The sequence below is a fragment of the Pantoea sp. XY16 genome (assembly GCF_025153065.1).
Lineage (GTDB): Bacteria > Pseudomonadota > Gammaproteobacteria > Enterobacterales > Enterobacteriaceae > Pantoea > Pantoea alfalfae.
Genome location: NZ_JANZNP010000003.1, coordinates 283764 through 341434 on the forward strand (window position 1 = coordinate 283764; position 57671 = coordinate 341434).

At 56.4% G+C, this 57671-nt stretch carries 54 protein-coding genes and 1 other annotated feature (2 of these 55 cut by a window edge); of the genes, 35 read left to right on the forward strand and 19 right to left on the reverse strand.

Annotated features, from left to right (window positions below; genetic code table 11):
• The 3 genes in view from nirB to cobA are tightly spaced (each overlapping or abutting the next) and all read left to right on the forward strand, a layout consistent with a single transcriptional unit that may run on beyond the window.
• Positions 1-1875, forward strand: partial view of a nitrite reductase large subunit NirB gene (nirB, locus tag N1689_RS04250; protein WP_260058045.1) — the end only. The gene continues 2190 nt to the left of window position 1, outside the view; only the last 1875 of its 4065 coding nucleotides appear in the window; the start codon falls outside the window, past its left edge; the stop codon is at positions 1873-1875.
• Positions 1872-4490, forward strand: coding sequence for a nitrate reductase (locus tag N1689_RS04255; RefSeq protein ID WP_222924128.1), 2619 nt, complete (start codon positions 1872-1874; stop codon positions 4488-4490). The genes nirB and N1689_RS04255 overlap by 4 nt, the downstream gene beginning before the upstream one ends.
• Entirely contained in the window at positions 4490-5350 is an 861-nt protein-coding gene (gene cobA / locus N1689_RS04260; RefSeq protein WP_253422143.1) for a uroporphyrinogen-III C-methyltransferase, read from the forward strand. Before N1689_RS04255 ends, cobA begins: the two co-directional genes overlap by 1 nt.
• Before the next feature lie 537 nt (positions 5351-5887).
• Here the strand turns inward: cobA and N1689_RS04265 are convergent.
• Entirely contained in the window at positions 5888-6700 is an 813-nt protein-coding gene (locus N1689_RS04265; RefSeq protein ID WP_095707297.1) for a DeoR/GlpR family DNA-binding transcription regulator, read from the reverse strand.
• Between the two features lie 350 nt (positions 6701-7050).
• Between N1689_RS04265 and N1689_RS04270 the strand changes: the two genes are divergently transcribed.
• From N1689_RS04270 to N1689_RS04305, 8 genes are all read left to right on the forward strand, one after another.
• On the forward strand, positions 7051-7848 hold the full coding sequence (locus tag N1689_RS04270) for a GolD/DthD family dehydrogenase (protein ID WP_161735616.1): 798 nt from the start codon (positions 7051-7053) through the stop codon (positions 7846-7848).
• A 55-nt stretch (positions 7849-7903) separates the two neighbouring features.
• Complete coding sequence (locus tag N1689_RS04275; RefSeq protein WP_222924126.1) at positions 7904-8839, forward strand: D-ribose ABC transporter substrate-binding protein; 936 nt, start codon at positions 7904-7906, stop codon at positions 8837-8839.
• Between the two features lie 45 nt (positions 8840-8884).
• Entirely contained in the window at positions 8885-9496 is a 612-nt protein-coding gene (locus N1689_RS04280) for a DUF2291 family protein (RefSeq protein ID WP_161735620.1), read from the forward strand.
• A 10-nt stretch (positions 9497-9506) separates the two neighbouring features.
• A complete protein-coding gene (locus tag N1689_RS04285; protein WP_222924124.1) occupies positions 9507-11039 on the forward strand; it encodes a sugar ABC transporter ATP-binding protein in 1533 nt (510 codons plus the stop codon).
• A 38-nt stretch (positions 11040-11077) separates the two neighbouring features.
• Entirely contained in the window at positions 11078-12145 is a 1068-nt protein-coding gene (locus tag N1689_RS04290; RefSeq protein ID WP_260058047.1) for an ABC transporter permease, read from the forward strand.
• 11 nt (positions 12146-12156) lie between these two features.
• Complete coding sequence (locus N1689_RS04295) at positions 12157-12954, forward strand: SDR family oxidoreductase (RefSeq protein WP_260058050.1); 798 nt, start codon at positions 12157-12159, stop codon at positions 12952-12954.
• Between the two features lie 175 nt (positions 12955-13129).
• Positions 13130-14563, forward strand: a complete 1434-nt coding sequence (locus tag N1689_RS04300) for a YchO/YchP family invasin (protein WP_260058052.1) — start codon at positions 13130-13132, stop codon at positions 14561-14563.
• A gap of 229 nt (positions 14564-14792) precedes the next feature.
• Complete coding sequence (locus tag N1689_RS04305; protein WP_202605114.1) at positions 14793-16115, forward strand: PAS domain-containing methyl-accepting chemotaxis protein; 1323 nt, start codon at positions 14793-14795, stop codon at positions 16113-16115.
• 153 nt (positions 16116-16268) lie between these two features.
• Here the strand turns inward: N1689_RS04305 and N1689_RS04310 are convergent, their stop codons facing one another.
• The 4 genes from N1689_RS04310 to N1689_RS04325 all read right to left on the reverse strand — a co-directional run bounded on the left by N1689_RS04310 (position 16269) and on the right by N1689_RS04325 (position 19245).
• Positions 16269-16469 (reverse strand): hypothetical protein, encoded by a 201-nt coding sequence (locus N1689_RS04310; protein ID WP_237566777.1) that lies wholly within the window; start codon positions 16467-16469, stop codon positions 16269-16271.
• A 93-nt stretch (positions 16470-16562) separates the two neighbouring features.
• The gene (locus N1689_RS04315) at positions 16563-17057 is read right to left on the reverse strand and encodes a MarR family winged helix-turn-helix transcriptional regulator (RefSeq protein WP_161736841.1); all 495 of its coding nucleotides are present in this window, start codon (positions 17055-17057) and stop codon (positions 16563-16565) included.
• 335 nt (positions 17058-17392) lie between these two features.
• The gene (locus N1689_RS04320; RefSeq protein WP_161736840.1) at positions 17393-17704 is read right to left on the reverse strand and encodes a hypothetical protein; all 312 of its coding nucleotides are present in this window, start codon (positions 17702-17704) and stop codon (positions 17393-17395) included.
• Positions 17701-19245, reverse strand: a complete 1545-nt coding sequence (locus N1689_RS04325) for a methyl-accepting chemotaxis protein (protein ID WP_161736839.1) — start codon at positions 19243-19245, stop codon at positions 17701-17703. Before N1689_RS04325 ends, N1689_RS04320 begins: the two co-directional genes overlap by 4 nt.
• A gap of 606 nt (positions 19246-19851) precedes the next feature.
• Here N1689_RS04325 and N1689_RS04330 point away from each other — a divergent pair.
• Complete coding sequence (locus tag N1689_RS04330; RefSeq protein ID WP_260058060.1) at positions 19852-21408, forward strand: bifunctional diguanylate cyclase/phosphodiesterase; 1557 nt, start codon at positions 19852-19854, stop codon at positions 21406-21408.
• A 77-nt stretch (positions 21409-21485) separates the two neighbouring features.
• Here the strand turns inward: N1689_RS04330 and N1689_RS04335 are convergent, their stop codons facing one another.
• Positions 21486-22559 (reverse strand): porin, encoded by a 1074-nt coding sequence (locus N1689_RS04335; RefSeq protein ID WP_161736837.1) that lies wholly within the window; start codon positions 22557-22559, stop codon positions 21486-21488.
• 926 nt (positions 22560-23485) lie between these two features.
• On the opposite strand from N1689_RS04335, the gene N1689_RS04340 reads away from it, so the two are divergent.
• The 6 genes from N1689_RS04340 (at position 23486) to spy (ending at position 30372) form a co-directional block, all read left to right on the forward strand.
• Positions 23486-24706, forward strand: a complete 1221-nt coding sequence (locus N1689_RS04340) for an aspartate aminotransferase family protein (RefSeq protein WP_161735864.1) — start codon at positions 23486-23488, stop codon at positions 24704-24706.
• Entirely contained in the window at positions 24703-25734 is a 1032-nt protein-coding gene (gene astA, locus N1689_RS04345; RefSeq protein WP_161735862.1) for an arginine N-succinyltransferase, read from the forward strand. Before N1689_RS04340 ends, astA begins: the two co-directional genes overlap by 4 nt.
• Positions 25731-27200, forward strand: a complete 1470-nt coding sequence (gene astD / locus N1689_RS04350) for a succinylglutamate-semialdehyde dehydrogenase (RefSeq protein WP_260058062.1) — start codon at positions 25731-25733, stop codon at positions 27198-27200. Before astA ends, astD begins: the two co-directional genes overlap by 4 nt.
• Positions 27197-28525, forward strand: coding sequence for an N-succinylarginine dihydrolase (gene astB / locus N1689_RS04355; RefSeq protein WP_260058063.1), 1329 nt, complete (start codon positions 27197-27199; stop codon positions 28523-28525). The genes astD and astB overlap by 4 nt, the downstream gene beginning before the upstream one ends.
• Before the next feature lie 49 nt (positions 28526-28574).
• Entirely contained in the window at positions 28575-29570 is a 996-nt protein-coding gene (gene astE, locus N1689_RS04360; RefSeq protein WP_161735866.1) for a succinylglutamate desuccinylase, read from the forward strand.
• Between the two features lie 307 nt (positions 29571-29877).
• Positions 29878-30372, forward strand: coding sequence for an ATP-independent periplasmic protein-refolding chaperone Spy (spy, locus tag N1689_RS04365; RefSeq protein ID WP_161735856.1), 495 nt, complete (start codon positions 29878-29880; stop codon positions 30370-30372).
• A 72-nt stretch (positions 30373-30444) separates the two neighbouring features.
• Here the strand turns inward: spy and cho are convergent, their stop codons facing one another.
• The 4 genes from cho to N1689_RS04385 form a co-directional block, all read right to left on the reverse strand.
• The gene (gene cho / locus N1689_RS04370; RefSeq protein WP_161735854.1) at positions 30445-31305 is read right to left on the reverse strand and encodes an excinuclease Cho; all 861 of its coding nucleotides are present in this window, start codon (positions 31303-31305) and stop codon (positions 30445-30447) included.
• 67 nt (positions 31306-31372) lie between these two features.
• Complete coding sequence (gene yddG / locus N1689_RS04375; RefSeq protein WP_260058066.1) at positions 31373-32263, reverse strand: aromatic amino acid DMT transporter YddG; 891 nt, start codon at positions 32261-32263, stop codon at positions 31373-31375.
• 60 nt (positions 32264-32323) lie between these two features.
• Positions 32324-33148 carry an ammonia-dependent NAD(+) synthetase gene (gene nadE / locus N1689_RS04380; protein ID WP_222924118.1) on the reverse strand — a complete coding sequence of 275 codons (825 nt, stop codon included), beginning with the start codon at positions 33146-33148 and terminating at the stop codon, positions 32324-32326.
• 118 nt (positions 33149-33266) lie between these two features.
• A complete protein-coding gene (locus N1689_RS04385) occupies positions 33267-34469 on the reverse strand; it encodes a multidrug effflux MFS transporter (RefSeq protein ID WP_260058067.1) in 1203 nt (400 codons plus the stop codon).
• Positions 34470-34772: 303 nt separating this feature from the next.
• On the opposite strand from N1689_RS04385, the gene osmE reads away from it, so the two are divergent.
• Positions 34773-35108 carry an osmotically-inducible lipoprotein OsmE gene (gene osmE / locus N1689_RS04390; RefSeq protein ID WP_010245718.1) on the forward strand — a complete coding sequence of 112 codons (336 nt, stop codon included), beginning with the start codon at positions 34773-34775 and terminating at the stop codon, positions 35106-35108.
• Between the two features lie 66 nt (positions 35109-35174).
• On the opposite strand, the gene N1689_RS04395 is transcribed toward osmE, so the two are convergent.
• From N1689_RS04395 to hxpB, 6 genes are all read right to left on the reverse strand, one after another.
• On the reverse strand, positions 35175-35564 hold the full coding sequence (locus N1689_RS04395; RefSeq protein WP_222924116.1) for a DUF6515 family protein: 390 nt from the start codon (positions 35562-35564) through the stop codon (positions 35175-35177).
• Positions 35565-35752: 188 nt separating this feature from the next.
• Positions 35753-37144 (reverse strand): L-cystine transporter, encoded by a 1392-nt coding sequence (locus N1689_RS04400; RefSeq protein ID WP_161735845.1) that lies wholly within the window; start codon positions 37142-37144, stop codon positions 35753-35755.
• Positions 37145-37295: 151 nt separating this feature from the next.
• The gene (locus N1689_RS04405) at positions 37296-37886 is read right to left on the reverse strand and encodes a metal-dependent hydrolase (RefSeq protein WP_161735843.1); all 591 of its coding nucleotides are present in this window, start codon (positions 37884-37886) and stop codon (positions 37296-37298) included.
• 149 nt (positions 37887-38035) lie between these two features.
• Positions 38036-38797: a 2-dehydro-3-deoxy-D-gluconate 5-dehydrogenase KduD gene (kduD, locus tag N1689_RS04410; protein WP_187484101.1), complete on the reverse strand. Its 762-nt coding sequence runs from the start codon at positions 38795-38797 to the stop codon at positions 38036-38038.
• 16 nt (positions 38798-38813) lie between these two features.
• Complete coding sequence (gene kduI, locus N1689_RS04415) at positions 38814-39650, reverse strand: 5-dehydro-4-deoxy-D-glucuronate isomerase (protein WP_161735841.1); 837 nt, start codon at positions 39648-39650, stop codon at positions 38814-38816.
• Between the two features lie 174 nt (positions 39651-39824).
• A complete protein-coding gene (hxpB, locus tag N1689_RS04420) occupies positions 39825-40493 on the reverse strand; it encodes a hexitol phosphatase HxpB (protein WP_161735839.1) in 669 nt (222 codons plus the stop codon).
• Positions 40494-40642: 149 nt separating this feature from the next.
• On the opposite strand from hxpB, the gene N1689_RS04425 reads away from it, so the two are divergent.
• A complete protein-coding gene (locus tag N1689_RS04425) occupies positions 40643-41179 on the forward strand; it encodes a YniB family protein (RefSeq protein ID WP_013357676.1) in 537 nt (178 codons plus the stop codon).
• A 12-nt stretch (positions 41180-41191) separates the two neighbouring features.
• On the opposite strand, the gene N1689_RS04430 is transcribed toward N1689_RS04425, so the two are convergent.
• Together N1689_RS04430 and ghoS are read right to left on the reverse strand one after the other, a co-directional pair.
• Positions 41192-42085, reverse strand: coding sequence for a fructosamine kinase family protein (locus tag N1689_RS04430; protein WP_260058070.1), 894 nt, complete (start codon positions 42083-42085; stop codon positions 41192-41194).
• Between the two features lie 78 nt (positions 42086-42163).
• Positions 42164-42484 carry a type V toxin-antitoxin system endoribonuclease antitoxin GhoS gene (gene ghoS / locus N1689_RS04435; protein ID WP_222924113.1) on the reverse strand — a complete coding sequence of 107 codons (321 nt, stop codon included), beginning with the start codon at positions 42482-42484 and terminating at the stop codon, positions 42164-42166.
• A gap of 351 nt (positions 42485-42835) precedes the next feature.
• Between ghoS and N1689_RS04440 the strand changes: the two genes are divergently transcribed.
• From N1689_RS04440 to N1689_RS04510, 15 genes are all read left to right on the forward strand, one after another.
• A complete protein-coding gene (locus N1689_RS04440; protein ID WP_161735834.1) occupies positions 42836-43597 on the forward strand; it encodes a YdiY family protein in 762 nt (253 codons plus the stop codon).
• 248 nt (positions 43598-43845) lie between these two features.
• Positions 43846-45774, forward strand: a complete 1929-nt coding sequence (gene thrS, locus N1689_RS04445) for a threonine--tRNA ligase (RefSeq protein ID WP_161735832.1) — start codon at positions 43846-43848, stop codon at positions 45772-45774.
• A 3-nt stretch (positions 45775-45777) separates the two neighbouring features.
• The gene (gene infC, locus N1689_RS04450; protein ID WP_033732471.1) at positions 45778-46329 is read left to right on the forward strand and encodes a translation initiation factor IF-3; all 552 of its coding nucleotides are present in this window, start codon (positions 45778-45780) and stop codon (positions 46327-46329) included.
• 99 nt (positions 46330-46428) lie between these two features.
• Positions 46429-46626, forward strand: coding sequence for a 50S ribosomal protein L35 (gene rpmI, locus N1689_RS04455; protein WP_004157374.1), 198 nt, complete (start codon positions 46429-46431; stop codon positions 46624-46626).
• Positions 46627-46670: 44 nt separating this feature from the next.
• Complete coding sequence (gene rplT / locus N1689_RS04460) at positions 46671-47027, forward strand: 50S ribosomal protein L20 (protein WP_003853267.1); 357 nt, start codon at positions 46671-46673, stop codon at positions 47025-47027.
• A 117-nt stretch (positions 47028-47144) separates the two neighbouring features.
• Positions 47145-47270: a sequence feature (Phe leader region), on the forward strand.
• On the forward strand, positions 47150-47194 hold the full coding sequence (gene pheM / locus N1689_RS04465) for a pheST operon leader peptide PheM (RefSeq protein ID WP_106120997.1): 45 nt from the start codon (positions 47150-47152) through the stop codon (positions 47192-47194). Its footprint overlaps the feature before it by 45 nt.
• Positions 47271-47341: 71 nt before the next feature.
• Positions 47342-48325: a phenylalanine--tRNA ligase subunit alpha gene (gene pheS / locus N1689_RS04470; protein WP_161735830.1), complete on the forward strand. Its 984-nt coding sequence runs from the start codon at positions 47342-47344 to the stop codon at positions 48323-48325.
• A 14-nt stretch (positions 48326-48339) separates the two neighbouring features.
• The gene (pheT, locus tag N1689_RS04475) at positions 48340-50727 is read left to right on the forward strand and encodes a phenylalanine--tRNA ligase subunit beta (protein WP_161735828.1); all 2388 of its coding nucleotides are present in this window, start codon (positions 48340-48342) and stop codon (positions 50725-50727) included.
• Positions 50728-50731: 4 nt separating this feature from the next.
• Entirely contained in the window at positions 50732-51034 is a 303-nt protein-coding gene (gene ihfA, locus N1689_RS04480) for an integration host factor subunit alpha (protein ID WP_003853259.1), read from the forward strand.
• A 200-nt stretch (positions 51035-51234) separates the two neighbouring features.
• Positions 51235-52218 carry a vitamin B12 ABC transporter permease BtuC gene (gene btuC / locus N1689_RS04485; RefSeq protein ID WP_260058072.1) on the forward strand — a complete coding sequence of 328 codons (984 nt, stop codon included), beginning with the start codon at positions 51235-51237 and terminating at the stop codon, positions 52216-52218.
• A gap of 50 nt (positions 52219-52268) precedes the next feature.
• Positions 52269-52814 carry a glutathione peroxidase gene (locus N1689_RS04490; RefSeq protein ID WP_222924111.1) on the forward strand — a complete coding sequence of 182 codons (546 nt, stop codon included), beginning with the start codon at positions 52269-52271 and terminating at the stop codon, positions 52812-52814.
• Positions 52815-53564 carry a vitamin B12 ABC transporter ATP-binding protein BtuD gene (gene btuD, locus N1689_RS04495; protein WP_253421741.1) on the forward strand — a complete coding sequence of 250 codons (750 nt, stop codon included), beginning with the start codon at positions 52815-52817 and terminating at the stop codon, positions 53562-53564.
• Positions 53565-53632: 68 nt separating this feature from the next.
• A complete protein-coding gene (locus tag N1689_RS04500) occupies positions 53633-54091 on the forward strand; it encodes a C40 family peptidase (RefSeq protein WP_013357687.1) in 459 nt (152 codons plus the stop codon).
• A 293-nt stretch (positions 54092-54384) separates the two neighbouring features.
• The gene (locus tag N1689_RS04505) at positions 54385-55131 is read left to right on the forward strand and encodes an EAL domain-containing protein (RefSeq protein ID WP_260058076.1); all 747 of its coding nucleotides are present in this window, start codon (positions 54385-54387) and stop codon (positions 55129-55131) included.
• Positions 55132-55210: 79 nt separating this feature from the next.
• Positions 55211-56662, forward strand: coding sequence for a protein adenylyltransferase SelO (locus N1689_RS04510; RefSeq protein WP_253421746.1), 1452 nt, complete (start codon positions 55211-55213; stop codon positions 56660-56662).
• Positions 56663-56669: 7 nt separating this feature from the next.
• Here the strand turns inward: N1689_RS04510 and N1689_RS04515 are convergent, their stop codons facing one another.
• Positions 56670-57671, reverse strand: partial view of a 3-deoxy-7-phosphoheptulonate synthase gene (locus tag N1689_RS04515; RefSeq protein WP_161735818.1) — the 3' portion only. Its footprint extends 45 nt past the window's final position; 1002 of the gene's 1047 nt are visible here — the last part of the coding sequence; its start codon lies beyond the right edge, outside the window — the gene reads right to left on this strand; its stop codon occupies positions 56670-56672.

The window sequence follows — 57671 nt, forward strand, 5'->3', positions numbered from 1 at the left end:
GATGCCCATGGCCGCACCCAGGGCAGTCAGCACTATCACTGGACCGACGGGCCAAAAGGCGTTTACAAAAAAATCGTGGTCAGTGCTGATTGCACACGACTGCTGGGCGGCGTACTGGTCGGCGACAGCAGCGATTACGCCACGCTGCTGCAGATGATGCTCAACGACCTGCCGCTGCCTGCCGCGCCGGAGAGCCTGATCCTGCCTGCGCTGGCCGGTGCGCCAAAAGCGCCGGGCGTCGCGGCATTGCCCGACAGCGCACAGGTCTGCTCCTGTCACAACGTCAGCAAAGGCGACATCTGCGCAGCGGTGAAAGGCGGATGCGGTGAGATGAGTAGCATCAAGAGCTGCACCAAAGCAGCCACTGGTTGCGGCGGTTGTGTGGCACTGGTGAAACAGGTGATGGAGTTTCAGCTGGAAACGCTCGGCGTCGAGGTGAAAAAAGATGTCTGCGACCACTTCAGTTATTCACGGCAGGAGCTTTATCACCTGGTGCGGGCGGGTGAGTTCAGAACATTTGATGCGCTGCTAGCCTCACACGGTAAGGGTCAGGGCTGTGAAGTGTGCAAGCCGCTGGTGGGGTCGATTCTTGCCTCCTGCTGGAATGACTATCTGCTGAAACCGGCGCACCTGCCGTTACAGGATACGAATGACCGCTACTTCGCCAACATCCAGAAAGATGGCACCTATTCGGTAGTGCCGCGTGTCCCGGCGGGTGAAATTACGCCACAGGGGCTGATCGCCATTGGTGAAGTGGCAGCGCGTTATGACCTTTACACCAAAATCACCGGCGGGCAGCGTATCGACCTGTTTGGCGCGCGGCTCGATCAGCTGCCCGCTATCTGGCAGACGCTGCTTGAGGCCGGTTTTGAAACCGGTCACGCCTACGGCAAGTCGCTGCGCACCGTGAAATCCTGTGTCGGATCCACCTGGTGCCGCTACGGCGTGCAGGACTCGACCGCCTTCGCCATCACGCTGGAGAACCGCTACAAGGGACTTCGCGCCCCACATAAAATCAAGATGGCGGTCTCGGGCTGTACTCGCGAGTGTGCGGAAGCGCAGAGTAAAGATATCGGCGTGATCGCCACTGAAAAGGGCTGGAACCTCTATGTCTGCGGCAACGGCGGCATGAAGCCGCGGCACGCCGATCTGTTTGCCAGCGACCTCGACGATGCCACGCTGCTGCGCTATGTCGATCGTCTGCTGATGTTCTATATCCGTACTGCGGATCGTCTGCAACGCACCAGCGTCTGGCTGGACAATCTGGAAGGCGGTCTCGATTACCTGCGTCAGGTGGTGATTGAGGACAGCCTTGGGCTGGGTGCAACGCTGGAGCAGGAGATGCAGCGGGTGGTTGACGCCTGGCAGTGCGAGTGGCAGACCACGCTGGCGGACCCATCGCGACGTGCGTTGTTTACGCCGACGATCAACAGCGAGCAGCCCGATGAAACCCTGCACTACAGCCGGGTACGCGGTCAGCGTCAGCCTGAATCCGTGGCTGCGCGTCCGCTGCTACAGCTGCCCGCCGAGCCGTGGAGCGCAGTCTGCGCACTGGAGGCGATTCCGCCCGAAGCCGGGATCGGGGCGCGACTCGGCAGCGAGCGTGTTGCCCTGTTCCGCTTTGGCGATGCGCTCTATGCGCTGGAAGATCGTGAACCCGGCAGCGACGCCAGCGTGCTGTCGCGCGGGATTCTGGGCGATGTCGGCGGCGAGCCGGTGGTGATCTCTCCGCTCTACAAGCAGCGGGTACGGCTGCGTGACGGGCAGAGTCTGGATAATCCGCAGCATCAGCTGCGCTGCTGGCCGGTGAAGCTGGAAGCGGGGCAGATCTGGCTGGCAAACCGTCCGCAAAATCGGCTGGCGCAGGCATCATGAACAGCACCTGTCCCTATTGCGGCGTCGGCTGTGGCGTCTGCGTCACGCCGCAGGGTAATCATCAGGCAACGGTGATCGGCGATGCGCATCATCCCGCTAACGCAGGCCGGTTGTGCGTTAAGGGCGCGGCGCTGGGCGAGACGCTGACGCCACAGGGGCGTCTTCTTACCGCTCAGGTTAACGGCCAGCCGGTCAGCCTTGATGCGGCGCTGGATGCGGCGGCGGCAGGATTGCGCGCGGTAATCGATCAATATGGTCCGCAGGCAGTGGCGTTTTATGGCTCCGGGCAGCTGCTCACCGAGGATTACTACGTCGCCAACAAGCTGATGAAGGGCTATATCGGTGCCGCCAACATCGATACGAATTCCCGGCTCTGCATGGCGTCGGCGGTGGTCGGCTATAAGCGGGCGCTGGGGGCGGATGCGGTGCCCTGCTGTTACGACGATCTGGAACAGGCGGATCTGGTACTGCTGGTAGGGTCCAATGCCGCCTGGGCGCATCCGGTGGTCTGGCAGCGGCTGATGCAGGCGAAGCAGCAGCGACCGGCGATGCGCATTGTGGTGATTGATCCGCGCCGCACGGCCAGTTGTGACCAGGCCGATCTGCATCTGCCGCTGCGCCCTGGCAGTGATGCGGCGCTGCTTTCCGGTCTGCTGCACTGGCTGGCGCAGCACGATGGCCTGGATGCCAGCATGTTGCCGCATCTGAATGGCGTGGGTGAAACCCTGGTGGCCGCCGCGCAGTGGGATGTCGCGCGGGTTGCAGAGACCTGTGATTTAACGGAACAGCAGGTGACGCACTTTTTCCGGCTGGTCAGCCAGCACGATCGGATGCTGACGCTGTGGTGCATGGGGATTAATCAGTCCGCCACCGGCAGCGACAATAACCAGGCGATTCTTAACCTGCATCTGCTGACGGGCAAAATAGGCCGTGCGGGCTGCGGGCCTTTTTCGCTGACCGGACAGCCAAATGCGATGGGCGGACGCGAAGTGGGTGGCCTGGCGAATCAGCTGGCGGCGCACATGAGTTTTACGGAAGCGGACTGCGATCGGGTGCAGCGTTTCTGGCGCAGCCCGTCGATGGCCCGCCAGCCGGGACTGACCGCGCTGGATCTCTTCAGGGCAATTGCGGAAGGTGAGGTGAAAGCAGTGTGGATTATGGGCACCAATCCGGCGGTGTCAATGCCGGAAGGCAACCGCGTGGCGCAGGCGCTGGCGGCGTGTCCGCTGGTCATTGTCTCGGATGTGATGGCGCAGACCGACACCAGCGCCTTTGCCGATATTCTGCTGCCCGCCCAGGGCTGGGGCGAGAAGAACGGCACCGTGACGAACTCAGAGCGGCGTATTTCGCGTCAGCGCGCCTTTGCCGCCGCGCCGGGGGATGCCCGGCCTGACTGGTGGCTGCTGGCGCAGGTGGCGCAGCGACTAGGGTTCCGAGAGGGCTTTAACTGGCAGCATCCGTCGGAGATTTTCTGCGAACATGCGGCGCTGTCGGGGTTTGAGAACGACGGTCAGCGGGCGTTTGATATCAGCGGGCTGGCGCCGTTGAGCCAGGCTGCATGGGATGCGCTGCGTCCGGTTCAGTGGCCGGTTAATGCTGCTCATCCGCAGGGCTGTGCGCGGTTGTTTGGCGATCGCCGCTTTTTCCACGAGGACGGGAAAGCCCGGCTGCGTGTCCCGGCTACGCCTGCCTTAACCCCGCGTGATGCGGCTTATCCGCTATTGATGAACAGCGGTCGGGTGCGCGATCAATGGCATACCATGACGCGCACCGGGCTGGTGCCGCGTCTGATGCAGCATTGTGATGAGCCGTTTGTGGCGCTGCATCCCGCTGATGCCGTGCAGTATGGCGTGACGGCGGGTGGGCTGGCGCGGGTGCAGTCAGTACAGGGCTGGATCACTGTACGGGTACGGGGTGATAGCGGGATGCGGCGCGGCGAGCTGTTTGTGCCGATGCACTGGAACCGGCAGTTCAGCCAGCAGAGTCACGTCGATATGCTGGTCGCCGCCCGCGCCTGTCCGTTTTCAGGGCAACCCGCGCTGAAGCAGACGCCGGTGCGGATTCTGCCGCTGACGGTGAGCTGGCAGGGCTGGCTGTGGCAGCGTGGAATGACGCAGCCCGCAGGCTTGCGCTACTGGTCGCGTACGCCCTATCCGGCGGCGCAGCGCTATGCGGTCGCGGGCGAGGGAGTGCCGCAGGCGTGGCTGGCCGGACAGGTTGATTTGTCAGGTTATGACCTGCAGGTCGCCTCCGGCAGCGGTTGTGATTACCGGTTGCTGGCATGGCGCGACGGTGAGTTGCAGCTGGCGTTTTATGCCGGTAGCGCGTTGCCATCGCTGGATAGCGCATTTGTCGCGGCGGCCTTTGCGGATGCGCCGCAGGATGCTGCCGGGCGGCACAGCGTGCTGGCGGGTCAGGCGATGCAGGGCAGCGCGGCAGGCCGGATTATCTGTAGCTGTATGGGGGTAGGCGAACAGACGATTTTGCAGGCGGTGGCGGAGGGATGTCGTACCACTCAGGCGCTTGGCCGGAAGCTGAAGTGCGGCACGCAGTGTGGCTCCTGTATTCCGGAGCTGAAGCAGCTTTTGCTGTCCGATGTGGTTGTGGAGGAATGATGACGCGAGCAATTAATTCTCTGGATAAGTTACTGGCCCCGGTCGGTGTGGCAAAGCCGCAGGGTGCGGTGTGGCTGGTGGGCGCAGGCCCTGGCGATGTGGAGTTGCTGACAGTAAAGGCGTTGCGGTTGCTGCAGCGGGCTGAAGTAGTGGTGTATGACCGGCTGGTGAGTGAAGCGGTGATGGCGGAGGTGCCGGAGAGCGCGTTAAGCATTGACGTGGGTAAGCAGCCGGGTCAGCACGGGCTGAAGCAGGCGCAGATTAATCAGTTGCTGGGGGATCTGGCGCGCAGCGGGCGCAATGTGATCCGGCTGAAAGGGGGCGATCCCTTTATTTTTGGGCGCGGTGGCGAGGAGATGGTGAGTCTGCAACAGGCCGGGATCCGCTGTGAGGTAGTGCCGGGAATTACGGCGGCGGTGGGCTGTGCGGCCGCCAGCGGGATTCCGTTGACGCATCGGGATTGTGCGCAGTCGCTGCGGTTGATTACCGGGCATGGCCGGCGTGGCGAGCCGCAGCTGGATGCAGCCGCACTGGCGGCGGTGAATCAGACGCTGGTGTTCTATATGGGGCTAAGCTGGAGTGCGTCGATCAGTGCGCAGCTGCAGGCACAGGGACGGGATACGGCGACGCCGGTGGCGATTATAGAGAACGGCACCCGGCCGGATCAGCGGGTGTTGATTACCACGCTGGGAGGGCTGGCGGAGACGGTGGCGCAGGAAAAGCCGGTTTCGCCATCGCTGCTGGTGGTGGGTGAGGTCGTGCGGTTCTATCGGGCGGATTTGCAGGTGCGGGATGATGTGACGGTGAGCCGGAGCGATGTGCAGGAAGTAGGGTGCGTCGTGCAGGGAAAACCTGCCTGATCGCAAAGGAATCCCGCATCCCTGCGGACTGGGCTCGCCATCCCTGGCTCGCACACTTTGCTTTTCAGGCAGGCCATTCCTGCACGGCTGGCATGGGTGAGGGATTTTGTAGATTTGTTGCAATGGAGTGCAAATACGGTGCGTCGTGCAGGAAAAACCTGCCTGATCGCAAAGGAATCCCGCATCCCTGCGGACTGGGCTCGCCATCCCTGGCTCGCATACTTTGCTTTTCAGGCAGGCCATTCCTGCACGGCTGGCATGGGTGAGGGGTTTTGCAGATTTGTTGCAATGGAGTGGAAGTACGGTGCGTCGTGCAGGAAAAACCGGCCTGATCGCAAAGGAATTTCGCCTCCCTGCGGACTGGGCTCGCCATCCCTGGCTCGCACACTTTGCTTTTTCAGGCAGGCCATTCCTGCACGGTTGGCATGAGTGTGGAGGTTTTGATGGTTTGCAGGCATGCCCGCGCTTTCCTGCGCCTGAAATTCTCGTTTCTCCGTGCTCTGGAATCACTCACGGCACTTCGGTACGGAAGTTCAATTACATCGCCCGCTTCAGCGGCAGCGGAGCCACCAGCACTTTCACGCCCAGGGCCTCAAACGCTTTGACCTGCGCGGCGCTGATGCCGCTGTCGGTAATCAGGTAGTGGATGTTGCTCCAGTCACAGGGCAGCGCGAACATGGACACCTTGTCGATTTTGCTGGAGTCTGCCACCACGTAAACCGTGCTGGCAGATTTGATCATCGCCAGTTTTACCTTGATGTCCGTTTCGCTGGGGAAGCTCAGGCCCAGACGCGGTGAGATGCAGGCGGTGGCCAGAAAGAGTTTTTCGGCCAGCACATTTTCGAAAAAGCTGGCCGCTTTCTCGCCCGAGGTGGAGAGCGTCGGAAACTTAAAGGTGCCGCCGGTCAGCAGGATATTGATCCCCGGCTCGCCGCCCAGTTTCAGGGCGATATTGACTGCCGTGGTCACCACGGACAAACGGCGGATGTGGCTGATGGCGTCGGTAATCGCCGTGGTGGTGGTGCCGGAATCGAAAATCACCGTGTCGCCATTTTCGATATGCTGCGCCGCCAGTCGGCCAATCGCCTCTTTCTCTTCCAGATGGGTCTGCCGCTCCAGCAGCATCGCGCCGGTATTCTGCTTGCCCGTCATCAGCGTTGCGCCACCGTGGTAGCGCTGCACAAACCCCTGTTTTTGCAGCATGCGCAGGTCGCTGCGTAATGTGGCTTCAGTCAGTCCAAAGGTCTCGGTCAGCGCTTTGACCGTGACCGTACCATCCTCACGGATCATCTCCAGAATTTTCTCGCGGCGTTGCTGCATGTCAGCGAACTGCTCACTTTTGCTTTTCAATCGAAATGCTCCCTTTTTCAGTAACCTGATGGCTTGGGCGGACAAGGTCTCTGTGGCTGAGTTTAACGCGCCATTTTTATGAATGCGAGATGACCTGACAGGTCTGTGATTTTCGAACGAAAATAAATAATCAGCAGGTTATTGAATCTCCCAGGCTTTCCCGATTGCCGCAGAGCAGCTTTATTTCGGGACTGGAACCCAGATCACGTCTTTTCAATCAGATAAGCCGCTTTGTACAGCAGATGGTCGAAATTTGATCTGCTCCACATATCATTTCTTTTCGATAGCTTATATTTTTGTTCGAAAATGATTGAGTCAACGGCATCAGCAAAAATCAGGGGAAGAGTGGGATGAGTGGTGAATATGACGTAAACCTGCGCTACGGCGTGGATACTGCAATGAATCTGGCCGGTAAGGTGGCGGTGGTGACCGGCGGGCTGGGCGGCATCGCCATGGCAACCAATGGCATGCTGCTGGAGAAGGGCGCGCATCTGGCACTGCTCTATCCGCCGTTTGAAGCGGAGAAAGTTGCCAGTCTGCAGGCGGACTTCGCGGCCGATCGGGTACAGTTTGTCTGCTGTGACGTCACCGATCCCGCGTCGGTGGAAAAGGCGTTTGACGCGGTGGTTTCCCACTATGGCCGCATCGATATTCTGGTCAACTGCGCAGGCTACGTGATGCTGCAGCCGGTGATTGAGACTGATTTTGCTGAGTGGCAGAAGCAGATCGCGGTGAATCTTACCGGCCCTTTCCTCTGCTCGCAGGCGGCCGCACGGCTGATGATTCGTGCCGGTGCGGGCGGCAAGATTATTAACATCGCCTCCCAGGCGGCGTCCATCGCGATCGACAATCATGTCGCCTACACCTCCGCCAAAGCGGGTCTGCTGGGCATGACTAAAGTGATGGCCAAAGAGTTTGCTCCGCATCGCATCAACGTGAATACCCTGTCGCCCACCGTGGTGCTCACGCCGATGGGCGAGAAAGCCTGGCGCGGCGAGAAAGGCGAGCAGATGAAAAAGCTGATTCCGCTGGGTCGCTTTGCCTATACCGATGAGATCGCCGCCGCCGTGCTGTTCTTCGCCAGCAACGGCAGCGACATGATTACCGGCGCAGATTTGATGATCGATGGTGGCTTCACCATCTGGTAAGGCCAACCCAACACCCGGGACTTCATACCCTGCCATAACGATAAGAGAGAACATCATGAAAAACCGTACCCTGCTGTGTACTGCCGTGGCTGCCTGTCTGGTTTCTCAGGCGGCGTTTGCCGCCGAAAAAGGCACCATTATGATTCTGGTTAACTCACTCGATAATCCTTACTACGCCTCCGAAGCCAAAGGGGCCAACCTCAAAGCGCAGTCGCTGGGCTACAAAACCACGGTGCTGTCGCACGGCGAAGATGTGAAGAAGCAGAGCGAACTGATCGATGCCGCTATCGGTAAGAAAGTGCAGGGTATCGTGCTGGATAACGCCGACTCCACCGCCAGCGTAGCGGCGATCAAAAAAGCCAAAGATGCCGGCATTCCGGTGGTGCTGATCAACCGTGAAATCCCGGTAGATGACGTGGCGCTGGCGCAGATTACCCACAACAACTTCCAGGCGGGTTCAGATGTGGCCAACGTCTTTGTCGAAAAGATGGGGGAAAAGGGCAAATACGCCGAGCTGGCCTGTAACCTGGCCGACAACAACTGCGTGACCCGTTCTAAATCGTTCCATCAGGTGCTGGATCAGTATCCCGATATGCAGAGCGTGGCGCGTCAGGATGCCAAAGGCACCCTGATCGATGGCAAGCGCATTATGGACAGCATCCTGCAGGCGCACCCGGATGTGAAAGGCGTGATCTGTGGTAACGGTCCGGTCGCGCTGGGTGCCATTGCGGCGCTCAAGGCAGCCGGTCGCAACGATGTCATCGTGGTGGGGATTGATGGCAGCAACGACGAACGCGATGCGGTCAAAGCGGGTACGCTGAAAGCCACGGTGATGCTGCAGGCGCAGGCGATTGCCGCTGAAGGCGTGACCGATCTCGATAACTTCATTCAGAAAGGCGTGAAGCCGGAGAAACAGCGTGTCATGTTCCGCGGCATTCTGATTACTCCGGAAAACGCCAAAGGCGTCCAGGACTTTAACTACAAGTCGTAATTAACCGCTGCCGCGCCTGCGCGAGCGGGCGCCAGGGAGAAGAAGATGTCCCGAAGAGTCTGGCTGACGCTGGTGGTCATGCTGCTAAGCGGCTGCAAAATTGTGTCGCAGCAGGAGCTGGCTGACCTGAAGAATCCCCCCAATCCGAAGATGGCCAACATCGACCAGCTCTGGCAACAGAAGCTGGTGCCGCAGGTCCAGGCGGAGGCGAAACCGCTGGCAGCGCTGATGACGTCGCTCCAGTCTGCCAAAGACTTTGACAGCGCCTGTCAGACCTACGGCTATCGCAGTCAGGCTGAGAACCCCTGTATTTTCAGCGTCTCCGTTCGCGGTCAGGTAACGGCTGTCAATACCACTTCCCGCAGCGGAAAGATGACCGTAAAGGATGAATCAGGTGACAGTGTCACTATTCAGGTGGGACCGATCATCCGGGGCACGGCGCTGCGCGATGTCTATAAAGGCGCGAGTTATCAGGACTTTAACGATCAGGTGCTTTTTGGTGATTACGGTAAGGCGATTAACCAGCACGCCTCAGCCCTGATGCAACAGTTCGCGCCAAAAGTGGGCGACAAAGTGATGGTCAGCGGCGTGTTCAGCAGCTGGGACATTCCGCAACAGCTGCCGGATATCACCCCGGCTGCCATCACCCGGCAATAAGGAGCGGCAGATGCAAAATCCGCAACCGCAAACGTCCGGCGACGTGATTATCGAAACGCGCAACGTGTCGCGTCTCTATCCCGGCGTGACCGCGCTCGATCAGGTCAGCTATCGGGTCTACCGCAACAAAGTGAATGTCCTGATTGGGGAGAACGGGGCCGGCAAGTCCACCATGATGAAGATGCTGGCCGGGGTTGAAACGCCGTCGTCGGGCGAGATTCTGCTGGATGGCAAGGTGGTGTCGCTGAACTCCACCCATCAGGCGGAGAAGCAGGGGATCAGCATCATTTTTCAGGAGCTGAATCTGTTTCCCAACATGAACGTGATGGACAACATTTTTATCGCCAACGAGTTTTTCCAGCGCGGCGTCATCAATGAGAAGTATCAGTACGCGCTGGCGAAGTCGCTGCTGCAAAGGCTGCAGCTCGATGTCGATCCCTATGCACCGCTGGGCGAGTTGGGCATCGGGCATCAGCAACTGGTGGAGATTGCCAGAGCGCTGTCGAAGGATACCAGGGTGTTGATCATGGATGAACCCACCAGTGCCCTGAGTCAGTCGGAAGTCAAAGTGCTGTTCAATGTCATCGACCAGCTGAAGCGACGCGGCGTCACCATTATCTACATCTCACACCGGCTGGAAGAGTTGATGGAGATAGGCGATCACATCACCATTTTTCGCGATGGCCGTTTTATCAGTGAGCGCGAGGTGCGCGACGCCAGCGTGCCGTGGATTATCGCCCAGATGGTGGGCGATAAGAAAAAACAGTTCGACTATCAGCCTGCGCCACAAGGAGAAACGGTGCTGGAGGTCGAGGGGCTGACCGCGCTGCATCAGAACGGTGGCTACAAGCTGAATGAGGTCAGTTTTACCCTGCGCAAGGGCGAGGTAATCGGCATTTATGGTCTGCTGGGTGCCGGGCGCACCGAGCTGTTTAAGGGGCTGATTGGCCTGATGCCCTGTCAGTCGGGCCGGGTACGGCTGTCCGGTAAGGATCTGGCAAAGCGCAGCTTCCAGCAGCGGCTGAAAAGTGGCATCGCGCTGGTGCCGGAAGATCGCAAAGGCGAAGGGGTGATTGAACTGATGTCGATCACCGCCAACATGACACTCTCTGATTTCAGCCTGCGCGGTTTTCGCCGGGCGCTGGGGCTGCTGAATCCCGGCCGGGAGCAGCAGCGGGTCAATGAGATGATCGGCCATCTGGCGATCAAAGTCAGCGATCCCGATCTGCCGGTCACGGCGCTAAGCGGGGGTAATCAGCAGAAGGTCGTGCTGGGTAAAGCGCTGATGACCGGGCCGCAGGTGGTGTTGCTGGATGAGCCGACGCGCGGCATCGATGTCGGTGCCAAAAACGACGTCTATCACCTGATTGGCAATCTGGCTCAGCAGGGGCTGGCCGTCATGTTCTCATCGTCTGAACTGGATGAGGTGATGGCGCTCGCGGACCGCATTTTAGTGATGGCCGATGGCCGGATAACGGCCGATCTGCCCCGCGCAGCGGCAACGAGAGAACATCTGATCGCGGCATCAACCCCGCAGGATTAAGCGCCTGACCCATTGGGCTAAGCTGGCCGGAGAATGTCATGAACCAAAAATACCTGCTCTATATGTACCTCCTCAAGGCGCGCACCTTTATTGCGCTGCTGATTGTAGTCGGCTTCTTCAGCGTGATGGTGCCGAACTTTCTGACGCCCTCTAACCTGCTGATTATGACGCAGCACGTCGCCATTACCGGACTGCTGGCGATTGGCATGACGCTGGTGATCCTCACCGGCGGTATCGATCTCTCGGTGGGCGCGGTCGCGGGGATCTGCGGCATGGTGGCGGGCGCGCTGCTGACCAGTGGCATTCCGTTATGGGGCGGCAATACGCTGTTTCTCAACGTGCCTGAAGTGATTCTGGTGGTGGCGATCTTTGGCGTGCTGGTGGGGCTGATTAACGGCACGGTGATCACCCGACTGGGCGTGGCCCCCTTTATCTGCACCCTGGGCATGATGTATGTGGCGCGCGGGGCGGCACTGCTGTTCAACGACGGCGGCACCTACGCTAACCTGGTGGGAGTGCCCGCGCTGGGCAACACCGGCTTTTCGCTGCTCGGCTCCGGCACCGTAATGGGTGTTTATCTGCCAATCTGGCTGATGCTCGGCTTTTTACTGCTCGGCCTCTATCTGACGCGCAAAACCCCGCTGGGTCGTTACATCTACGCCATTGGCGGCAATGAGTCCGCCGCGCGGCTGGCGGGCGTGCCGATTATCAAGGTGAAAGTCTTTGTCTACGCCTTTTCCGGCCTCTGCGCGGGGCTTGTCGGACTGGTGGTGGCCTCTCAGTTGCAGACTGCGCATCCGATGACCGGCAACATGTTTGAGATGGATGCCATTGGTGCCACCGTGCTGGGCGGCACGGCGCTGGCGGGCGGGCGTGGGCGGGTGTCCGGCTCGATTATTGGCGCGTTCGTTATCGTCTTCCTGGCGGATGGCATGGTGATGATGGGCGTCAGCGATTTCTGGCAGATGGTAATTAAAGGTCTGGTGATTGTCACAGCTGTCGTGATCGACCAGTTCCAGCAGCGTCTGCAAAGCAAAGTGGTGCTGCTGCGTCGCCATGAAAAAAAGCAGCAGGCAGCGCCTCTCACTGATGTTCGTCACAGTTAACAGGAGCAATTATGAGCCGCGAACAACGTGCAAAAACAGTGGTGATTACCGGTGCCTGTCGCGGCATCGGTGCCGGGATCGCGGCGCGTTTCGCCCGCGACGGGGCCAGGCTGGTGATGGTGTCGAATGCCGATCGGGTCTTTGCCACCGCTGACCAGCTTCAAGAGCAGTACGGCAGTGAGATTCTGGCGCTGCGGATCGACGTTACGGATGAAGCGGCGGTGCAGCAGCTCTATCAGCAGGCCTTTGAACGCTTTGGACAGATTGATGTCTCGATTCAGAATGCGGGCGTGATCACCATTGACCGTTTCGACACCATGCCGAAAAGCGACTTTGAGCGGATTCTGGCTGTGAACACCACCGCCGTCTGGCTCTGCTGTCGTGAAGCCGCGAAATATATGGTGAAGCAGGGCAGCGGCAGTCTGATTAACACCTCATCGGGGCAGGGACGGCAGGGCTTTATTTACACGCCGCACTATGCCGCCAGCAAAATGGGGGTCATCGGCATCACTCAGAGTCTGGCGCTGGAGCTGGCACCGTGGAACATTACGGTCAACGCCTTCTGTCCCGGCATCATTGAGAGTGAGATGTGGGATTACAACGATCGCGTCTGGGGCGAGATCCTCAGCAGCGAGGAGAAAACCTACGGCAAAGGTGAGTTGATGGCCGAGTGGGTGAAAAATATTCCGCTGAAGCGTGCCGGTCAGCCGGAGGATGTGGCCGGGCTGGTGGCGTTTCTGGCTTCAGAAGATGCGCGCTATATCACCGGACAGACTATTAATGTCGATGGCGGCTTAATCTTCTCCTGATGACGCCAGAGATGATCCAGGCCTGCTGCATAGCAGGCCTTTTTTTCTGCCAGACTTTTCTGGTATATGCACAATTTGCCTCTGCTGTCCTGCATCGCCGTCACAATATGTTAAGGTAACTGTGAATGAATTTGACTTTTATCGCAGTGACAAATTAATCAATGTGCCAGGTGACATGATACGGAAAACAGGGGTTCTCTCTTTGATTGCGCTGTCGCTCTCTGCCTTGCAGAGCGCTCACGCGTTCCAGACTGAAACAACAGTGTCAGAAACGCCCTTCGACAATCCTGCGCGCTACAGTGATTCGCTCCCGACGCTCGGCAGCACCCGCGACGAGGATGAAGCGTGGAGCAAAAAGCTGGCGGCTGTGGCGAAAAGCATCGGTGAAGCGAGTAACAACAGCGACAGCAATGTGACGTTTGGCCAGCAGGCGGGCGTCTGGGCGTTCAATCATCTGCGTGATGAAGTGGCCGGTCGGGTTGAGAGCGAAGGGCAGTCACTGCTGTCGCCTTATGGTAACGCGCAGCTGGACCTGAAAGTCGACATGAACGGAAACTTCACCGGCACTGGCGGCGATCTCTTCAGCGCACTGGCCGACGAGAATAGCCAGCTTACCTTCAGCCAGCTTGGCCTGCATGATACCGGTGAGGGTCTGGTCGGCAATGCGGGACTGGGACAGCGGTGGGACGCCGGTAACTGGCTGCTGGGCTACAACGGCTTTGTTGATCACGTCTTCAGCAGCGGCCTGCAGCGCGCCTCGGTGGGAACTGAAGCCTGGAGTGATTCGATGCGTTTCTCTGCCAACTACTATCAGCCACTTTCCGGCTGGAAAAATCTTGGCAGTTCGCAGCAGCAGCGCATGGCGCGCGGCTATGACATCACCAGCCAGAGCTATCTGCCCTTTTATCGTCAGCTGGGCGTCTCGGTAAGCTATCAGCAATATCTGGGTGAAAATGTCGATCTGTTTAACAGCGGCAACCGCTATCACAATCCCTCTGCCATGTCGTTTGGCCTCTCTTACACACCGGTGCCGCTGGTAACGCTGTCTGCTACTCACAAAACCAGCAGTGCTGGTGAAAGCCAGGATCAACTGGGGCTGAAACTGAACTATCGCTTCGGCGTGGCGCTGAGCCGTCAGCTTGACGCTGGTAACGTCGCGGAAGCGCGCTCTCTGCGTGGCAGCCGTTACGATACCGTGACCCGCAGCGATACGCCGGTGCTCTCATTCCGTCAGCGCAAAACCCTGTCGGTATTTCTGGCGACACCGCCCTGGCAGTTAAGCAGTGGCGAGAGTCTGCCGCTGAAGCTACAGGTGCGGGCAAGCAATGACATCAGGGCAGTGAGCTGGCAGGGTGACACGCAGGCGCTGAGCCTGACGCCACCGGCCAATAACGCCGATCCGCAGGGCTGGAGTGTGATTTTACCGCAATGGGATCCGTCGCCAGACGCCAGCAACGAATACCGGCTGTCGGTAACGCTGGAGGACAGCAAGCAGCAGCGTGTCACCTCTAACTGGATCACCCTGAAGGTTGAGCCACCGATGGCGATGGACGCGGCTCCGCAGACCGATCGTTACGATTTAATGGCGCCTACCGGTACGGCGCTGTAGCGGGAACCTGCCAGCACTGCGCTCTGGCGGGTAAATCTGACCAGCGTGATGCATGACCCGTCCGCCCGGATTCATCTGACCACTGTACCGATGCTGTGCGGCCGTCAGGCTTATGTGTCAGTAGTAACATCATGTTGCAATCATCAGTCGCAACTATCGCAGCGATGCGTAAGGGACGCTGGCAAAATGCCGATGATAAGAGCAATTCCATCGTTTACTGGTCTTGCTTATGCGCCTGAGTTTACTGAAATATCTTGTCCCTGCTTTTCTTCGTCAGCGTGATCTGCACGCCGCCGCGTCTTTCCGCTCGCTGGGGCGCGCTATGCCCGTGATTGAGTTCACGCCTGAGGGCATTATTCAGAAAGCCAGCCCGCTATTTCTGGCCGCCATGGGATACCGGGCGGACGACATTGTCGGCCAGCATCACAGCATGTTCTGCCCGCCCGCGCTGGTGAACTCGCCAGAGTACCAACGTTTCTGGCAGCGTCTGGCGGCAGGCGAAAGCTTCAGTGATAAATATCTGCGGCTGGCGAACGGCATGCGACCGGTCTGGCTGGAGGCGAGCTATATTCCGGTGACTGACCGGCGCGGACGGGTATTCAAAATCGTGAAAATAGCGGCTGATATTTCAGAAAGAATGCAGTCATCACTGGAGCAGGAGTCCATCATCAATGCGATCAGCCGCTCCATGGCCGTGATCGCATTCAGTCCTGACGGCCACGTGCTGGAGGCAAATGATAACTTCCTTAAGGCTACCGGCTATCAGGCTGCTGAAGTAACAGGAAAGCATCACCGGCTTTTCTGTTCGGATGCGCTCTCTCAGAGTGAGGAGTATCGGCAGTTCTGGGTGAGGCTGAATCAGGGCGAGTTTTTTTCGGGCCAGTTTCCCCGTCTTAACCGGCGTGGCGAACCGCTCTGGCTCAGGGCCACTTACAACCCGGTTTTTAACAGCGATGGACAGCTCATTAAAATTGTTAAATTCGCCACCGATGTGACGGAACAGGTGCTACGTAATCAGCAGGAATATGATGCGGCATTAAATGCCTGGAACATGGCCGTACAGACGCGGGGAAGTGCACAGGCGGGTGCGGATGTTATCGACAACAGCATTCAGATGATCAGCCGGATTGCTGAAGAGATGAGCGTGGTCTCGGCAGATGTGACGCGCCTGAACAGCCAGTCTGACAGCATTAATGGCATGGTTGAAACCATCCGACGCTTTGCCATGCAGACCCGCCTTATTGCACTGAATGCCGCCATTGAAGCGGCGCGGGCGGGCACGTCAGGCCGCAGCTTTGCCGTTGTGGCGGCAGAGGTCCGCAGCCTGGCGGCCAGCGTCAGCAGTGCGACCGAGGAGATTGAGCGGGTAGCCACAGGGAATAATCAACTGGCCAGAGAGGTGCTGCGGGGAATTGAAACCTCGCTGGCGAACACCGGTCAGGGGGTACTGCTGATGCGTGAGGCAGGAGACGTGATTGCCAGTATTAAGAAGGATTCAGAGCGGGTTGAAAGCGCCGTCAGAGACGTTGCCCGCGCGGCACATAGCGAATAACGACGCCTTCATCGGCCGGGTAAACAGGGCCGGTGAAGGCGTGGCCCGGAAGAGCAGGGATGAATCGGGCCAGGTCCGGCGTGGGTACGAACAGGAGAATAAGGAACGGCGGTTGTGACGCTTATCTGAACAGCGCCGCTCAGCCCGGCATGGTCAGTTAACCAGTTTCGTCACGACACGAACGGCTCTGGCGTAGACTTCTCTCTGACCGTTGACAGACCGCGCTTCCTGTTGTTTCAGAAACGCAATGATTTCCTGGATTCCTGCTGTCTTACCTGACTTCAGCAGGCTGGAAACAGCCTGTCCTACCACGGCATGGACATCATCCATATCCGCCGGTTTATCGATGCTCAAAAGAAACTCCAGGGCAGCAATTCTGCTGAACAGCATCTGAATGGGCAACGCGTCGGTGATTCAGCCTGCCCGTCTGTTTATCGAAAGCGAGCATTATGGCAGAGCCTTAAGCAGTTTTTCCCGCAGTGTGGCAACCTGGGTCGTCAGTTCACCCAGCTCACTGCAGGCGGTATCCATTACTGAGATCATATCTGCCGGGACACCCGCCGCCGCGACTTTAAGCTGGTGGCCCTGTTCCGTCAGTGAGACCACAACCCGACGCTCATCCTTCCCGGTGTCACGCTGCCGACAGATAATGCCAGCGCTCTCCAGCCGCTTCAGAAGCTGACTGAGCGTGCCGGAATCCAGCCGGACGCGCGCGCCAATCTCAGAAACGGTCAGGCGATCTTTTTCCCACAGCACCAGCAGTACCAGATACTGCGGATAGGTCAGCCCAAGCGGTTTCAGCCGCGACTGATAGAGCTTTGTCATGGCGAGCGATGCGGAATAGAGCGCAAAGCAGAGAAACTGGTCGATGGTTTCTGGCGCGGCACTGGCGGGAGACGTATCAGCGATCCCCACGGTTTCATCATTCATATTTTTACTCATTCTGAGTCCGGGGCAGGAGAGCCAGACCACCGGCGGCTTATCAGCCCTGAAGTCTTGCTAAGTGTATATCGGGGAGATGCTGACTGCAGCAGCATCTCTTTTCGGGTGTCAGAAACCCAACTTTCAATCGCTTTCGCGGCGAGAGGAAAAGCCGTTGGCTACGCCTCCGGTTGAAAGGTGGCTCAGTATTGAGTCAAATTAAATTGAAGTCAATATAACCGGGCGCAGCCCCTGGCGCACAACGTGCGCCAGGGGCAAAACGGCGAAGATTTGCTGCAAAATTTCAGCATTTAACGCAGAAGTGAATGCCGTGCACTGTCAGCGCCCTGATCCGGTCATCGGGTAATGACCGCGCAGCGCAGAAAGTTATCCATGACCGCAATCATTCTTCCCACCGCCAGCAGGTCAGCGGCCAGCAACAGGTCGCTGCGTACCAGTTTGTCCATCAGGGCGCGATCACTCATGTGCGCCTGAATCCGGCTGTAAAGCTGGGTCAGATGTATCCAGTTATTGGCGAACGTATCCACACTCAGATACTCGCCTTCACTGAGTTGCTGAAGCAGAATATCCACATCCTGTTTCAGGCCACCGATCCGGCTGATAAGGTCAGCCGTGCCGACGGAGAGTTGTCCGCCGGAAGGGTTCATACGGTGAAGGTCCCCACCATGCCGCGCAGATCGCGCGCCTGCGCCAGCAGGGACTGTGACGCGGAAGAGGACTCTTCCACCAGCGCAGCGTTATTCTGCGTGACGCCGTCCATCTGACTGACTGCAATACTGACCTGGGAGATGCCCTGCATCTGTTCACCGGAGGAGAGTGAGAGGTTGTCCATGGCATCGGCCAGTTCGCCCACGCGGCTGACAATTTCCAGGATGCGCTCACCCGTTCCTGCCGCCACGGTGACGCCTTCCTCAACCTGCGTGACCGCCTGCTCAATCAGTTGCTTGATGTCGCGCGCTGCAGTGGCGCTGCGCTGGGCCAGCGAGCGGACTTCACCCGCGACCACAGCAAATCCGCGACCGTCTTCACCGGCACGTGCTGCTTCTACGGCAGCGTTAAGCGCCAGAATATTGGTCTGGAAAGCGATACCTTCTATCACAGAGGTAATGTCACGCACCCGCACGGCACTCAGCGAAATGTCATGCATGGTTTCTGACAGGCGCTGAACATCCACTTCGCCCGCATGAGCCAGCGTGGCAGCCTCGCGTGCTGAACCCGCCGTCTGATGCGCGCCCGCCGCATTGCTTTTTACGGTGGCAGTGAGCTGCTCCATGCTGGCTGCGGTTTCCTGCAGCGCAGCAGCCTGCTGCTCGGTACGGGATGACAGCTCACTGTTGCCCTGAGAAATCTCATCGGCCGCCAGCGCCACCGAAGCGGAAGCCTCTTTAATTTGCGACACCAGCCCGCGCAGATTGGTCTGCATACCGCTTAACGAGGCAAGCAGGCTGGTGCTGTCGCCACGGCGTAGCGTAACTGCGGAGGTGAGATCGCCAGCGGCAATTGCGGCAGCCAGCGTCTGTGCCTGAACAGGTTCGCCGCCCAGCTGACGCATCAGCATACGCACAATAAACACGCAGGTGGCGACCGCAGCCAGCACGGAGATTGCTGCCAGGATGATCAGTATCCAGGTGGTGCGGGCGATCGCGTTACCGTTTTCCACCACCGCATCCCGGCTGTTGCGCATCTCAAGCTCCGTCAGATCGTTGATCGCTTTAAGCAGAGTCTGCTGCGCAGGACGCGCTACGGTTAACAGATAGTCGGTAACCTCCTGCTGACGGTTTTCCAGCCCGAGTTTCCCGGCGTTCATCAGGGTGGATAGCGCGGCCCCTTCGGCAGATTCAATTCTGCCCATCGCCTCGCGTCCCGCGGGGCCGGCGTCAGTTTGCATCATGTGCGACAGCGCTTCACGATTGCTGATGTAAAGCGCCTGCTGTTTTTGCAGACGTTCCCATTCTGGCTTCATCGCAACAGGATCGGTCATCAGGGCCAGGTTACGCACTGCAATAGCCATATCCCGCACGCCGCCACGCATATCCAGTACGGTCTGGTACTTTTTCAGCCGGACATTGACCACTTCGTCCATGCTATTACGGGCGCTATTAAGCGCCTGAATCGCGGTACCGGCACAAATAATAAATAGCAAAATCAGCAGGCCAAAACCTGCGCTAAGGCGCGTTGAGATTTTCATCGATCTTCCAGAAGCGTTCGTTGGGTAATCCGGTATCGGCAGTCGGAGAGGGTTCTGTAGGGTTGGGTTCAACTAAATTGATCGCTATTTAGTTTTGTACAACAAAAGTCCGTTCTGCCGGAGTGTGCCCCGCGTGATTGGACCGACAGTAAAAAAATAAAAAAGTGTCATATTCTCAGGCTTTGTAACGCAAATTTGCGCAACGACCTGCGGCGATAATGACACATCAACTTATTGTTAATTAGAAATTTAATATGGCTGGCATGGTGCATTCTGACGCGCTGTGCGGTGGTGCACCATCCCGGATGCATAACCCGTCGGAACCCTTGTAATGCACAAATATAACCGGACCGGCCTGTTAATCTCGCCGCCGCTGCCGATAGAACACTCATCGATATTGATGACGTAACCGGCACGCGCCGCTCAGTGCAGCTCTTCTGTTGTGCTGGCGCGAGGCGGGTGAGAACGCGTGATTTCTATAAAAAGAAATAGCGGAGGGGTGATTATCGTCGGTAGTTAAGCTGACAGGCTATAAGAAATACACCCCGGTTTTTTACTGATAATTAAAACAACACTCTGACACTCTCCATCACCGGGAATGAACGCATGCGCCTGAAACTTTTCTGGCTCGCAGTGCTGAATATTGCGACCATCATTTTACTCTCAACACTGTGGGAATTCGGGCTTGAGGCACGGATTTCCAGCCTGCTGGGCCTGGGCTACGATCCCGATTTTGAAACCAGTGAGCGGGTGCGGTTTATCGTGACCTCAACCTCATTTGCCGGGCTGGCGATGATTATTCCGGCGCTGTTTATCGCGAATCTGATCCGCAAAGCACTCAGAGCGGAAAAAGATGCGCTCAGGCTGGCCGGAACCGATGCGCTGACCGGGGTCCTGAACCGCCGGTCCTTGAATGAGTATATTGCAGAACTTGATGCTGGTGAGGTGCCCTATACCCTGACACTGCTCGACATTAATGAGTTCAAAAGTATCAATGATCTGAACGGTCATCGTCAGGGTGATGCCACGCTGATCGCTTTGGCCAGTCTGCTGACTGCCTCGGCCGACAGCGGGAGCCAGGTATTCCGCGTAGGTGGGGATGAGTTTGCCATTGTTGCCGATGCTTCTCAGGCGGATCAGGCGCTTGATGCCGCGAGGCGTTTCTGTCAGCAGGCGACATCCATCCGCACCGGTCCCCACACCTTCCTGAGTCTCTCAGCCGGTATTGCCAGCTCAACCTGCACGGCGCAGGCTGATGTGATGCGGGCAGCCGATCTGGCGTTATACGAGGCGAAGCAGGATAAGGGCGCCTATCTGGCGCGCTTCTCGCCAGATATGGAACTGCGTTTTCGCCAGCGCGAAAGGCTGGAGCAGGAGGTGGTTGCCGCCGTCAGCGGCCACGCTATCGTTCCCTTTCTGCAGCCGCTGGTGTCGCTGCGAAGCGGAAATATTACCGGCTTTGAAATACTGGCACGCTGGATCACCGCGTCGGGGCAGACGGTTTCACCGGCCGAGTTTTTGCCGGTGGTGGAACGGCTGGGGTTGATGGACAGCATGACCGTGGCGCTGCTGCAGGATGCGGTCAGTGCAACACGGGCATGGCCTGCCGGGCTCTGCCTGTCGCTGAACATTACCCCGGAGCAGCTGCTGAGACCGTCGCTGACCACCTGTCTGTCCCGCATTATGCAGCAAGCCGGACCGGTTATGCTGGAACTGGAGATCACGGAACAGAACGTCATGACCATCTCTGATGATGCCCGTGAGGCGATACGTCAGCTGAAAGAGGACGGTATCGGCGTGGTACTGGACGATTTCGGTACCGGCTATTCCAATCTCTCCGTATTACTGGGGCTGGGTATTACCAAAATCAAAATTGATCAGACGTTTATTGCCGGAATTGTGACCGGGTCGGAGCAGCGGAAAGTCGTGGAAACGCTGCTGGCGCTCTGTCAGGGGCTGAATGTGGTGATTACGGCAGAGGGGATCGAGGACGTCACCACGCTGCGGTGGCTGAGAAAACGCGGCTGTGATTATGGTCAGGGGTATCTTTTCAGCCGTCCGGTACCTGCCGGGCAGGCAACCACGCTGCTGGCCTCGGCCAACGTGGAAGAGCTGATGGAGGAAGAGGCCGTGGCGGTTAACTTAGTCAGGGCGCTGGGCTGAAACCGGCGTGAGAACAGATTATGCCTGGCGTGAGTCAGTCAACAGGCCCGGCAGGAAGCGCCGGGCCTGCTGTCTCATCAGAACTGGTAAATCAGACCCAGCGCGGTGATGTCGTCGGTCGCCAGACCGAGCGGGTTGTTATCTTTCAACAGGTTGATGCGATATTCACCATAGACCGACATGTTCTTGTTGAAGTAGTAGGTGGCACCCACGGCGGTGTACTTAATAATGTCGGCATCGCCGATATTTTCAATCTCTTTGCCCTTCGATGAGACGTAACCCACGGATGGACGCAAGCCGTTCAGGAACTGATACTGCGCCACGGCTTCAAAGTTTTGCGCTTTGTTGGCGAAGCCGCCGCTAATCGGCGTGGCGTTCAGAGTTTCGCCGTACATCGCGGCCAGATACACCTGGTTCGCATCATATTTGACTGAGGTCGCCCAGTGCTGGGCTTTATCGCCTTCACCGCGTGCGGCTGCGTTCTGCGCCGTGGTGCGATCCAGGCTGGCAAATGCGCCAGCGAAGCTCAGGCCGAAATCGAAGTCATAAGACGCGGAGAGGGCAAAACCATCGCCATTGGAACGACGCACGCCGTCGATGTTACTGCTGCGGTCGTTTTTGCCCTGATACTGTGCAGCAAGGTTTAACCCGTCTACCAGACCAAAGAAATCACTGTTACGCCAGGTCAGCACGCCGGTTGAGCGGCCAGAGAGGAAGGCGTCGGTATAACCGGAATCACCGCCGAAGAACGGCAGCATATCGGTGTAACTCAGCGCGTCATAGACCAGGCCATAGTTACGTCCGTAATCCAGCGCACCGGCCTTGCCAAATTTCAGGCCAGCATAACCCAGACGGGTGCGGTTGGTAGCCTGTGCGTCACTGCCTTCGGAGTTGTGAAGGCTGTACTGATACTGCCAGAAACCATAACCGGTGAGCTGATCGGTAATCTTCGTCTCGCCCTTGAAACCAAAACGGGCATACGAAGAAGTATCGCCGTTGTTGTTATCGTCATCAGAAAAGAGGTGTGACACGTTAATCTTGCCGACCAGGTCCAGCTTATTGCCATCCTTGTTATAAATTTCTGCGGCCTGTGCGGAGGAAAGACCGATCAGTAACGGCATAATAGCCGCCAGTAAAGTGCGCTTCATCATTTAATTATTACCCTGTATTCATTAATTATTATTCCCCTGATGCGGGGTGAAATGAAAATGACACAAAAAGTTAAAATTACAAAGTGCAATAAAAGTAACAAAATGTGATGTCTATATTCAGCTAATGGATATCATCGGACAACAGAAGATTAAATGACAAGGTAATAAGATTTTCTTCTAATAAAATGCCTGAACTTTCTGTATAGATATGGTTTTTAATCAATGAGTTAAATGCCTTTTTTCGCTAAAATTCATAACTTTAAAGTATATAAATTAATCAGATAAAGCTCTGCATTAATTATAGTGAGTATTCTGATAGTGATAATTCCACAAGGATTCACTTCTAACCATTAGTCTGCATATTAATATCTGTGCATCTTTTAATAAATATTATTTCCCGCCCGATAATCACGTCAGAAATAATCCGCACGAGAGTGATTAAAGCGTCATCATATTGATCATTAATTGAACGATAACAGGCGGGGAAATTAATTCGCCTGGCGTGATAAATGAAAATAGTTTGTTAAGTTTTGCCATTAAACCCTCTTTTGCCAGACGAAATCCCGCAGCTACGGCTGCACCAGTGAGAGGCAAACTGCGCTAAAAAAGGGCAAAGAATGGGTTTTTATGGAGAGATAATTTATCAGCGATCACAAAAGCGATATTTCATCCCGCGAATGCATAATTCTGCTGTTTAAAACCCGGCTTTGCCGCTTCAGTCAGAAAATTATTCACTATATATGCAAATTAAGTGAATATTGTAACCACCTAACTCATTGATATTGCGTTGTGGTAACCATTTTATGCATTAATTCTCTGGCTGGCACGTTAACTGCACTCTACAGTAGGGCTGCACTACAACATCTTTTAACAATTTTAAAACATAAGCTTTACCCGGCCGGTAAAGTAAAGCAGGAGAGTGGGTTATGGCACTGCACGTTTCGCGTCACGATTTCGATCAATGGATGATGCCGGTTTATGCACCAGCGACCTTTATACCGGTTCGCGCAGAAGGCTCGACCGTCTGGGATCAAAACGGTAAAGACTATATCGACTTTGCCGGTGGCATCGCCGTCAATGCGTTAGGGCATGCGCATCCGGCGTTACAGCAGGCGTTGCAGGAACAGGCCGCACGGTTATGGCACACCGGTAATGGCTACACCAACGAACCGATTCTGCGACTGGCGAAGCAGTTAATCGACGCCACCTTTGCAGACCGGGTGTTCTTCTGTAACTCCGGCGCGGAGGCAAACGAAGCAGCACTGAAACTGGCGCGTAAAGTCGCGCATGATCGTGCTGGCCCGCATAAAAGTGGCATTGTGGCGTTTAAAAATGCGTTTCATGGTCGCACCCTGTTTACCGTCTCAGCCGGTGGTCAGCCCGCCTACTCAAAAGATTTTGCGCCGCTGCCGCCTGAGATTCAGCATGCACCGTTTAACGATCTGGCTGCAGCTGCCGAACTGATTAATGACCATACCTGCGCCGTAATTGTTGAACCGATCCAGGGTGAGGGCGGCGTGCTGCCTGCCGATCCAGCGTTCCTGCGCGGACTGCGTGAACTCTGTGATAAGCATCAGGCCGTGCTGATTTTTGATGAAGTGCAGAGCGGCGTGGGGCGTACCGGTTCGCTTTACGCCTATATGCACTATGGCGTCACGCCGGATGTCCTCACCAGCGCCAAAGCGCTGGGTGGCGGCTTCCCGATAGGTGCGATGCTGACCCGTGACGATCTGGCGCTGGTGATGGGCGTCGGTACCCATGGCACCACCTATGGCGGCAATCCGCTGGCGGGCGCGGTTGCCGGTAAAGTGATGGAGCTGATCAACCAGCCTGACATGATGACAGGTGTCACGCAGCGCCACGAGTGGATTGTCGCGGCCCTTGATGAGATCAATCAGCGCCTGCATCTGTTTAAAGAGGTGCGCGGTCTGGGTCTGCTGATTGGCGCGGTGCTCAGCGACGACTTTGCCGGTAAAGCCAAAGAAATCAACCTTGCCGCCGCTGAGATGGGCGTGATGGTGCTGATTGCCGGGGCCAACGTGGTACGTTTTGCCCCCGCGCTGAATATCAGTGAGCAGGAAGTGAAGCTCGGCATGGCACGCTTTGCTGAGGTGTGTGCACGCCTGGTTCGAGGGTCCGCATCATGATGGTAATCCGTCCGGTTGAACGCGATGATTTAAGCCAGCTGATGGCGCTGGCCGGTAAAACCGGCGGTGGGCTGACCTCGCTGCCCGTTGATAGCGCCACCTTACAGGCGCGTATCGATCGATCGCTGCAGACCTGGGAGGATACGCTGCCGCGCGCTGAACAGGGCTATGTCTTTGTACTGGCGGACAGTGAAGATAATCGCGCTGTCGGCATCTGCGCTATCGAGGTGGCGGTCGGCCTGCAGGATCCCTGGTACAACTTTCGCGTCGGCACGCAGGTGCACGCCTCGAAAGAGCTGAATGTCTACGCCGCGCTGCCAACGCTGTCGCTGAGTAACGATCACACCGGCAGCAGTGAATTGTGTACGCTGTTTCTCGATCCCGATTACCGTGACGGCAAAAATGGTTATCTGCTCTCGAAGTCCCGTTTCCTGTTTATGGCGAACTTCCGTGAACGCTTCACCGACCGCGTGGTGGCTGAGATGCGTGGTGTCAGCGATGAGCAGGGCCATTCGCCGTTCTGGGAGAGCGTGGGCAGCCGTTTTTTCTCAATGGAATTCAGTAAAGCCGATTTCCTCAGCGGCACCGGCCAGAAATCGTTTATCGCGGAGCTGATGCCGAAACACCCGCTCTATATCGACTACCTGACGCCAGAGGCGCAGGCGGTCATCGGGCAGGTGCATCCACAAACTGCCCCTGCCCGTGCCGTGCTGGAGGCGGAAGGTTTCCGCTACCTCAACTATGTTGACATCTTTGATGGCGGCCCGACGCTGGAGTGCGATATCGACCATATCCGTGCTGTGCGCAAAAGCCGTCTGCGCAGCGCAGATCGGGGTGAAAACCCGGCTGATGCGCCGCTCTGCCTGGTTGCCAATAACCATTACCGCCAGTTCCGTGTGGCGCTGATCCCGGCCCATGCCGACAGCGACAGCGTACAGCTTACGGATGAACAGATGCGGGCGCTCCATTGCCAGCCGGGCGACAGCCTGCGCGTGGTGACGCTCTGCAAAGAGGAGAAAACAGCATGACGCACCTGATAAAGGGAGAATGGGTAGACGGTGACGCGGAGGTCCTGACCAAAGCGGATCCGGTCAGCGGCGAGACGCTATGGCAGGGCCAGGCGGCATCGGCCGCGCAGGTCACGGTGGCCTGTGACGCGGCGCGCGGCGTCTTTCCGGTCTGGGCCAGACGCCCGCTGGCGGAACGGCAGGCGATCATAGAGAAATTTGCGGCCGGGCTTGAAGCGCACAAAACAGAAATGGCAGAAACCATTGCCCGTGAAACCGGCAAGCCGCGCTGGGAAGCGCTGACCGAAGTCGGCGCGATGATCAATAAAATCGGCTTTTCAGTAAAGGCGTACCATAGCCGCACCGGTGAGCAGCATGAAGGCGAAAGTTCGCTGCGCCATCGTCCCCACGGCGTGCTGGCGGTGTTTGGTCCCTATAACTTCCCCGGTCATCTGCCAAACGGTCATATCGTCCCGGCGCTGCTGGCGGGCAACTGCGTGGTCTTTAAACCCAGCGAACTGACGCCGCTGACTGCCGAAAAAACGGTTGAGATCTGGCTGGCCGCGGGCTTGCCAGCTGGCGTACTGGCGCTGTTGCAGGGCGGACGTGAAACCGGGCAGGCGCTGGCCACCTGTAGCCAGATCGACGGCCTGCTGTTTACCGGCAGCGCCCATACCGGCTATCAGCTGCATCGTCAGTTTGCCGGTCAGCCTGAGAAGATGCTGGCGCTGGAGATGGGCGGCAATAACGCTCTGATTGTAGAAGATCCGGCTGACCTGGATGCGGCCGTCAACATCACGTTGCAGTCCGCCTTTATTACCGCCGGACAGCGCTGCACCTGCGCCCGGCGTCTGCTGGTTAAACGCGGCAAGGCGGGTGATGCGTTTCTGCAGCGGCTGGTGGAGGTGGCGGGGCGACTTCAACCGGCCGCGTGGAATGCGGAGCCACAACCCTTTATGGGCAGTGTGATCTCGACCGGCGCGGCAGAGAAGATTATGAGTGAGTGGCAACGTCGGGTTGAGGCGGGCGGTGAGGTGCGGCTGGCGATGCGCTGGCCGGATCGCCACAGCGCCATTCTGACGCCAGGCATTATCGATTTGACCGGCGTGCAGGGCATCCCGGATGAAGAGGTCTTTGGTCCGCTGCTGGGCGTCGTCCGCTATGACACCTTTGATGAGGCGATTGCGCTGGCGAACCAGACGCGTTACGGGCTGTCGTGCGGATTAATTTCGCCTTCGCGCCAGCAGTTTGATCAGCTGCTGCTGGAAGCACGCGCCGGCATCGTCAACTGGAACAAACCGCTGACTGGCGCAGCCAGTACCGCACCATTTGGCGGCATTGGGGCGTCGGGCAACCATCGCGCCAGTGCCTGGTATGCGGCGGATTACTGCGCCTGGCCGATGGCCTCACTGGAGACGCCAGACCTTACGTTACCCGCTACGCTGTCGCCGGGACTCGATTTCTCCGCACCGGAGACGAGATCATGAAGGCAACCGAAGCCAACTTTGATGGGCTGGTGGGATTAACACACCACTATGCCGGGCTGTCGTTTGGTAACGAAGCCTCAACCCGCAACCAGCTGCAGCCCTCGAATCCCCGTCTGGCGGCAAAGCAGGGATTGCTGAAGATGAAAGCGCTGGCCGATATGGGCTACGTGCAAGGGGTGATCCCGCCACATGAGCGGCCCAATATTGCGGTGCTGCGTCAGCTCGGATTCAGCGGCAGCGATGAGCAGGTGCTGGCGACGGCCGGGAAAACTACGCCGGGAATACTTTCCGCCTGCAGCTCCGCGTCGGCAATGTGGGTCGCCAATGCCGCTACGGTTTCGCCGTCAGCAGACAGCCTGGATGGCCGGGTTCACCTGACGGTGGCAAACCTTAACAACAAATTCCACCGGGCGATGGAAGCGCCGGAAACGGTCTGGTTGCTGCGTTCCATCTTCCGCGACGACCGCCATTTTGCCGTGCATGATGCGTTGCCGCAGGTGGCGATGTTTGGTGATGAAGGCGCGGCTAACCACAACCGGCTCGGCGGCGCCTATGGTGAGCGCGGCGTGCAGCTGTTTGTCTATGGCCGCGACAGCAGCCATGAGGGCAACGCTCCGCAACGTTACCCGGCGCGGCAGACACGTGAGGCCAGCGAGGCGGTGGCCCGTCTGCATCAGCTTTCACCCGAACGCGTGCTGTTCGCCCAGCAGAATCCTGTGGTGATCGATCAGGGTGTGTTTCATAACGATGTGATTGCGGTCAGCAACCAGCAGATGCTGTTCTGTCATCAGCACGCCTTTGTTGATCAGCCTGAACTGCTGGCGCAGCTTCGGGCGCGCGTCCCCGGTTTTGTGGCACTGGAAGTGCCGGCAGATCGGGTGTCAGTGAAAGAGGCGGTAGAGACTTATCTGTTTAACAGCCAGCTACTGAGCCGTCCCGACGGCACGATGATGCTGGTGCTGCCGGAAGAGTCACGTCAGCATGCGGGCGTCTGGCGCTACCTGTGCGAACAGGTCGAAGGGGACTCGCCACTGAAAGCCCTGAAGGTATTTGATCTGCGCGAAAGCATGTATAACGGAGGGGGGCCAGCCTGCCTGCGTTTGCGGGTCGTGATGACACCAGAGGAGCAGCAGGCAGTGAATCCGGCGGTGCTGATGAACGATCAACTCTTTAGCACACTGAATAGCTGGGTTGACCGCCATTACCGCGATCGCCTGACGCAGGCCGATCTGGTCGACCCGCAGTTGCTGCGTGAGGGACGGGACGCGCTGGATGAACTGACGAAGCTGCTAGACTTAGGAAATGTATACGCATTTCAGCAGTGAAGCAGGAGGTAGAAGAGTCTGCCATCTGCTCAGGCGCAAAGGAGGAATGATGCAGGACTTTTTACAGCAAACGCTTTCCGGCGAGGTGCCGCGTAAGCGCAGTGGTGAAACGGCGCATCTTCGCTGGCAGTGGTTGTATCACGGCATACTGTTAATGGAGCCAACGGTGCCGGTTAAACAGGCGCTGGTTCTTTCCGCCGGGATCCACGGTAATGAAACCGCCCCGGTTGAAATCGTGAACCAGCTGATTAATCCCCTGCTGCGCGGTGAAAAATCGCTGCAGCAGCGCATGCTGGTGATTCTGGGTAATCCCACAGCGCTGCGGGCGGGTAAGCGCTATGTGCGCTATGACATCAACCGGCTGTTTGGCGGACGCTGGCAGCAGATTGACGATGGCGATGAGGCCCGCCGCGTGCTGCGGCTGGAGCAGACGCTGGAAACGTTCTGGCAGCTGGGCGAGTGCGATGAGACGCGCTGGCATCTCGACATGCACACGGCGATTCGCGGCTCTTATCATCCTCAGTTCGGCGTGATGCCGCACAACGAGCGCCCCTGGCCGCCTGCGTTTCTTGACTGGCTGGCCGCTGCCGGGCTGGAAGCGCTGGTTTTCCATCGCGCGCCGGGCGGCACCTTTACTCACTTCAGCTGCGAACACTTCGGTGCGGCCAGCTGTACCCTCGAGCTGGGCAAAGCGCTGCCGTTTGGCGAGAACGATCTCAGCCAGTTCAGTGCAGCACAGCAGGCGCTGGCATCTTTACTCTATGGTGAAGCCATGCCCGTCACTACCGTTAAGCCGCGCCACTATCGGGTTGCGCAGCAGATCACCCGGCTGAGTGAGCACTTCACGCTCCATATGTCGCCGGAAACGCTGAACTTTACCGCCTTTCCACAGGGGACGTTACTGGCGGAAGATGGCAACACCCGCTATTACGTGCAGCAGGCACGGGAATATGTGCTGTTCCCAAACCCCAACGTAGCAGCCGGGTTGCGTGCCGGGTTGATGCTGATAGAAGAGGGCGAACAGACTCAGGCACTGCCGGTCTGATGGCTGAACTTACCAGCGCTGTTCATGGCGCTAAAAAATCGGCAGGAAAAGCGCGAGAGAGCCTTCCGCTTTCCTGTCGTAACCATTACACTCCTCCATGATTTCTGCGAAATTCGCAGTAAATTCATAAACGTTTTCAATTTCTCACGCCTTTCTTCTTATTCTCTTCATGATTGCCCGATTTTTATCTTTTATGCTTTCACGGCTTTACTCAGGCTCTGAGTAGTTGACGTTCAGCGTCGTATGCTTGTTTCCGAAGACGCGACAGAGTGCTGTCGTCATTATCATGAATTATAAGGATACGATTATGCGCAAACTGACTTCCCTTTTACTGGCTTCTTCGCTGGCGTTTGGTGCAGCTACCGCCGTCCATGCTGCTGCAGATAACCTGACTCCACCGCCAGCAGGCAGCGAAAAAGCACTGCATAAACCGCCAATGCGTCATGGCCCGGAGATGATGTTTAAAGGTCTGAACCTGACCGACGCGCAGAAAACGCAGATGCGTGACATCATGAAAGAGAGCCACAAAGATATGCAGCGTCCGTCGCTGGATGAGCGTCGCGCAGCCCACAGCATCATTGCCTCTGACAGCTTCGACCAGAGCAAAGCAGAAGCGCAGGCAGAAAAAATGTCCGCAAATGCGAAAGAGCATGCGCTGAAGATGCTGGAAACTCAGAACAAGCTCTATAACGTGCTGACGCCGGAACAGAAAAAACAGTACAACGCGAACTTTGAAAAGCGTCTGACTGAGAAAGGCCCGCATGATGGAAAAATGGCACCGCCAGCAGAACCGGCTGAATAACCTTAGCTAAGCCACCGGTCTGAGACCGCCGACGCTGTCCACTGAAGTAAGTGGGCAGCATCGGCGGTTTTTTTATAGCGGAAGAATCGGGTAGGCACCCGACAGAATCGGGCGGCAGAGGATTTTGTAGCCGTCGTGGTCAAAACCGCCTTTGGGCCGCTGCAGTTTTCTGGCCTCATCCATGCTGTTCACCGAACCAAGATAGAACCAGTGGTCGATGACGTGAATCTGGGTCATCTCTTTGCCTTCCTCCACCAGACCTACGGCACCCTGCCAGGGCCAGCAAAAGACCCGGACATTCTCCAGCGCTTCCAGCAGACGATCCTGATGATCGCTGACCGGCTCTTTACCGCAGCAGGCACCGGCGCAGCGGCGCAGTGCCGAACGGAAGCAGCCCCGACCCGCACTCAGCGCTTCCAGACCCAGCAGGCCATGACAGAGCTGATACTCATCCGCAAGCTGCTTCAGTCGTTCAAGCGCAGCAAAGCGACTGCGATAGAGGCCAAACAGGTTGGGAGACTGGCTGAAATCGAGATCTTTTGCGTAAACCACATTCGGTTTGCCATCGGTAATCTGTAACGAGCAGAGCTGCCGGTTTTTGCGCAGCCGCTTATTAAACAGCGGTTGCTGGGTTTTGATCATCTGCGCTTCCAGCAGCAGTGCGCCGAGATCACCTGCGGTAGGGATCCAGCTTACTCGCCGCGACTGACGCAGCATTTTCGCCTCATCAGGGGTGCGAAAATGGGACATTACCCGCGAACGCAGATTGACACTTTTACCGATGTAGAGCGGCAGTGACTCACTCTCGCCGTGAAAGGTATAGACACCAGGGTGATTCGGCAGACCTTCCAGCCATTCACGCAGGTGTTCAGGATATTGATAAATTTTATTCGCGTCGGGTTCGGGACGAAGAATGGCAGCACGTCTGGCCAAAATGAACTCCACTTACTGGTTGTCCATACAGCATAACAGGCAGGCGAAATGATCGCCAGCCGTCTGGTTAAAGACGCCGTGTCGCCAGCCAGCAGATCAGCGAACCCAGGGTAATCATCGCGACCCCCTGCCAGAAGACCAGCGGTGGCGTCAGGCCGAGCCATAGCGATCCCAGCAGGGCCGACAGCACGGGCGTGAAATACGAGGCAGTGGCCAGCAGCGTCAGGTTGCCCTGCTGAATCCCGTGGTTCCAGGCGGAGTAGGCGATAGCGGTAGAGAGTCCGACAAACAGCACCTCCAGCAGTGGAACCAGTGCAAAGGTCATCGGCGCGGCACGATCGCTAAAGACATATTTAATCCACAGCGCCATCGCGGTCAGGATAAAAAACAGCGTGACGCCGTTCGAACCCCGGGCGCAGCGGCGGGTAACGTTGTTGTAGATCGCCCAGGTCAGGGCAGCGATAAAGGCGAGTGCATAGGCGACAGGATTACGCAGCATGTTCTGCCATAACAGCGCAGGCGAGCCGCTGCCGCTGCTTTTCATTACCCAGACGATCCCCAGCAGCGACAGCAGCAGTCCGGGCCAGAGCCAGACGCGGAAACGTTGCTGATTAAATGGAATAGCCAGCACGATGGTGAGGCAGGGCCAGAGATAGTTAATCATTCCCAGCTCCAGCGACTGACTGCGATCGCTGGCCAGCCCGATCGCCAGCGCCAGAGAGATTTCATAGCCCACGAAGAGGGTCCCGCCCAGCCATAAATAGATTGCAGGCATTGCGCCGGGCTTTGGCAGGCCGCGGGTCAGGCAGAGCAGGATCGCTGTGGTGGTATAGATCAGCGCCGCGCCGCCAGTGGCACCAAAGGCTTCACTGACGCTGCGCAGCAGGCCAACGGTGGTGCTCCATAGCAGAATGGCAATAAGTCCGATGAAAGTGGCGCGCGAAACAGTGGCAGGCATGCAGCGATCAACAAGGTGAGTGAGAGAAGCCTCCCTTGTCGGGGCAAAGGAGGCGTGGAATTACTTCCAGAAGTCGTCAAATACCGTGATCGGCGGGCGACGTTTGTGCTCGGTCTTCAGATACCAGCCTTCGATGATGCGGGCGTTATCAGGATTGATGGTTTTCCCTTCCAGATAATCATCGATCATCTCGTAGGTGACACCCAGCGCCACTTCATCCTGCAGGCCAGGACGATCGTCTTCCAGATCGGCAGTCGGTTTCTTCAGGTAGAGATGCTCCGGGCAGCCAAGATGCTTCAGCAGCTGTTTGCCCTGGCGCTTGTTCAGGCGGAACAGTGGGTTGATATCAGTGCCGCCATCGCCATACTTGGTGAAGAATCCGGTGACCGCTTCTGCCGCGTGGTCGGTGCCGACCACTACCCCTTTGGTCATGCCTGCGATGCTGTATTGCGCTTTCATTCGCTCGCGCGCTTTTTCATTACCGCGCACGAAGTCGGAAAGCGTAATACCGGCTTCTTTCAGCGCGCGCTCACTGGCCAGCACCGACTCTTTGATATTGACCACCAGTGAACGGTCAGGCCCGATAAACGCCAGCGCGTCCTGACAATCCTGCTCATCCGCCTGCACACCATAGGGCAGACGCACGGCAATAAAGGTGTAGTCATTATCGCCACTCTCCTGACGCAGTTCCGTAATCGCCGTTTGCGCCAGCTTGCCTGCCAGGGTTGAATCCTGGCCGCCGCTTATTCCCAGCACCAGCGTTTTCAGTCCGCTGTGACGTTTCAGGTAGGCTTTAAGAAAATCGACGCTGACGCGCACTTCCTGGTCGGCGTCGATAGCGGGTTTCACACCCAGTGCTTCAATAATTTCCTGCTGCAGTGACATGAACTTCTCCTCAGGTCAGTGGCCTGTCGGCTTAATGCGAACGTTTTAATAAAGCTAACGTGCCTTCGCCAAAACAACAAGCTTAAGCGGCAACTGATTAAGGCTTAACATTGCGAAATCAGTGAGTTTTTACCCGCGGCAGCGGTTTTTTGGCCAGCAGGCTGAACATCAGAATTGCCATCATAAAGCAGCCAAAAATGGTGGCGCACATGCTCAGTACCGAGGTACCGCCGATGCCGGTGATCGGCACGGTAACCGCGCCCAGGGTGAACATGGTGACGCCAATCACTGCGGAGGCGCTGCCCGCGCGGTGGCCCTGACTCTGCATCGCCAGTGATGAGGCGGTGGTGGCGATCACGCCATTACTGGCGATGGTAAAGAACAGTGCCACCAGCAGTAGCGCTAACGGGGCATGTAACAGCGCGGCCAGCAGCAGCAGACTGGAGGCGACAAAGGCCAGCGTCAGCCCGCCTTTCAACACCCGATACTCGCCCCAAAGTGGACAGAGGCGGGCGCTGGTTTGCGAGGCAATGATCAGACCAAATCCGTTGGCCGCAAAACAGAAGCTGAAGGCCTGAGGCGACAGGCCATAAAGCTGTTGCAGGACAAACGGTGAGGCACCGATGTAGGCGAACATGCCGGACATCATAAATCCCTGGGTCAGGCAGAAGCCCATAAAGGGGCGATGGGTTATCACCTGACCCAGCGCTGCGTAGGCGGAGAAAATCGATCCTTTACTGCGCCGTTCTTCTGGCAGCGTTTCATGCAGCTTCCAGCGTGCCAGCAGAATCAGGAGAATGGCTATGCCGCCCAACACCATAAAGATGCCGCGCCAGTTGACTATCGTCATCAGCACACCGCCCAGTACCGGTGCGCCAATCGGTGCCAGGCCGTTGACCAGCATCAGCAGCGCGAAGAAACGCGTCAGCTCATGACCGCTGTACATATCTCGCGCAATCGCCCGTGACAATACCGCACCACCTGCACCGGCCAGTCCCTCGAACAGTCGTGCCAGCATCAGCTGGTTAATATCCTGCGCCAGTGCACAGCCCATCGAGGCGATAAACAGCAGCCCCAGTGACAGGGTCAGCGGACGCAGGCGGCCGAACTTATCGCTCATTGGACCAAACAGCAGCTGTCCAACGCCCAGACCCAACAGACCGGCGGTAAGACTCAGCTGCGCGGTTGCGGTTTCAGTGTGCAGATCCTGCGCCATTTGTGGCAGGGCAGGCAGATAGAGATCGATGCAGAGCGGGCCCAGTGCGGCCAGCAGGCCGAGCGTAATGGCGTAAACCAGGCGGTTGGCGTGTACAGGGGTCATTTATCCTCGGATTCGTCAGCGATGGGGTGAACAGAAAGCAGGTAAGTCAGTAAATTACAGAGACCCGTTACGCAGCTATCACACTGATCAACGCCCTCATAGATGATGGCCGATGAGTCTGAAAACGGGTCGTTACGGCGTGTCTGTTTTGCGGGGAAGTATACGTCTGCGTTGACAGCAAAACAGCCTTCTTTACGATATCCTGACGTTTACCATGCCACGAATTGTTACTCATAAACTTGATAAATCAGCATTTATGTTCCAGGCTTGTTTCCACATGGACAATAAATGAGGAACAACAAGATGAATAAAGTGATGGGATGTATCGCTGCGGCGCTGACGCTGGCTGCACTGTCTGGTTGTACGACTTACGATCGTGCTGAAAGCTACGTGACTAAGCCAGTTGTTAAGGATGTTAAAAAAGGTATGACCCGTGATCAGGTTCGTCAGATCGCCGGTACGCCGTCTACTGAAATCACCATGGTTCACGCGCGCGGCACCTGCCAGACTTACGTACTGGGCCAGCGCGACGGTAAAGCACAGACTTACTTCGTGAGCTACAACGATACTGGCCGTGTGATGAACTACGGCTTCCAGAGCTGTGCGGAATATGACACCGATCCGCAGGTTCAGCAGTAACACGTAGCACTCCTGAATAGCAAACGGCCCGTCGTCATGACGGGCCGTTTTTCGTTGTGGCGCGGATTACAATCCTGCCGGACGTGGCACCTCAACATAATCACCGTCTATCTGCCGCTGGTAGTAGTGGCCATCCTGCACATAAAAACGTTTACCATTAAAGTCGAGTACCCGCATTTCATTGCTGACCCGCGACCCGGCTGGCGGTTCGACCACCACATATTCATCCCCGTGACGCTGATAATAACTGCCGTTCAGCAGGTAGTAGGTCAGTCCGCCAATCAGCACCGCGGTAGCGGCTTCAGGTAAAAAACGCACCGGGCCAGGACCGCCCCAGTGGGGGCCGGGTCCGCCATGTCGACCCCATCCACCCGGGCCCCAGTCGCCAGGGTGGGCGAAAGCCAGCGCGGGCGTCAACAGCGCCAGCGTCAGAAGCGAGGCAATAATTTTTTTCATCGGATGTCCTCCTCATAAGACTGGATGCAGAATTCGCTTTTTGCCGGGCAAAGACAAGCATTAAAGCGGCGATTTTTCGCCTGTTTACCATGCTTAACGCTTTCTTAACGGCGTCGCCATCAATGGGGAGGATTATGGAGAGGCAGGGCGGAAATAACCTGGCGCGGGCGCGCCAGGTTTACAGCAGATTAACGATGCGCCAGCTCGGCGTTGTCGTCACTTTCCAGTACGCGCTTATCGGTCAGACCTAACCAGCGGCTGGTCAGGGAACCGGCGGTCATGGAACCGTTAACGTTCAGTGCCGTACGACCCATATCAATCAGCGGCTCAATGGAGATCAGCAGCGCCACCAGGGTGACAGGCAGGCCCATTGCAGGCAGAACAATCAGGGCGGCAAAGGTGGCACCACCGCCGACACCGGCCACGCCTGCGGAGCTCAGCGTCACTATCCCAACCAGGGTGGCAATCCACAGCGGATCAAACGGGTTGATTCCAACCGTTGGCGCAACCATCACGGCCAGCATGGTTGGATAGAGGCCGGCACAGCCATTCTGTCCAATTGTGGCACCAAAGGAGGCCGCGAAGCTGGCAATCGAATCAGGTACGCCCAGACGACGGGTCTGCGTCTCTACGCTCAGTGGAATGCTCGCTGCGCTGGAGCGGCTGGTGAAGGCGAAGGTGATCACCGGCCACACTTTACGGAAGAAGCGCAGCGGGTTGATGCCATTCACCGACAGCAGCAGGGCGTGAACACCAAACATGATGGCCAGACCCAGGTAAGAGGCGACCACAAAGCTGCCCAGCTTGATGATGTCCTGCAGGTTAGAACCGGCAACCACTTTGGTCATCAGCGCCAGCACACCGTAGGGGGTCAGCTTCATTACCAGACGAACCAGCTTCATAACCCACGACTGCAGCGTATCAATTGCGACCAGCACGCGCTGACCTTTCACTTCATCATCTTTCAGCAACTGCAGGGCAGCGACACCCAGGAAGGCGGCAAAGATGACGACGCTGATAATGGAGGTTGGACTGGCGCCGGTCAGATCGGCAAACGGATTTTTCGGGATAAAGGAGAGCACCAGCTGTGGCACGCTCAGGTCAGAGACCTTGCCGACATAGTTGCTCTGGATCGCACTCAGACGCGCGGTTTCCTGCACACCCTGTACCAGACCTTCCGCGCTCAGACCAAACAGGCCGGTCACGAACACGCCAACCAGCGCCGAAATCGCGGTGGTAAACAGCAGTACACCAATGGTCAGTACGCTGATTTTCCCCAGTGACGAGGCGTTATGCAGACGGGCAACCGCGCTCAGAATTGAAACGAACACCAGCGGCATCACCACCATCTGCAGCAACTGGACATAGCCATTACCGATGATGTTAAACCAGCTGATAGACTCTTTTACCACTGCGCTGTTTTCGCCGTAGATCAACTGCAAAACCAGGCCGAACAGCACGCCGATCACCAGACCGGTCAGCACTTTTTTCGACAGGCTCCAGTTCTGACGGCTGAAGCGGGAGAGTAATACCAGCAGCACCACAAAGGCCACGATATTAAGCGTAAGAGGAAGGTCCATGCTGAAACTCCAGAGTAATGCGGCTTTCCCACCCGGGAAAGCCGCATAATGTTAATCACGAATTAAGACAGCAGGAATGGTAACAGCAGGTGCAGAGGGTGCCTTATATCCAAATGGCATGGTTTATAACTTAATGGTGTTTTGTGCGGATTTATTGCGCAGTATGACTGGAAATTAATCGACTGACGCCATTTTGTAGCGTATCAAACAGCTGAGCCGGCCAGCCGTTTGCACCAAAATATGGCATGCCGACCGGGAACCACAGCGCATAGCCGACCAGTCCCAGACACAATGCCCGCTCAAGCTGGTTTCCTTTCTGACTGCGCAGAATCGGCAGGCGGAAGCGCCAGCGGCAGGGCCATAGCAGCGGAACACCGGCGGGTGTCAGCATATCGGCCACAATATGACTGAGGTAGCCCAGCGTCAGACCCTGCAGTACGTCTGCCGGTATTGGCGACGACTGGGGCAGGTTTATCTGAAAAAGCCATAAACCGGCGGCCACCGCCAGCAGGCTATGGGTAAAGCCCCGATGACCGAACGCGCGCGCAATAGGATGAGAAAGCCAGCGTAGTCGCTGTCCCAGCAAAGATTTGGGGTGGTCGATATCGGGCAACAGACATGTCAGCAGGGCTGAGGGAACAAGATGCCACCAGTCGGCCTGCGCCAGTACGGGTGTCAGCTCAGCACGCTTCGCAAAGATAGCGCTGGCAATGGCAAAAATAATGTGGCCTTCGCCCGTCATGATAGAACCTGGTTGCAAAGAAAGCTGTCGATGCATCCAGTATAGGGATTTATCCAGTAAATGAGAACATGTGACGCTGTAACGAAGCATGAATATTTTTAACAAGGCGGACAGCGATGAAACACTGCCCGCCCGTTCTGCCAGAAAGATTAACGTGCCAGCCAGCCGCCATCTACCGCCAGGGTATAGCCATTCACGTAGTCAGATGCGGAAGAGGCCAGGAAAACTACCGGCCCCATCATGTCATCAGGCACGCCCCAGCGGCCTGCCGGAATACGCCCCAGAATCTCTTCACTACGCGACTCATCATTGCGAAGCTGTTCCGTATTGTTGGTGGCCATGTAACCGGGAGCGATGGCATTGACGTTAATGCCATGTTTTGCCCACTCGTTCGCCATCAGACGGGTCAGACCCATCACGGCACTTTTCGACGCCGTATAAGAGGGCACCCGGATACCGCCCTGGAAGGAGAGCATGGAGGCGATATTGATGATCTTGCCGCCATTACCCTGCGCGATAAACTGACGGGCAACCTGCTGCGACAGGAAAAACAGGCTCTTGCTGTTAAGATTCATCACGTCATCCCAGTCCTGCTCGCTGAAATTCAGTGCGTCCTCACGGCGGATAATGCCGGCATTGTTGACCAGAATGTCAATTTTACCGGCAGCGGCCAGCGCCTGTTCAACCACTGAGGCCACCACGCTGGTCTGCATCAGATCGGCCTGCACCGGCCAGAACCGGCGACCCAGCGCCTCCACTTTACTGTGAGTATCATCCGGGCCATCACGGTTAACGCCGACGATATCACAACCCGCCTGGGCCAGGCCCAGCGCCATACCTTGCCCTAAACCGGTATTACAGCCGGTCACCAGCGCGACTTTACCTTCCAGGTTAAACGTACTCAGTACCATGGTATTTCTCCTCTGCTCAGCGCAGTTCACTGATTTTGACGTGGTCCATGTCATCAAAGACCTGATTCTCACCCACCATGCCCCAGATAAAGGTGTAACGCTGGGTGCCGACACCGGCGTGAATTGACCAGCTGGGTGAGATCACCGCCTGCTCGTTGTGTACCAGCAGATGGCGGGTTTGCTGCGGTTGCCCCATCATGTGGAAGACGGCGCACTCTTCGCTCATATCGAAGTAGAAATAGACTTCCATGCGGCGTTCGTGGGTGTGGCAGGGCATGGTGTTCCACAGGCTGCCTTCATCCAGTCTGGTTAAGCCCATGGTGAGCTGGCAGGTGGGCAACACATCCGGCACGATAAATTTGTTAATGGTGCGGCGATTAGAGGTCGCGGCATCACCCAGCGTCGCGGTTGCTGCGTCCTGCAGCGTGATTTTCTTATCCGGGAAGGTGCTGTGTGCTGGCGCACTGTTGTAATAGAATTTGGCCGGCTGTGCAGGGTTCAGGCTGCGGAACTGCAGGTTGCGCGCACCTTTGCCGATGTAAAGCGCCTCTTCGTGACCGATCTCCCAGGCTTTACCGTCAACCTCGACCAGACCCGGGCCGCCAATGTTGATCATGCCCAGCTCGCGGCGTTCAAGAAAGTAACTGACACCCAGCTGTTTTCCCATCTCATCACCGATAATGACTGGCTTATTAACCGGCATCACGCCGCCAATGATGATGCGGTCGATGTGGCTGTAGGTCAGGGTGTAATTGTCAGCGGAAAAAATCGTTTCAATCAGAAACTCGCGGCGCAGCGCGTCAGTGTCGAGTTGTTTAGCGTGATCGCTGTGAATGCTTTGGCGAATGTCCATCTCAGGCCTCTCTGCAGGTCAGGTTATTCATGCCCCGAATGGGGACGCTTCGGGCATCTTAGGCAGAGCGGGAGGGGAATTCAATAAAAATGAAACGTTGTTTTATTTTTTGCGGGGTAGATCAACTGGCAGGCGCAGTGGGCAAAAAAAAGCCCGCTATGCGCGGGCTGTTTATTATCCCTGCAGATGCTGCAGGCTAAGCTGTGTCAGATTGTCCAGCCGGACATCCGCCAGCGCCCAGCGCGGATCGTCACGGTGTTCAGCGGCGGGTACCACAATCGACCGCATGCGGGCCGCTTTGGTCGCGATCATGCCATTAAACGAATCTTCCAGCGTGACGCAGTTGAGCGGATCGATCGCAAGGCTGGCGGCGGCGTTGAGATAGACCTGCGGATGGGGCTTGCTGTAGGGCAGCGCTTCTGCTGAAGACAGCACATCAAAATAAGGGCGCAGATTGAAGATTTCCAGCACCTGTTCCAGCATCTTTAGCGGCGATGCGGAGGCCAGGCCGATTTTCAGCCCATGTTCCCGGCACAGTTGCAGTGCCGTTTCCACGCCCGGCAGCAGTGGCCGCGTCTGATCCACCAGCGTCATGGCGCGCGTAATAATCCGCTCAGTGACCTCCTGCTGAGAGGGGCCATGCCACGGCAGCGTTTCGTACCACATCCGCACAGTCTGATCGATACGCAGGCCAAGGGTATCGGGCATTTCACTGCGGCGTGACAGGTCAACGTCCAGCGTTGAAAAGATATCCAGCTCAGCCTGATCCCATAGCGGTTCAGAATCGATCAGTAAGCCATCCATATCAAACAGGGCAGCAAGGACAGGGCGGTGCCAGGCCATCAGCGGTCTCCTTATAAATAAAGTCGGTTTAACCATAACATCATTCTCTGGTGACGCCTGCTTCATCCTATTGACCACGCTTTATTTGGGAAATTTCTCCGTTGGCAGGTAGACTGACGGCAAATTGGATTCCAGGTTCAGGAGATATTATGACCTATCAACAGGCTGGCCGTATCGCCATCCTTAAGCGCGTGGTGGGCTGGGTGCTCTTTTTAGTGGCACTCCTGTCGACCATTATCTCAGTATTGAGCTTTATGTTTAAGCACAGCGAGAAGCAGCCAGGTATTGACGCCGTTATGCTTGATTTCGTGCATGTCATTGTCGATATGCTGCGCTTCAACACGCCGTTCCTGAACGTTTTCTGGCATAACTCGCCGGTACCGGAATTTAATGGTCAGATGAACCTGGGTTTCTGGCTGATCTACATTCTGATTTTTGTCGGACTGGCGCTGGAGTCATCAGGCGCGCGGATGGGACGGCAGGCACGTCACGTCAAAGAGGGCATTGAAGATCAGATGATTCTGGAGCAGGCAAAGGGCAGTGAAGGACGCAGCCGTCAGCAACTGGAAGAGAAGGTGCGCGTTCCTCGCCACACCATCTTCCTGCAGATTTTCCCGCTTTACGTCCTGCCAGTGGTGATTGCGATAGCCGGATATTTTGCGCTGTCGCTGCTGGGCTTTATCTGACCGTGAACGCCGTCAGGCCGGTCTGGCCTGACGGGTGCCGAGCGCATCTTCATCCAGCAACTGGCCAATGGCGAACTGCGCATCGCCAGGCCAGTGTCCGCCAAACACGTTAGCCCGATTCAGCAGATAGTAGAGCTGGTAGACCGGCAGACGCTGCGAAAAACCATCCGGTAGCGGCCACACCGCCTGATAGCCATCGTAAATCTGGCGGGGCAGGTCAGGGTACCAGCTCAGCATGGCTAAATCGCACTCACGGTCACCCCAGTAACAGGCGGGATCGAACAGCCAGGGGCCACTGTCACTGCTGGCGCAGTTAGCGGGCCAGAGATCGCCATGCAGCAGCGATGGCTGCGGATGATGTGACGCAAGCACCCGCTGCACGGAGGCGATTATCAGCTCGGTATCCCCGTACTGAATCCCCTTTTCGGCCGCCAGCTGCAGCTGCCAGCCAATGCGCTGTTCGGCAAAAAAGACCGACCAGCGTCGCAGCCAGCTATTAGGCTGGGGCGTGGTGGTGATGTTGTTGTCGAAATCGAGGCCGAACTGCGTCTGTTCGCTCCACTGGTGCAGGTGCGCCAGCTGCTGACCCAGCTGATATGCACGCTGCTCATCAAGCGGCTGTGGCCTGATGTACTCCAGCAAGAGAAAGCTCTCCTCGCGATGATGACCCACACCATACACTTTTGGCACTCGAACCGTGCCGGTGCGCGCCAGCAAGGCAAGCTGGTCGGCTTCCCAGGTAAAAAGCGACAGCATCTCGCGGCTGTTACTTTTGACGAAGATATCGTGGTCACCGTAGCGAATATGCCAGGTGGGATGGATATCACCACCCGCAAGGGCGTGACGTTGAGTGATTTCGGCGTTGCCTAACTGCTCGCTTAACAGACGACTGATGGCTGACCACATAGGGCTATCCTCGTTGTTCGCTGCGTAAGTCCGATGCTGATGCCTGAATATTCACCAAAACCAGCGTGATTGCACCTTTTATTCTGGCGCGGAGGTGGCGGGGCGATGACTGGCAGTGTCCCGCAGATACTCTTCAAAGGTCATGACAGTCACATCCGGTTTCTGACCCAGTGCGTTTTCACCGGCAGCCGCAACCTGCTGTCGCAGATCCTCAGCGTCCAGCGTACTGACGATGCCATAACTGTTCGTGCCCAGTTCATGGGGATGGCCGTTTTCATCAGCCAGCGTGGTGGTGAAACCGGCGGCGGTCATCGCGCTGGTCAGCTCCAGGATGTCACTTAATCCCGACTCCTGATAATGAAAGGTCACGATATAACGGGTTAAGGCCGTATTGCTCATGAGGCACCTCCGGGAAAGAGAAACTGAACTGAGCGTAGACTATGGTGAAAATTCAGGCGAATTATGAAAGAGATGCTAAATGTCTGTCGTGACGCATAACGTAAATCAGTGTCAGGAGCCCTGCCATTGACGTAAAAATCTTTCTGCCGTTACGTCTGGCTTTTCATCTGGGCAGCACTATAATGCGCGACGTTAATAAGATGAGTCCCAATTAACATGGGTTGTCAGGGTGATTCCAGGCATTTTGTGTAAGTTAATAATTTTTTACAAAACTTACCGTAAATTGCATTGAATGCCGGGCAAAACGCTTCAGACTCTCCGTTTTTTAAACAGTCGCACGGATCACATTTAATGAAAGCCTATAACAAGCTGTCTGCTGTTCTTTTGCTCTCCGCCGGAGCGTTTTGTCACCAGGCACTGGCCGATAACGCCGTATTCACCTCAATGGATGACCCTTCCACGGCTAAGAAGCCATTTGAAGGCTCTGCTGCTGCGGGATACCTGGCGCAAACCGGTAACACCACCAGTTCATCAATGACGGCTCAGACCAATATGACCTGGTATCAGTCATCTATGGCCTACAGCTTGTGGGGTAACGCAGCGAACACCTCGTCAAATGATGAACGCTCTTCAGAGACGTACAACATCGGTGGTCGTTCACGCTATAACCTCAACTCCTATGACTACCTGTTTGGGCAGGCGAGCTGGTTAAGCGATCGTTTCAATGGTTATGATTCACGTGACGTGCTGACTGCCGGTTACGGTCGTCAGATTCTGAATGGTCCGGTGCACTCGCTGCGTGCGGAATTGGGTCCGGGTGTGCGTTATGACGATTACCACGCTGGCGGTCATCAGACCAAGGCGCTGGGCTATGGCGCAGTGAGCTATCAGTGGCAGTTGACCGACACCACCAAATTTATTCAGGGCGTATCCGTGCTGAGCAGCTTTGGTGAAGACACCACAGTGAACTCCGAAACCGGCCTGCAGGTCGCTATCAATAGCCACTTCGCGCTGAAGCTGGCTTACAACGTCACCTGGAACAACAATCCGGCTGAGTCTGCGCCAGATCGTACCGACACCAAAACCTCAATCATGCTCTCTTACGCAATGTAAGCGCATTTTAAACTGCGGCATGCCTGGCGGTCTGACACTGTGTGTCAGGCCGCTTTTTTTTGTTCGCTCCATGGCTTAGCGAAAAGGGGATGGTTTTTCTCGTCGGCGAAAACTGCTATCATCCGCTACGCACTGCAATCCTGGCGACATTCCGACAATGTGGGTCTGATATCACGCCAGGTCACTCATTTTACATTACGTTGCATGTAAGCTTTCGTGTGGCTTACCACTGCAAATAAGGACATGAAATGCCTGTAATTACGCTTCCTGATGGCAGCCAGCGCGTGTTTGACCGCCCTGTCAGTGTCATGGATATTGCGCTGGACATCGGTCCAGGTCTGGCGAAAGCCTGTATCGCTGGCCGCGTTAACGGTGAACTGGTTGATGCTGTTGATCCCATCACCGACGATGCCGCTGTCGCGATCATTACCGCAAAAGATGAAGCGGGTCTGGAAATTATCCGTCACTCCTGTGCGCACCTGTTAGGGCACGCCATTAAACAGCTGTGGCCGGATACCAAAATGGCGATTGGCCCGGTCATTGATAACGGCTTCTATTATGATGTCGACATCGATCGTACCCTGACCCAGGAAGATATCGACCTGCTGGAAAAACGCATGCATCAGTTGGCTGAAACCAACTACGATGTGGTGAAGAAAAAAGTCAGCTGGCAGGAAGCACGCGACGTCTTTGCGGCGCGCGGCGAAATCTACAAGACCACCATTCTTGATGAAAACATCAGCCATGACGATAAGCCTGGCCTGTATCATCACGAAGAATATGTCGACATGTGCCGCGGTCCGCACGTGCCGAACATGCGGTTCTGCCATCATTTTAAACTGCAGAAGATCTCCGGTGCCTACTGGCGCGGCGACAGCAGCAATAAAATGCTGCAGCGTATTTATGGCACCGCATGGGCCGACAAAAAGCAGCTGGCAGCCTATCTGCAGCGTCTGGAAGAGGCGGCGAAGCGTGACCATCGTAAGATTGGTAAGCAGCTGGATCTCTATCACATGCAGGAAGAAGCCCCCGGTATGGTCTTCTGGCATAATGACGGCTGGACCATCTTCCGCGAGCTGGAAGTGTTTGTCCGCAGCAAATTAAAAGAGTACCAGTACCAGGAAGTTAAAGGTCCGTTCATGATGGACCGTGTCCTGTGGGAAAAAACCGGGCACTGGGAAAACTATAAAGAAGCCATGTTCACCACCTCATCTGAGAACCGTGAATACTGCATCAAACCGATGAACTGTCCTGGACACGTTCAGATCTTTAATCAGGGTCTGAAATCCTACCGTGACCTGCCGCTGCGTATGGCAGAGTTTGGTAGCTGTCACCGTAATGAGCCATCAGGTGCGCTGCACGGTCTGATGCGCGTTCGCGGCTTTACCCAGGATGATGCACACGTCTTCTGTACAGAAGAGCAGGTGCGTGACGAAGTGAACAGCTGTATCCGCATGGTCTATGACATGTACAGCACCTTCGGCTTTGAAAAGATTGTGGTGAAGTTATCCACCCGTCCTGAGAAGCGCATCGGTACAGATGAGATGTGGGATCGTGCCGAGGAAGACCTGGCCGCCGCGCTGAACGAAAACAACATTGAGTTTGAGTTCCAGCCTGGCGAAGGCGCGTTCTACGGCCCTAAAATTGAGTTCACTTTGTACGATTGTCTTGATCGCGCCTGGCAGTGCGGAACAGTTCAGCTAGACTTCTCCCTGCCAAAACGCCTTGAAGCAACCTACGTAGGTGAAAACAACGACCGTCAGACGCCAGTGATGATTCACCGTGCGATTCTGGGATCGATGGAGCGCTTCATCGGTATTCTTACCGAAGAGTTCGCCGGTTTCTTCCCAACCTGGCTGGCACCGCTGCAAGTTGTGGTAATGAATATTACCGACGGACAAGCGGAATATGTTGAGTCTTTGACGCGTAAGCTGCAGAATGCTGGCATTCGTGTGAAGGCAGACTTGAGAAATGAGAAGATAGGCTTTAAAATCCGCGAGCACACACTACGTCGCGTCCCTTATATGTTGGTCTGCGGTGATAAAGAGGTGGAATCAGGCAAAGTTGCCGTTCGCACCCGCCGTGGTAAAGACCTGGGAACGATGGATGTCGATCTGTTTGTTGAGAAGTTGCAACAAGAGGTTCGCAGCCGAAATCTTCACCAATTGGAGGAATAAAGTATTAAAGGCGGAAAACGAGTACTACCGACGCGTCCGAACAAAATTAACAGTGAAATCCGCGCAACTGAAGTGCGCTTAACGGGCATGGATGGCGAGCCGATTGGCATTGTCACATTACGCGAAGCTCTGGAAAAAGCCGAGGAAGCGGGCGGCGACTTAGTCGAAATCAGCCCGAATGCCGAACCGCCGGTCTGCCGTATTATGGATTACGGCAAGTTCCTCTATGAAAAAAGCAAATCTTCTAAGGAACAGAAGAAGAAGCAAAAAGTTATTCAGGTTAAGGAAATCAAATTCCGTCCTGGAACCGATGATGGCGACTATCAGGTCAAACTACGCAACCTGATTCGCTTTCTGGAAGATGGCGATAAAGCCAAAATCACGCTCCGCTTCCGCGGTCGTGAGATGGCGCACCAGCAGATCGGTATGGAAGTGCTTAACCGCGTCCGTAAAGACCTGTGTGAAGATCTGGATTTGGCCATTGTCGAATCCTTCCCTTCGAAGATCGAAGGCCGCCAGATGATCATGGTGCTCGCTCCTAAGAAGAAACAGTAGGCTTTCAAGTAGCAATAGCCGCGCAGCGTTCGCGCCGTGCGGTTATCTGTTCGCCTGTCTGGGTCATGTTATTAACAATGCGAAGTGGATATTTTTAAAATGCCAAAGATTAAAACTGTACGTGGCGCGGCTAAGCGCTTCAAGAAGACCGCTTCTGGCGGCTTCAAGCGTAAACACGCAAACCTGCGTCATATTCTGACTAAAAAATCTACTAAGCGTAAACGTCACCTGCGCCCTAAAGGCATGGTGTCAAAAGGCGATCTGGGTCTGGTTATTGCCTGCCTGCCGTACGCATAAGTAAATTTTTTTCATTAATTCAGAATATTAAACAGGAGAGCTAAATGGCTCGTGTAAAACGTGGTGTAGTTGCTCGCGCACGTCACAAAAAAATCTTAAAACAAGCTAAAGGCTATTACGGTGCACGTTCACGTGTTTACCGTGTTGCTTTCCAGGCTGTTATCAAAGCTGGTCAGTATGCTTACCGTGACCGTCGTCAGCGTAAGCGTCAGTTCCGTCAGCTGTGGATCGCGCGTATCAACGCAGCGGCACGTCAGAACGGCATGTCTTACAGCCGTTTCATCAATGGTCTGAAAAAAGCAGCCATTGAGATCGACCGTAAGATCCTGGCCGACATCGCAGTATTCGACAAAGTGGCATTCTCTGCACTGGTCGAAAAAGCGAAATCAGCCCTGGCGTAAGTCAGATGAAAAAGGGAGCTTGCTCCCTTTTTTATTGCCTGTAACCTACGCAAAAGATTGACATTTTCGTCGCAGAGCTTTTCAATAGACCCCCTGTATCGCATGACAAGGTAACCGCAAGCATGAATGCTGCTATTTTCCGTTTCTTTTTTTACTTTAGCGCCTGACATTCGGGGGCTTTTGCGCATAAGAGAAGAAACGAAAAACCGCGCTAAAAGCCTCCCTCGTGGAGGCTTTTTTGTTTCTGGCGCTAGCATATTGGACCGGCAGGTCCCAACGAGAACTGACCAGCCTGACTGGAAAAAGAGGAAATTATGTCCCAACTCGCAGAACTGGTGGCCAGCGCCACGGCGGCCATCGACGGGGCGACGGATATCGCCGCCCTTGACGCGGTGCGCGTCGAATACCTGGGTAAGAAAGGACATCTGACACTGCAGATGACGACGTTACGCGAGCTGCCAGCAGAAGAGCGTCCTGCAGCAGGTGCGGTAATCAACGAAGCGAAGCAGCAGGTCACTGAGCGCCTGAATGCACGCAAAGATGCCCTGGAATCCGCTGTGCTGAATGCCCGTCTTGCGGAAGAGACCATTGATGTCTCGCTGCCGGGTCGCCGTATTGAGAATGGCGGTCTGCATCCGGTCACCCGCACCATGGATCGCATTGAGACTTTCTTTGGCGAGTTAGGCTTTGGCGTGGTAACAGGGCCGGAAATTGAAGATGATTATCATAACTTCGATGCGCTGAATATTCCTGCGCACCACCCGGCACGTGCCGATCACGACACCTTCTGGTTCGACGCCACGCGTCTGCTGCGTACTCAGACCTCTGGCGTGCAGATCCGCACCATGCAGGCTCAGCAGCCGCCTATCCGCATTATTGCGCCAGGCCGCGTCTACCGTAACGATTACGACCAGACTCACACGCCGATGTTCCATCAGATGGAAGGGCTGATCGTTGATAAAAACATCAGCTTTACCAACCTGAAAGGCACGCTGCACGATTTCCTGAACAACTTCTTCGAAGAAGATTTACAGATTCGTTTCCGTCCTTCTTACTTCCCGTTCACTGAGCCATCGGCAGAAGTGGATGTTATGGGTAAAAACGGCAAGTGGCTGGAAGTGCTGGGTTGCGGCATGGTGCACCCTAACGTGCTGCGCAATGTCGGCATCGATCCGGAAGTTTACTCTGGTTTCGCCTTTGGTATGGGCATGGAGCGTCTGACCATGTTGCGCTATGGCGTGACTGACCTGCGTGCTTTCTTCGAAAATGATTTACGTTTCCTCAAACAATTTAAGTAAGGGCAGGATATCCAATGAAATTCAGTGAACTCTGGTTACGCGAATGGGTAAATCCAGCCCTGGACAGCGCTGCGCTGTCTGAACAAATTACTATGGCCGGTCTGGAAGTGGACGGGGTTGAGCCGGTTGCCGGTGCGTTCCACGGCGTTGTGGTCGGTGAAGTAGTCGAGTGCGGCCAGCACCCTAATGCCGACAAGCTGCGTGTCACCAAAATCAACGTGGGCGGCGATCGCCTGCTGGATATCGTCTGTGGCGCGCCGAACTGCCGTCAGGGACTGAAAGTCGCCGTCGCGACCGTAGGCGCTGTGCTGCCAGGTGATTTCAAAATCAAAGCGGCCAAACTGCGTGGCGAGCCCTCTGAAGGAATGCTCTGCTCGTTCTCTGAGCTGGGTATTTCCGACGATCACAACGGCATCATCGAACTGCCTTCGGATGCGCCGGTTGGCACCGATATCCGCGCTTATCTGCAGCTGGACGACAACACTATCGAAATCAGCGTTACGCCTAACCGCGCCGACTGTCTGGGTCTGATCGGTATCGCCCGTGATGTTGCCGTGCTCAACGGCCTGCCGCTGAACGTACCGGAGATGCAGCCGGTCGCGGCGACGCTTAACGACACGTTCCCGATTCAGGTTGACGCGGCAGAAGCCTGCCCGCGCTATCTGGGCCGCGTCGTGAAAGGGATTAACGTTAAGGCTGCTACGCCACTGTGGATGAAAGAGAAGCTGCGTCGCTGCGGCATTCGCTCTATCGATCCGGTCGTCGATATCACCAACTACGTTCTGCTGGAGCTGGGTCAGCCGATGCACGCCTTCGACCTTGACCGTGTTGATGGCGGTATCGTGGTGCGTATGGCGAAAGAGGGCGAAAAGCTGACGCTGCTGGATGGTACGGAAGCCGCCCTGCAGAGTGATACTTTAGTGATCGCCGATCATCATAAAGCGCTGGCGATGGCCGGTATCTTTGGTGGTGAACATTCGGGTGTGAACGGCGAAACGCAGAACATCCTGTTTGAGTGTGCTTATTTCGATCCGCTCTCTATCACTGGTCGCGCTCGTCGTCACGGTCTGCATACCGACGCATCACATCGCTACGAGCGTGGCGTTGACCCGGCACTGCAACACGTTGCGCTGGAGCGTGCCACTCAGCTGCTGCTGTCTGTCTGCGGCGGTGAAGCGGGCCCGATTATCGATCAGACTCATCAGTCAGCGCTGCCTGTACCCGCCACGATCACGCTGCGTCGCGAAAAGCTGGATCGTCTGATTGGTCACGTGATTGCAGATGAGCAGGTTACCGACATTCTGACGCGTCTCGGCTGTGACGTGACTGTAGGTGAAGGGCAGTGGCAGGCCGTCGCACCGAGCTGGCGCTTCGATATGGCCATTGAAGAAGATCTGGTCGAAGAAGTGGCCCGTATTTATGGCTACAACAATATTCCTGATGTGCCGGTACAGGCGGGTCTGGTGATGACCCATCACCGTGAAGCGGATCTGTCGCTGAAACGCGCCAAAAACCTGCTGGTAGATAAAGGTTATCAGGAAGCAATTACTTATAGTTTCGTTGATCCGAAAATCCAGCAGCTGCTGCATCCAGGTGAAGAGGCGCTGCTACTGCCAAGCCCGATCTCCAGCGATATGTCGACAATGCGTCTGTCACTCTGGACCGGTCTGCTCAGTGCGGTGGTTTACAACCAGAACCGTCAGCAGAGCCGTGTACGTCTGTTTGAGAGCGGCTTACGCTTTGTGCCAGATACGCAGGCGGATTTGGGCATTCGTCAGGATCTTATGCTGGCTGGCGTCATCAGCGGCAACCGCGTTGAAGAGCACTGGGATCTGGCGCGTCAGACAGTTGACTTCTATGATTTGAAAGGCGATTTAGAGTCGCTGCTCGATTTAACCGGCAAACTGGATGAGATCAGCTTCCGGGCTGAGGCGAATCCGGGGTTGCATCCAGGACAGAGCGCGGCGATTTATTTACGTGATGAACATATCGGATTTATCGGCGTTGTTCATCCTGAGCTGGAACGTAAGCTTGATCTCAATGGCCGCACCTTAGTCTTTGAACTGCTTTGGAATAAGGTCGCAGACCGCGTCCTGCCTGACGCGCGCGAGATTTCTCGCTTCCCGGCGAACCGCCGTGATATTGCCGTTGTAGTGGCTGAAAACGTCCCTGCAGCAGATATCATTGCGGAGTGTAAGAAAGTTGGCGTAAATCAGGTAGTTGGCGTAAACTTGTTTGACGTGTACCGCGGTAAGGGCGTTTCTGAGGGCTTCAAGAGCCTCGCAATCAGCCTGATTTTGCAGGATACCAGCCGGACACTCGAAGAAGAGGAGATTGCCGCGACCGTTGGCAAATGCGTTGCGGCATTAAAAGAGCGATTCCAGGCAACCTTGAGGGATTGAACCTATGGCGCTTACAAAAGCTGAGATGTCAGAGTACCTGTTTGAGAAACTCGGGCTGAGCAAACGCGATGCCAAAGAGTTAGTAGAGCTGTTTTTCGAAGAGGTACGTCGCGCTTTGGAAAATGGAGAACAGGTAAAACTGTCTGGGTTTGGTAATTTTGATCTGCGTGACAAGAACCAGCGTCCTGGCAGAAACCCGAAAACGGGTGAAGATATTCCGATTACTGCGCGTCGCGTAGTAACGTTCCGCCCAGGACAGAAGCTGAAAAGCCGCGTAGAGAACGCTACACCCAAAGAGACTGACTGAATTTCAGCGTTTCAAAAAGGCCGCGCAAGCGGCCTTTTTTCATGGTTCCGGTAAGCAGCTTTCAGGGTTTCAGTAAGCCAGGATCCCGCTTCCCGCGCCCGTCAATGCCCACACCAGCCTGGCGCAGAGCCCCTTTCAGCCTTTCTTTTTTCACCAATCTCTCTACAATCAAATCACTGTTTTCTCAGCTAATCCCGCTTATGTCTCTGCTCGACACGTTCGCACGCCAGGCCGGTCAACGCGGCCAGAAGTGGCTGATTGCGCTCGCCCTTATGCTCGCTGCACTGCTTTGTCTCAGCCTCTGTGCTGGAGACAGCTGGATCGCGCCCTCTGCGTGGTTCAGCGATAGCGGACAGCTCTTTGTGTGGCAATTGCGGCTGCCCCGCAGTCTGGCTGTCGTCCTGGTGGGCGCGTCACTGGCGGTATGCGGCGTGGTGATGCAGGCGCTGTTTACCAATCCCCTGGCGGAGCCGGGCCTGCTCGGCGTTTCGAATGGTGCCGGTATCGGCCTGGTGCTCGGCATGCTGCTGGGCAGCGGCTCGCTGTGGAGCCTTGGGCTGGCGGCGATGGCCGGTGCGCTGATTATTACGCTAATCCTGCTGCATTTTGCTCATCGTCAGCTCTCAGTCACCCGGCTGTTGCTGACCGGCGTGGCGCTGGGGATTATCTGCAGTGCCATCATGACCTGGGCGGTTTACTTCAGCACCAGCCTCGATCTGCGTCAGCTGATGTACTGGATGATGGGGGGATTCAGCGGCATTGACTGGCGCTATGGCTGGATGATGCTGGCACTGCTGCCGGTGATGCTGGCGCTGGGGGCGACCGGGCCGATTCTCAATCTGCTGGCTCTGGGCGAGACCTCCGCCCGTCAGCTCGGGCTGTCACTCTTCTACTGGCGTAACCTGCTGGTGCTGGCCATGGGCTGGCTGGTCGGCATCAGCGTCGCGATGGCCGGCGCTATCGGCTTTGTCGGGCTGGTCATCCCGCATCTGCTGCGCCTGAGCGGCATCAGCGATCACCGCTATCTGCTGCCGGCATCGGCATTGGCGGGCGCGGCGGTGCTTCTGGCAGCCGATATCGTGGCGCGTCTGGCACTGACGTCAGCGGAGTTGCCGATAGGCGTCGTGACGGCGACACTGGGCGCGCCACTGTTTATTATTTTACTGGTGAAATCTTCGCGCTAGCTTCGGCTGGCTACTCTGTATCCACAACCGCATCCATTACAGGAAAAAGCATGAACATTTATGAGACTGAACTGGTTACGCTCGACGGGGAAAAAACCACGCTGTTAAAGTGGCAGGGCAAAGTCCTGCTGGTCGTCAACGTTGCCTCGAAATGTGGTCTGACGCCGCAATACGAAGAGCTGGAGAACCTGCAGAAAGCCTGGCAGGATCAGGGTTTCAGCGTACTCGGCTTCCCCTGCAATCAGTTTCTGGAGCAGGAACCGGGCAGCAGTGAGGAGATCAAAACCTTCTGCAGTACCACCTATGGCGTGACGTTCCCGATGTTTGCCAAAACCGAGGTTAATGGCCCGGCGCGTCATCCGCTCTATGCACAGCTGATTGCGGCCCGACCTGACGCGGTGCGTCCTGAAGGCAGCGGCTTTTACGCGCGTATGGAAAGTAAAGGACGCGCGCCGAAAGAGCAGGGCGACATCCTGTGGAACTTCGAAAAGTTCCTGATTGGCCGTGACGGCAGTGTGATCCAGCGTTTTGCACCAGACATGACGCCGGAAGATCCCATCATTCTGGAAACGATTAAACAGGCGCTGGCAAAATAGATGCTGTTGCGCCTGCAACAGGCCGCCGTCCCCGGACGGCTGCTGCCCCTGACCGGCGAACTTGCCGCCGGTCAGTTGCTTCACATTGCAGGCCCGAACGGAGCCGGTAAAAGTACCTTACTGAGTGTCATTGCGGGGCTGCAATCCGCCTCTGGCAGGGTGTTGCTGGATGAACAGCTGCTAAGTAACTGGAACGGTGCGGCACTGTCCAGGGTGCGCGGCTGGCTGCCACAGCAGCAGGCACCCCTGAGTCAGATGCCGATCTGGCACTATCTGCGTCTTCATCTTAAATCGGCGGGGCCGCAGGCCGATGCCCGTCTCAGCATGCTGCTGCAGCGGCTTCAGCTGCAGGATAAGTTATCGCGTTCACTGACCCGGCTCTCCGGCGGGGAATGGCAGCGCGTCCGGCTGGCAGCCGTCTGTGCTCAGATTGATCCTCACATCAATCCTCACGGGCGGCTGCTGATCCTTGATGAGCCGTTGACGGCGCTGGATATCGCCCAGCAAAAAGCGGTGGACGATTTGATTGCAGCGCTGTGCGCGTCGGGGATCAGCGTGATCGCCAGCAGTCACGATCTTAACCACAGCCTGCAACAGGCAGACAGGGTCTGGCTGATGGATAGCGGGCAGGTGATCGCGCAGGGCGAACCTTCAAAGGTTCTGACGCCGCAGCGCCTGACACCGCTCTACCAGATTGCATTCCGGCAGATTGAGCTTGAAGGACGCACGCTGCTGACCGTTCTGCCCTGATACTTGCTACCTGGCGGGCTTTACCGCTACATTATGCCGGTTGCAACTTCTGATAAGGACATTTGGCGATGCGCCTGGGTTTGCTGATTTTAGTTCTGCTGCTGACGGGATGCAGTCATCACGCTCCGCCGATTAATGGTCGTCTTTCCGATTCAATCACCGTGATAGCGGAACTGAACGATCAGCTCGGTCACTGGCGCGGTACCCCTTATCGTTATGGCGGCATGAGTCGTAACGGTGTTGACTGCTCCGGCTTTGTCTATCTGACCTTCCGCGATAAATTTGCACTGCAACTGCCGCGCACCACCTCAGCCCAAAGCGATATTGGCACCCGCATCAGCAAAGATGAACTGCTGCCAGGCGATCTGGTCTTTTTCAAAACCGGACGCGGTGAAAATGGCCTGCATGTGGGCATCTATGATACCGATAACGCTTTTATCCACGCCTCGACGAGTCAGGGCGTCATTCGCTCCTCACTCGACAATGTCTACTGGCGAAAAGTGTTCTGGCAGGCTCGCCGTATTTAACAGCAGGTTTGCGAAATCAGACTTAAGTCCAATTTAAAATAGAGTTAAAACAAAGGGTAAAAGTTTTATTTTAAATGAACGTTTAGCGTGAGGATTTAATAAAAAGAATAATGGCTGATTTAATTCCACTAATAACCGGTGTTTTATCACCTTTATTTGGCTTAAGCGTGATCGGCTGTTGTCAAACGGCAATGGAAGCGTAAAGAAGGTCGTCTCTTCAATGATTTGGCACTATTGCCTGCAGCTGACCATTACTATACGATATCAACATCGCCGCATATTCTGGCATTAAAATGAAAATTCATCTCTCGGCCGACTATCAGTCGGAAATCTGGTTTTATCCTGTCTGTGATGTTGACGGACGGTTGACCGCTGTCGAGCTGGTTACGCAGTTTGTGCATGAAAGTGCGCCCATCACCCTGCCACAGGATGTGCTGCTTCCCCAGCTTGACGAGTCGCAGCAGTTGCGCCTGCTGCAAAGCCAGATTGGATTGCTGGAGCAGAATCGCGGATTATTTGAAGCGCATTCCGTGTCAGCCTTTATCCGTATTGATGAAGGCATGGCCCGGACGCTGCTTGCCAGTGAATTAGTCATGCGCAAAATAAAACAGCTGCCGTTCATTCTCCTGAATATCACTGAAACGTTTCCGCAACTTAAGCTGGGCAACAATAATCCGCTGCTGGCGAGCCTGCATGCTGAGTTTAATTTAGCACTTTCACATTTTGGCGCGGGCAAAACACCCTCTAATGCGGTCTACGATAATTTATTCAGCTGCATCTGTCTCGACAAAGAGTTTATTCACTCCCTGGCAAAGCGCGCATCATTCGTGCCGTTTATTCAGAGCATTATTGATAATTTCCGCACGCATTGTGACCGCCTTATTATTTGCGGCATTGACGATGAAGTGCTGTTCGAAAAAGTGAGTCAGCTGAATGGCGCTGAGTTTCAGGGTTCACTCTTCCCGGTGGTAAAATCTGATGCGCTGCATTCGCTGCTCTGTGCCGACGAGCGCATGCCATCTTCTCAGCATCCTGGCTGACCTGACCTGTTAATCCCCGCCATCAGCGTTACACTAAAGGACTAACCTACGTATCGCTGAGTATCGCATGGGAGAAACAATGTCCTCAGGCAAGGCCTCTTTTGACAACACCTGGTTCCGTGAGCTTTCCGGGTGTTATACCGCGCTGAACCCCACGCCGCTGGCAGGCGGACGTCTGCTGTATCACAACGCACCGCTTGCAACCTCAATGGGGCTGGATAGTGCGCTTTTTGAGGGTCACGGTCACGATGTGTGGCACGGTGCGGCACTGCTGCCCGGCATGCAGCCGCTGGCGCAGGTCTACAGTGGCCATCAGTTTGGTGTCTGGGCGGGTCAGCTCGGTGACGGGCGCGGTATCCTGCTGGGTGAACAGCGTCTTGATGATGGCAGCAAACTTGACTGGCATCTCAAGGGTGCAGGCCTGACGCCTTATTCCCGCATGGGCGATGGTCGTGCCGTCATTCGCTCCAGCGTCCGGGAGTTTCTCGCCTCGGAAGCGCTGCACCATCTGGGCATCCCCACCACGCGCGCACTCACTCTGTCGATAGGCGATGAGCCGGTCTACCGCGAAACCACTGAACGTGGCGCGATGCTGATGCGCATTTCACCGAGCCACCTGCGTTTCGGTCATTTCGAGCATTTCTTTTACAGCCAGCAGCAGGAGAAAGTACAGCAACTGGCCGACTACGCCATTCGCCATCACTGGCCGCATCTGGAAGGAGAAGCGGACCGTTATCAACAGTGGTTTGCCGACATTGTGTTACGCACGGCTCGCCTGATTGCGCTGTGGCAGAGCGTGGGCTTTGCGCATGGCGTCATGAATACTGACAATATGTCGATCCTTGGCCTGACTATCGACTATGGCCCGTATGGTTTTCTGGATGATTATCAGCCTCACTTTATCTGTAATCACAGCGACTATCAGGGGCGCTACAGCTTTGAAAATCAGCCGATGATTGGCATGTGGAATCTTAATCGTCTGGCACATGCGCTGTCGGGGCTGCTGACCACTGAGCAGTTGCGAACGGCGCTGAGCGCCTATGAACCTGAACTGATGCGGGTCTGGGGTGAAAGGATGCGGGCAAAACTCGGCCTGCTGACACAACAGAGCAGCGACAATCAGATTCTGACCGATCTGCTGGCGCTGATGACGCAGGAGCACAGTGATTACACCCTGACGTTCAGACTGCTGAGTGAGACCCGGCAGACTGAACGTCGCTCACCGCTGCGCGACGAGTTCATCGATCGTGAGGCGTTTGATAGCTGGTATCAGCGCTACCGCAGCCGTCTGATGGACGAGCAGGTCAGCGATGCGGAGCGTCAGGCTGTGATGAAGGCGGCCAATCCGGCGGTGATTCTGCGCAACTATCTGGCACAGCAGGTGATTGAAGAGGCGGAGCGGGGAGAGCAGGGGGCGCTGGCTCGTCTGCATCAGGCGTTACAGCAACCCTTTAGCGATGAAACAGCCGCTGAGTATCGTCAGCGGCCGCCAGACTGGGGCAAAACCTTAGAGGTCAGCTGCTCCAGCTAATCGGAACTCAGAGGCGGTGCGAAACCGCCTCGGCCAGCAGGGCGAGCACCTGTTCGCTCTCCTGCCAGCCGAGGCAGGGATCGGTAATCGACTTGCCGTAAACCAGCGGTTCGCCGCTCACCACTTTCTGATTGCCTTCTTCCAGGAAGCTTTCAATCATCACACCGGCAACGGCTCGCGATCCTGATTTAATCTGCTCTGCCACCTCTGCCGCCACATCCATCTGACGACGATGCTGCTTCAGGCAGTTGCCGTGACTGAAATCGATCACCAGCTGCTGCGGCAGATTAAATGCCCCCAGACTCTCTGCGGCGGCGGCGACATCACTGGCATGATAGTTTGGCTGTTTGCCGCCTCGCAGGATCACATGACCATGCGGGTTGCCACTGGTCTGATAGATAGTCATCTGGCCCAGTTTATCCGGCGACAGGAACATGTGGCTCGCGCGTGCGGCGCGAATTGCATCTACCGCGATCTGCACGTTTCCATCAGTGCCGTTTTTAAAGCCGACCGGGCAGGAGAGGGCCGAGGCCATTTCACGATGGATCTGGCTTTCGGTGGTACGTGCGCCAATCGCGCCCCAGCTGATCAGATCGGCAATAAACTGGCCGATCACCATATCCAGAAACTCCGTGGCAGTGGGCAGGCCCAGCGCGTTGATATCAATCAGAAGCTTGCGGGCAATGCCGATGCCCCGGTTCACATCGTAGCTGCCATCCAGGTCCGGATCGGAGATTAAACCTTTCCAGCCGACAACGGTGCGTGGCTTCTCGAAGTAGGCACGCATTACAATCTCCAGCCGATCTTCATAGCGGCTGCGCAACGCGTTCAGACGCGCAGCATACTCCAGGGCCGCTTTCGGGTCGTGCAGCGAGCAGGGGCCAATCACCACTAGCAGGCGGGGATCTTCACCCGTCAATATACGGGCGATACGTTTACGGGCAGCGGTGACGTTGTCGGCAATCGCCGCGGAGACAGGATGTTCAGCCGCCAGGCTGGCGGGGGTAAT

What these genes read in the sequence shown, in the direction of transcription:
- N1689_RS04255 (WP_222924128.1), top strand. Translation starts at nt 1,872, where the DNA reads ATGAACAGCACCTGTCCCTATTGCGGCGTCGGCTGTGGCGTCTGCGTC.
- N1689_RS04325 (WP_161736839.1), bottom strand. Translation starts at nt 19,245, where the DNA reads ATGAAAATCTCAACGCGCCTTAGCGCAGGTTTTGGCCTGCTGATTTTG.
- N1689_RS04280 (WP_161735620.1), top strand. Translation starts at nt 8,885, where the DNA reads ATGTCCCGAAGAGTCTGGCTGACGCTGGTGGTCATGCTGCTAAGCGGC.
- osmE (WP_010245718.1), top strand. Translation starts at nt 34,773, where the DNA reads ATGAATAAAGTGATGGGATGTATCGCTGCGGCGCTGACGCTGGCTGCA.
- spy (WP_161735856.1), top strand. Translation starts at nt 29,878, where the DNA reads ATGCGCAAACTGACTTCCCTTTTACTGGCTTCTTCGCTGGCGTTTGGT.
- N1689_RS04395 (WP_222924116.1), bottom strand. Translation starts at nt 35,564, where the DNA reads ATGAAAAAAATTATTGCCTCGCTTCTGACGCTGGCGCTGTTGACGCCC.
- astA (WP_161735862.1), top strand. Translation starts at nt 24,703, where the DNA reads ATGATGGTAATCCGTCCGGTTGAACGCGATGATTTAAGCCAGCTGATG.
- N1689_RS04440 (WP_161735834.1), top strand. Translation starts at nt 42,836, where the DNA reads ATGAAAGCCTATAACAAGCTGTCTGCTGTTCTTTTGCTCTCCGCCGGA.
- N1689_RS04300 (WP_260058052.1), top strand. Translation starts at nt 13,130, where the DNA reads ATGATACGGAAAACAGGGGTTCTCTCTTTGATTGCGCTGTCGCTCTCT.
- N1689_RS04385 (WP_260058067.1), bottom strand. Translation starts at nt 34,469, where the DNA reads ATGACCCCTGTACACGCCAACCGCCTGGTTTACGCCATTACGCTCGGC.
- N1689_RS04330 (WP_260058060.1), top strand. Translation starts at nt 19,852, where the DNA reads ATGCGCCTGAAACTTTTCTGGCTCGCAGTGCTGAATATTGCGACCATC.
- rpmI (WP_004157374.1), top strand. Translation starts at nt 46,429, where the DNA reads ATGCCAAAGATTAAAACTGTACGTGGCGCGGCTAAGCGCTTCAAGAAG.
- N1689_RS04510 (WP_253421746.1), top strand. Translation starts at nt 55,211, where the DNA reads ATGTCCTCAGGCAAGGCCTCTTTTGACAACACCTGGTTCCGTGAGCTT.
- N1689_RS04430 (WP_260058070.1), bottom strand. Translation starts at nt 42,085, where the DNA reads ATGTGGTCAGCCATCAGTCGTCTGTTAAGCGAGCAGTTAGGCAACGCC.
- N1689_RS04505 (WP_260058076.1), top strand. Translation starts at nt 54,385, where the DNA reads ATGAAAATTCATCTCTCGGCCGACTATCAGTCGGAAATCTGGTTTTAT.
- N1689_RS04270 (WP_161735616.1), top strand. Translation starts at nt 7,051, where the DNA reads ATGAGTGGTGAATATGACGTAAACCTGCGCTACGGCGTGGATACTGCA.
- ihfA (WP_003853259.1), top strand. Translation starts at nt 50,732, where the DNA reads ATGGCGCTTACAAAAGCTGAGATGTCAGAGTACCTGTTTGAGAAACTC.
- rplT (WP_003853267.1), top strand. Translation starts at nt 46,671, where the DNA reads ATGGCTCGTGTAAAACGTGGTGTAGTTGCTCGCGCACGTCACAAAAAA.
- btuD (WP_253421741.1), top strand. Translation starts at nt 52,815, where the DNA reads ATGCTGTTGCGCCTGCAACAGGCCGCCGTCCCCGGACGGCTGCTGCCC.
- N1689_RS04340 (WP_161735864.1), top strand. Translation starts at nt 23,486, where the DNA reads ATGGCACTGCACGTTTCGCGTCACGATTTCGATCAATGGATGATGCCG.
- N1689_RS04305 (WP_202605114.1), top strand. Translation starts at nt 14,793, where the DNA reads ATGCGCCTGAGTTTACTGAAATATCTTGTCCCTGCTTTTCTTCGTCAG.
- N1689_RS04335 (WP_161736837.1), bottom strand. Translation starts at nt 22,559, where the DNA reads ATGATGAAGCGCACTTTACTGGCGGCTATTATGCCGTTACTGATCGGT.
- N1689_RS04320 (WP_161736840.1), bottom strand. Translation starts at nt 17,704, where the DNA reads ATGAACCCTTCCGGCGGACAACTCTCCGTCGGCACGGCTGACCTTATC.
- cobA (WP_253422143.1), top strand. Translation starts at nt 4,490, where the DNA reads ATGACGCGAGCAATTAATTCTCTGGATAAGTTACTGGCCCCGGTCGGT.
- N1689_RS04500 (WP_013357687.1), top strand. Translation starts at nt 53,633, where the DNA reads ATGCGCCTGGGTTTGCTGATTTTAGTTCTGCTGCTGACGGGATGCAGT.
- N1689_RS04490 (WP_222924111.1), top strand. Translation starts at nt 52,269, where the DNA reads ATGAACATTTATGAGACTGAACTGGTTACGCTCGACGGGGAAAAAACC.
- ghoS (WP_222924113.1), bottom strand. Translation starts at nt 42,484, where the DNA reads ATGAGCAATACGGCCTTAACCCGTTATATCGTGACCTTTCATTATCAG.
- N1689_RS04295 (WP_260058050.1), top strand. Translation starts at nt 12,157, where the DNA reads ATGAGCCGCGAACAACGTGCAAAAACAGTGGTGATTACCGGTGCCTGT.
- btuC (WP_260058072.1), top strand. Translation starts at nt 51,235, where the DNA reads ATGTCTCTGCTCGACACGTTCGCACGCCAGGCCGGTCAACGCGGCCAG.
- kduD (WP_187484101.1), bottom strand. Translation starts at nt 38,797, where the DNA reads ATGGTACTGAGTACGTTTAACCTGGAAGGTAAAGTCGCGCTGGTGACC.
- nadE (WP_222924118.1), bottom strand. Translation starts at nt 33,148, where the DNA reads ATGTCACTGCAGCAGGAAATTATTGAAGCACTGGGTGTGAAACCCGCT.
- pheT (WP_161735828.1), top strand. Translation starts at nt 48,340, where the DNA reads ATGAAATTCAGTGAACTCTGGTTACGCGAATGGGTAAATCCAGCCCTG.
- astE (WP_161735866.1), top strand. Translation starts at nt 28,575, where the DNA reads ATGCAGGACTTTTTACAGCAAACGCTTTCCGGCGAGGTGCCGCGTAAG.
- N1689_RS04400 (WP_161735845.1), bottom strand. Translation starts at nt 37,144, where the DNA reads ATGGACCTTCCTCTTACGCTTAATATCGTGGCCTTTGTGGTGCTGCTG.
- kduI (WP_161735841.1), bottom strand. Translation starts at nt 39,650, where the DNA reads ATGGACATTCGCCAAAGCATTCACAGCGATCACGCTAAACAACTCGAC.
- N1689_RS04315 (WP_161736841.1), bottom strand. Translation starts at nt 17,057, where the DNA reads ATGAGTAAAAATATGAATGATGAAACCGTGGGGATCGCTGATACGTCT.
- N1689_RS04425 (WP_013357676.1), top strand. Translation starts at nt 40,643, where the DNA reads ATGACCTATCAACAGGCTGGCCGTATCGCCATCCTTAAGCGCGTGGTG.
- N1689_RS04285 (WP_222924124.1), top strand. Translation starts at nt 9,507, where the DNA reads ATGCAAAATCCGCAACCGCAAACGTCCGGCGACGTGATTATCGAAACG.
- N1689_RS04290 (WP_260058047.1), top strand. Translation starts at nt 11,078, where the DNA reads ATGAACCAAAAATACCTGCTCTATATGTACCTCCTCAAGGCGCGCACC.
- thrS (WP_161735832.1), top strand. Translation starts at nt 43,846, where the DNA reads ATGCCTGTAATTACGCTTCCTGATGGCAGCCAGCGCGTGTTTGACCGC.
- N1689_RS04405 (WP_161735843.1), bottom strand. Translation starts at nt 37,886, where the DNA reads ATGACGGGCGAAGGCCACATTATTTTTGCCATTGCCAGCGCTATCTTT.
- astB (WP_260058063.1), top strand. Translation starts at nt 27,197, where the DNA reads ATGAAGGCAACCGAAGCCAACTTTGATGGGCTGGTGGGATTAACACAC.
- pheS (WP_161735830.1), top strand. Translation starts at nt 47,342, where the DNA reads ATGTCCCAACTCGCAGAACTGGTGGCCAGCGCCACGGCGGCCATCGAC.
- hxpB (WP_161735839.1), bottom strand. Translation starts at nt 40,493, where the DNA reads ATGGCCTGGCACCGCCCTGTCCTTGCTGCCCTGTTTGATATGGATGGC.
- astD (WP_260058062.1), top strand. Translation starts at nt 25,731, where the DNA reads ATGACGCACCTGATAAAGGGAGAATGGGTAGACGGTGACGCGGAGGTC.
- yddG (WP_260058066.1), bottom strand. Translation starts at nt 32,263, where the DNA reads ATGCCTGCCACTGTTTCGCGCGCCACTTTCATCGGACTTATTGCCATT.
- N1689_RS04275 (WP_222924126.1), top strand. Translation starts at nt 7,904, where the DNA reads ATGAAAAACCGTACCCTGCTGTGTACTGCCGTGGCTGCCTGTCTGGTT.